Raw genomic sequence first — 56,011 nt, 5'->3', positions numbered from 1 at the left:
CGGTAAACGGCTCGCCGTAGTTGCATTGCGCGATGGTGGAAGCGTTCACCGGCATGGCGTAGCTGTGGACGAAGTAGAAATACGCGCCGTCTTCAATGCCATTGAACAGACGATTACCCGCTTTCGGATAGACGCGGTTCCAGCCCATGTGCGGCAACGGCAGGCCGAAATCGGTCATCTTCGGCACCGCCTGGTCGATAATGCCCAGGGTTTCCACCCCCTGGTTTTCCTCGCTGCGCGAACCCAGCAGTTGCATTCCGAGGCAGATCCCCAGCACCGGCTGGGTGCAGGCTTTGATCAGGTCGATCAATTCGCGTTCGCGCAGCTGGTCCATCGCGGCCTGCGCGGTCCCGACACCCGGTAGAAAAAGCTTATCGGCGCGCAGCACCACGTCGGCATCGCGGCTGACCTGCGGCTCGTAGCCGAGGCGCTGGATCGCCCATTTCACTGACGACAGGTTGGCGCATCCGGTATCCAGAATCACCACGTCCATTACAGCACTCCTTTCGACGACGGAAGCGTATCGCCTTCCACGCGGATCGCCTGGCGCAGGGTGCGGCCAAAGGCTTTAAACAGGCTTTCCACGCGATGATGATCGTTTTTACCTTTGGTTTTCAGGTGCAGCGTCACGCCCATGGTATAGGAGAGCGAACGGAAAAAGTGCTCAACCATTTCGGTACTCAGATCGCCCACGCGCTGGAAGGTGAAATCCGCTTTGTATTCGAGGTGCGGACGGCCAGAGATATCCAGCGCGCAGCGCGCCAGGCACTCATCCATCGGCAGCACAAAACCGAAGCGCGCGATGCCGCGCTTGTCGCCTAATGCCAGCTTCAGCGCTTCGCCCAGCGCCAGGCCGGTATCTTCAACGGTGTGGTGATCGTCAATGTACAGATCGCCTTTTACCGTGATGTTCATGCGAAAACCGCCGTGGGTAGCGATTTGATCCAGCATATGGTCGAAGAAGCCGACGCCAGTGTGGATTTTGCTGCCGCCTTCGCGGTCCAGCCACACTTCGACTTCAATCTGGGTCTCTTTGGTGTTGCGCTCCACGCGGGCATAGCGATCGCGGCGGGTCAGCTGCTCGGCGATTTTCGCCCATCCCAGCTCGTCACGGTTATAGCGCAGGCCGGTGATGCCCATGTTTTCCGCCAGCTCGATGTCGGTGGCCCGGTCGCCAATCACATAGCTGTTGGCGCGATCCAGGGATTCTTCCGCCAGGTATGCCGTCACCAGTTGGGTTTTCGGCTTGCGGCAGTCGCAGTTGTCCGCCGGCAGGTGCGGGCAAATCAGCACGTCATCAAAATTCACGCCCTGAGAAGTAAAAATTTGCATCATCAGGTTGTGTGGGCCGTCGAAATCATCCTGCGGGAAACTGGCGGTGCCGAGGCCGTCCTGGTTCGTGATCATCACCAGTTTGTAGCCCGCGTCCTGGAGCTTACGCAACTGCGGGATCACGTCCGGCTCCAGCGCCAGCTTAGTAAAACGGTCGACCTGGAAATCTTCCGGCGGTTCTGAAATCAGGGTGCCATCACGGTCAATAAAGAGGATCTTCTGACTCATACTTACTCCGTGGCCGCGAGGCCGGGTTGTTCCTGCAGAGCGTCGATCACGCGCTGGCACTCTTCACGGGTGCCGACGGTCACGCGCAGGCAGTTGCTTAATGTCGGTTGTTTATTCTGATCGCGTAAGATAATGCCCTGATCCCACAGGGATTTAAATACCGCGCTCGACGTGGTGATACGCGCCAGCACATAGTTAGTTTCGCTGTCGAACACCGCTTCGACGCAGGCGACCTTTTTCAGCTCGCTCACCAAAAACTGGCGATTGACGAGGATTTCCGCCACCCGTTCGCGCATCGCCACGATGCCCTGCGGGCTCAGCGCCTGGGCCGCGATATCCGCGACCGGCGTAGAGAGCGGGTAGGGAGCGATCACTTTCAGCAGCAGGCCGATAATCTCTTCATTCGCCAGGGTAAAGCCGCAGCGTAATCCGGCCAGCGCAAAGGCTTTAGACAGGGTACGCAGCACCACCAGATTCGGGTATTCGTCCAGCCAGGCGGCCAGCGTTGCCTGGGGGCAGAATTCAATATAGGCCTCATCGGCCACCACGATGGCTTTTCCGCGCGTCATTTCTAATAAAACGCGAATATCCTGCGGATTAATTAACTGCCCGGTGGGGTTGTTGGGGCTACAGACAAACACCACTTTTACGCCGTCGAGCTTTTCAGCAATGGCCGGGAGGTCAAGCTGCCAGCCGTCAAGCGCCTGCACGGTGCGGCATTCCACGCCGATAGTCTCGGCGCTGACGCTGTACATGCCGTAGGTCGGCGGGCAGTACAGCACCGCGTCTTTCCCCGGCTCGCAGAACGCACGGATCAGCAGTTCTATTCCTTCATCCGCGCCGCGGCTCACCAGCACCTGTTTCGGCTTCACGCCCGCGTACTGCGCGTAACGTTCGATGACTAATTTGGGCTGGCACTCCGGATAGCGATTTAACGTTTGCGCAGTGAGTTGAAACTCGACCGGCGTCGGGTATTCATTGGCGTTCAGCCACACATCGCCGTTACCCCCCAGGCGACGCGCGGATTGATAGGGCGTCAGATTGCGAACGTTTTCACGGGCTAACTCGACAATGCTCATTTCCTCTCCTTTAGTGCGGCGACGCGCAGGGTAACGGCGTTTTTGTGGGCGGTAAGCTGTTCTGCGGCGGCCAGGGTTTCGATGGTCTGCGCCAGCGCGCTGAAACCGGCAGGGGTTAACTCCTGGACCGTCATGCGTTTCTGGAAATCCGCCAGCCCCAGGCTGGAGCAGGTGGCGGTATAACCGTAAGTCGGCAACACGTGGTTAGTGCCGGAGGCGTAATCACCGGCAGACTCCGGGGACCAGTCGCCCAGGAACACCGATCCGGCGCTGGTGATGTCGTCAACCAGCTCGCGCGCGTTGCGGGTCTGAATAATCAGGTGCTCCGGGCCGTACTGATTAGAGATCGCCACGCACTGCGCTAAATCGCGGGTCACAATCAGGCGGCTTTCCGCCAGCGCCTGGCGCGCTGTTTCCGCGCGCGGCAGGTCGGCGAGTTGGCGCTCAACCGCGTCGGCTACCGCCTGCGCCATGGCGCTGTCCGGCGTCAGCAGGATCACCTGCGAATCGGGACCATGTTCCGCCTGGGACAGCAAATCCGAGGCCACGAAGTCCGGGGTCGCGCCGCTGTCGGCGATCACCAGCACTTCAGACGGCCCGGCAGGCATATCAATCGCCGCGCCATCCAGCCGCTGGCTGACCTGACGTTTGGCTTCGGTGACAAACGCGTTGCCCGGCCCGAAGATTTTGTCCACTTTGGGTACGGTCTCAGTGCCAAACGCCAGCGCCGCGATGGCCTGAGCGCCGCCAACCTGATACACCTGCTGTACCCCGCACAGGCGCGCGGCATACAGGATTTCATCGGCAATCGGCGGCGGCGAGCACAGCACCACGTTGTTACAGCCCGCGATGCGCGCCGGGGTCGCCAGCATCAGCACGGTAGAAAACAGCGGCGCGGAGCCGCCGGGAATATACAGACCCACCGAGTCGACAGGGCGCGTCACCTGCTGGCAGCGCACGCCAGGCTGGGTTTCGATATCCACGGCAGGCAACACCTGGGCCCGGTGAAAGGTTTCGATATTGGCAACGGCCACCGCCATTGCCTGTTTAATCTCGTCGCCCAGACGCGCCACGGCGGCGTCGATCTCCGCTTCGCTGACCGCCAGCGCATTCACGGTGGCTTTATCAAAACGCGCGCTGTACTCGCGTAGCGCGCTGTCGCCGTTAGCGCTGACATTCGCGAGGATCTCGCTGACGGTGCGGGCGATGCTGTCCGAGGCGGACATCGCCGGGCGGGTCAACAGCGCCTGTTGGGTCGCGGCGTCGCAGTCGTTCCAGTTGATCGGGCTAGAAAAGGCCATGGCGTCACTCCATCATTTTCTCAATCGGTAACACCAGAATCGAACTGGCACCCAGCGACTTCAGTTTTTCCATGGTTTCCCAGAACAGGGTTTCGCTGCTCACCATGTGCATCGCCACGCGCTGCTGATCGCCTGCCAGCGGCAGAATGGTCGGGCGTTCCGCGCCCGGCAGCAGGGCAATCACTTCGTCGAGACGCTCGGTCGGCGCGTGCAGCATGATGTATTTGGATTCGCGGGCCTGAATCACGCCCTGGATACGGGTCAGCAGTTTGTCGATCAGCTGTTGTTTAGCGTCCGGCATTTCGCCGTCGCGCTGGATCAGGCAGGCTTTAGAGCGGTAAATCACTTCGGTTTCACGCAGGCCGTTGGCTTCCAGCGTTGCGCCAGTAGAAACCAGATCGCAGATAGCGTCCGCCAGGCCGACGCGCGGGGCCACTTCTACCGAGCCGTTCAACAGGCAGGATTTGAACTGAACGCCCTTTTGATCGAGGTAACGCTTGAGCAGGTGCGGGTAGGAGGTGGCGATACGCTTGCCGTTCAGGCCTTGCGGGCCGTCCCACGGCTCGTCAACCGGCGCGGCGATGGAAAGACGGCAGCCGCCGAAGTCCAGACGGCGCAGAGTGAAGTAGCGCGGATCTTCGCCCTGGGCGCGGCGGTCCAGCAGCTCTTCTTCCAGCACGTTTTCGCCGATGATGCCGAGATCCACCACGCCATCCATCACCAGGCCGGGAATATCGTCATCGCGTACGCGCAGGATATCGATCGGCATGTTTTCGGCAAGAGCGATCAGGCGCTGGGTGTGGAGATTAATTTTTATGCCGCAGCGCGCGAGCAATTCGCGTGAATCATCACTTAAACGCCCGGATTTCTGAATAGCTATGCGTAAACGGTTGGTGTCGGTCATCTTCTCTTTTCCTCGTAAACCCTGAATTGTGTTGTGCGTTATCTGTTTTATTACACCGGATTACCCTGAACGGCGGGGTAAAAAAAAGCCCCCGGAAGACGATCTTCCGGGGGCTTTCTCTTGCGTTCTGCACCACTGGAAGATCTCACTGTCTCCCAGCACACATCGCCTGAAAGACTAGTCAGGGTGATGGTGATGATGGTGGTGTTTAAACTGAACGCGCGTCATAAAATTCTCTGATGAATGATTATTCAAACTGTGACATTTACCCTAAACCAGATACGCCCGAACTGGCAAGCCCTTTTTTTCATCAATCGCCGTTTCGTATTCAACAGGTGAATTGTCAGCAGCGTATGGCTGGCGTAGCCTACACTGCACAGTAGGGGATGCGCAGCGTAACAAAGGATTACAGGAGGAGAGATGAAAAAAGTGGCGATTGTCGGGTTAGGTTGGCTGGGTATGCCGCTGGCTCTGGCGCTCAACGCGCGCGGTTGGCAGGTCACGGGAAGCAAAACCACCTTTGACGGCGTGGAGGCGGCGCGGATGTGTGGCGTGGAAGCGTTCCAGCTTCAATTGCAACCGGAACTGGTGTGCGATACCGACGATCTGGACGCCTTGCTGGATGTCGATGCGTTAGTGCTGACGCTCCCGGCCCGGCGCACCGGCGGCAACGGTGAATTCTACCTCCAGGCGGTGCAGGAGATCGTCGACAGCGCGCTGGCCCATAACATCCCACGCATCATTTTTACCAGCTCCACCTCGGTGTATGGCGACAGCGAAGGCACCTTCAAAGAAACCTCGCCGCGCAACCCGCAAACTGAAAGCGGCAGGGTGCTGAAAGAGCTGGAAGACTGGCTGCATAACTTGCCCGGCACCTCGGTGGATATCCTGCGGCTTGCGGGCCTGGTCGGGCCGGGCCGTCATCCGGGGCGTTTTTTCGCCGGTAAAAGCGGTCCAAACGGCAATCATGGGGTGAACCTGGTGCATCTGGAAGACGTTGTCGCTGCGATTACCCTGCTGCTTCAGGCTCCAAAAGGCGGTCACGTCTATAATATATGTGCGCCGCGTCATCCGACCCGCGCAGAATTTTACCCGGTAATGGCCCGCCAGCTCGGCCTTGCGCCGCCGCATTTCAGCGACAGCGCCCAGCCGGGGAGTGGCAAACTGATTGACGGAAACCGAATCTGTAATGAACTCGGCTTTGAATACCAGTACCCTGACCCGTTAGTGATGCCGATGGAATAACATCCCGCACGGGTTATCAGGCGCAACGCAGGGGGCGCATATGAAACCACTGTTGGATGTTCTCGTTATTCTTGATGCCCTCGATAAAGAGGGCAGCTTCGCCGCCGCTGCGACCAAACTCTACAAGACACCCTCCGCCCTGAGTTATACCGTCCACAAGCTGGAAAACGACCTGAAAATCACGCTGCTCGACCGCAGCGGCCACCGGGCGAAGTTTACCCGCACCGGCCAGATGTTGCTTGAGCGCGGGCGGGAAGTGCTGCATACGGTGCGCGAGCTGGAAAAACAGGCGGTTAAACTGCATCAGGGGTGGGAAAAGGAGCTGCGTATCGGGGTTGATGATGCGTTTCCTTTTTCGCTTCTGGCTCCGCTGATTGAAAAGTTCTTTGCCAACTGCAACGTGACGCGACTGAAGTTTGTTAATGGCATCCAGGGCGGCTCCTGGGACGCATTAACCCAGGGGCAGGCCGACCTGATTATTGGCGCTTTACATCCGCCGCCTTCGCTGAGCGGTTTTGGTTACGAGCTGCTCGGAAAATTAGAAAGCGTGTTTGTTGTTGCGGCTCACCATGCTTTGTCACAATCCCCCGAACCTTTAAACCGTCGGGATATTAAACGGCATCGAACCGCGGTGATCGGAGATGGCCGTCCGGCGTTGTCATCTGCCACCATGGTGCTGGATGAGCAGGATGTGATTACGGTATTTGATTTTAAAACCAAGCTGGAACTGCACATCAGCGGCCTTGCCTGTGGCTATTTGCCGCGCTTTATGGCGCAGCGTTTTATCGATTCCGGCGCGTTAATCGAAAAACGCGTCATACCGGAACTGGGCGCGGTTTCGGTATGGTTGGGCTGGAACGAACAGACCGAAGGATTGGCCGGCAACTGGTGGCGGGAAAACATTCTCGGCAGCCCGGAAATCATGGCGCTGTATGCTCCCCAGTCTGAACCCGTTTGAGCATATCGTGCGCAGTTAAAAAGAAATGCGTGATGAGGCTCTCAACGTCTTGTCTTTGCAATCCAAAATGGGCAAAATACGCCGCCTGCAAAAATTAAAGCTAACCGACGTTAAGAGCGTCGGTTATTTTTTTGCAACAAACACGTCATTCAAATCAAAGAGGCCGGGCTTCGTACCGGATAGATACTTACTAAAAATCGACAGTTGTTGTCGCTGAGGAAACCAAAAAATGGGGCAATTTTTTGCTTTTGCGACGGCATTCGCCGTAATGGGGGATGACCATGTCGCATAACGCTACTCCAAACACCTCTCGCGTGGAATTACGTAAAACGCTTACGTTGATTCCGGTTGTCATGATGGGCCTTGCCTATATGCAGCCGATGACGCTGTTTGATACGTTCGGTATCGTATCGGGCCTCACAGACGGGCACGTCGCAACGGCTTACGCCTTTGCGCTGGTCGCTATCCTGTTTACCGCGCTGAGCTACGGTAAGCTGGTTAAGCGCTTCCCGTCCGCTGGCTCGGCCTACACCTACGCCCAGAAATCCATCAGCCCGACCGTTGGCTTTATGGTGGGCTGGTCATCGCTGCTGGACTACCTGTTCATGCCGATGATCAACATTCTGCTGGCGAAGATTTACTTCGAAGCGCTGGTGCCTTCCGTTCCGTCATGGATTTTTGTGGTGGCGCTGGTGGCCTTTATGACTATCTCTAACCTGCGCAGCATTAAGAGCGTGGCGAACTTCAATACCCTGATCGTTATTTTGCAGATGGGTATTGTGGCGGTGATTATTGGCCTGATCGTCTACGGCGTAGCGCACGGCGAAGGCGCGGGTACGCTGACCAGCACCCGTCCGTTCTGGAGCGAAGGCGCGCACGTGGTGCCGATGATTACCGGCGCGACCATCCTGTGCTTCTCATTCCTGGGCTTTGACGGCATCAGCTCGCTGTCGGAAGAAACCAAAGACGCGGAGCGCGTGATCCCGAAAGCCATTTTCCTGACGGCGCTGATCGGCGGTCTGATCTTTATCTGCGCGTCCTACTTCCTGCAGCTCTATTTCCCGGACATCTCGCGCTTTAAAGATCCTGACGCGTCCCAGCCGGAAATCATGCTGTACGTCGCGGGTAAAACCTTCCAGTTCGGCGTGCTGGTGTTCTCCACCATCACCGTACTGGCATCGGGTATGGCGGCGCATGCGGGCGTTTCTCGCCTGATGTATGTGATGGGCCGCGACGGCGTGTTCCCGACCCGTTTCTTCGGTTATGTGCATCCGAAATGGCGCACTCCGGCGTGGAACGTGCTGCTGGTGGGGGCGATTGCTCTGCTGGCGATTAACTTCGACCTGGTTACCGCGACGGCGCTGATTAACTTTGGTGCGCTGGTGGCGTTTACCTTCGTTAACCTGTCGGTGATTTCCCAGTTCTGGATCCGCGAGAAGCGCAACAAAACGCTGAAAGACCACTTTAACTATCTGGTGCTGCCGGTCTGCGGCGCGCTGACCGTAGGCGCGCTGTGGATTAATCTCGAAGAGAGCTCTATGGTGCTGGGCCTGATTTGGGCGGGCATCGGCCTGGTGTATCTGGCTTGCGTGACCAAAAGCTTCCGCAACCCGGTTCCGCAGTACGAAGATATCGCGCAGTAATGCGAAAACAAAAATGGCTCCCCCGGGAGCCATTTTTTTTAGCTTACAGCACGTCCTGAACGTACTGATACAACGCCTTCAGCAGGGCGATTTTCTCTTTATCCCCTTCATACTGCCCGTACAGCATCTCCAGTTCCTGAGCGTAGCGCTGCAAATACTCCGGCGTAAAGCGCGCCTGGCGATGGCGCAGCCAGCGCTGCTGCTCTTCGTGATCCAGGGTGCCGGGGAAATTACGCGCCCGGTAGTTAAACAGCAGTTTCTCGATGCGCTTATCCACAAAGCTGATATCCAGTGCCGGCAGGTTCTGCGGGTCAGTTTGCAGGATAATACGCATCCCGGCGCGATCGGCATCGCTGAAGAAGCCGTTATACAGCTGGGCATCCACATCGTCTGACGGCACGAACGGCTCAGCGTCAGCGTACAGGGCTACCACTTTTTCACGCACGTCGGGGCGGTCGCGCAGGATTTTCAGGTTCTCCAGGCAACGCTGGCGGTCAATGCCCAGCCTGTCGGCGTCTTCCGGGCGCAGCGTATTGGCCTGCGCCAGCACCGGGCATTTATTCAGATGAACCAGCTTAACGGGCACTGCCGCGTCATCGCCTGACTCGGTTTTAGCGGTATACAGCCGTTCACGCAGCGCATCGGCATCCAGCTCCAGCAGCGGCGTCATATCTCCCGCTAAATCCACCATAATCACCGCGTTGCGGTTTTCCGGATGCCACGCCAGCGGCGCGATCCAGCTGGTGTTGCCGCGAAACGCCCCGAACATACCGGAAACATGCACCAGGGGCTTCATCTGCGGGATATCAATCAGCGTGGCCAGCTTTTGCTTATTGCGGTGACTGAACAGGTATTCAAACAGGCGCGGCTGTTGGGTCTTCACTAGCTTCGCCATCGCGATAGTGGCGTAGACATCCGCCATCGCGTCGTGGGCGTTAGCATGCTCAATACCGTTGGCGACGGTAAGATGCTCAAGGCGAAAGCTCGGCAACCCGTCATCGTTTTCCGGCCAGTTGATGCCTTCCGGGCGCAGGGCGTAGCAGGCGCGCATCACGTCCAGCAAATCCCAGCGCGAATTATGGTTCTGCCAGCTCCAGGCATAGGGGTCGTAGAAATTGCGGTAAAACACGTTGCGCGTCACTTCATCATCGAAACGCACATTGTTGTAACCCACCACGCAGGTGTTCGGCACGGTGAATAAATCATGGATGCGTTTGGCGAAATCGGCTTCGTGAGTGCCGCGCGCCGTTGCGATCTGGGGCGTGATGCCGGTGATCAGTACCGCTTCGGGCTGCGGCAGATAGTCATCGGCCGGTTTACAATAGAACACCTCAGGCTCGCCGATGATATTGAAATCCATATCGGTACGTATCGCGGCGAACTGCGCGGGGCGGTCCAGCGCCGGGCGGGTGCCGAAGGTTTCGTAATCGTGAAAAAGAAAAGTCGGCTGTGCTGCGGAATCAGTCACCGGTCACCATCCTGAAGGGGTCAAAAACTGGCGTTAATGGTAAACGATTGGCCGCCTGTTCAGAAGAAAATCACGGTGGTTTTTTACGCCAGCGGGTACGTATTACTCCGATAAATGTGTTTGCTGTCATATTTTTTTGCAATTAATGAATGCGTTTACATACGAAGTTCCGTAAAACAGGCGCGGACAAAAAAACATAAACGAGGATATGCTGTTGAAAACCCGCCTGATTGCCGCTTCTTTGCTCGCTTTTCTTTCTGCCCACGCCCGCGCGGATCCCACGTTCGCCGTCACGCCCGTTCCCCCGCAGGTGCAAGCCGGATCCTGGGTATTAATGGATTACACTACCGGGCAAATTTTAGCGGCAGGCAATGAGCATCAGCAGCGCAACCCGGCAAGCCTCACCAAACTAATGACCGGTTATGTGGTGGATCGCGCCATCGACAGTCGCCGCATCACGCCAGATGACGTGGTGACCGTTGGCGCGGACGCATCGGCGTATGGCAATCCGGTATTCGCCGGTTCGTCGCTGATGTTTTTAAAGGCCGGCGATCGCGTCACGGTCCACGATCTGAGCCGCGGGCTGATTGTTGACTCCGGGAACGACGCCTGCGTAGCGCTGGCGGATTACATCGCGGGCGGCGAAGCGCCGTTTGTCAAAATGATGAACGACTATGCCCACAGGCTGAACCTGCGCGATACCCACTTCGAAACCGTTCACGGCCTTGATGCGCCGGGCCAGCACAGTTCCGCGTACGACCTTGCGGTGCTGTCGCGCGCGATTATCCACGGCGAGCCGTCGTTTTATCATATGTACAGCGAGCGCAGCCTGACCTGGAACGGTATTACCCAGCAGAATCGTAACGGCCTGCTGTGGGATAAAAACCTGAACGTAGACGGTCTGAAAACCGGGCATACCTCCGGCGCCGGGTTTAACCTGATCGCCTCCAGCGTTGATGGCCAACGTCGGTTAATCGCCGTGGTGATGGGCGCGGAGAGCCCGAAAGACCGTGAGGAGCAGGCCCGTAAACTGCTGCACTGGGGGCAAAACCAGTTTGATACCGTGCAGATCCTCCATAAAGGCAAAAAAGTCGGCACCGAGCGCATCTGGTACGGGGACATTGAAAACGTCGAAGTGGGAACCGACCGCGATTTCTGGCTCAGCCTGCCGAAGTCCGAAGTGGCAAATATCAAAGCCAAATACGTCCTGGACAAGCCCGAGCTGGAAGCGCCGCTGGCGGCACAGCAGCGGGTAGGGGAAATCGAACTTTATGATCGCGATACGCTGGTGGCCCACTGGCCGCTGGTGACGCTTCACGCGGTGAAAAAAGGCGGCATGTTCTCGCGCTTCAGTGATTACCTGCATCATAAACTTTAACGCCTTAACAACGACTTAACCCCTCGTTTTCTGAAAACGACTTTTCCGCGAGTGCGCTCACAAATTAAGCACACTATGCTTTAGAGCGCCCGTGCAAAACGTATAATACTGTTTGCATATACAGTTATTTCACAGCGAGGAACGATCATGGATTATCAGATTCAGCAAGCCGAAACCCGTCGCATTGCCGGGTTTCATTTCGTTGGCCCCTGGGATAAAACCGTTCCTCAGGGGTTTGAGCAACTGATGATGTGGGTGGACAGCAACCAAATCCAACCGCTGGAGTGGATTGCCGTTTATTACGACAACCCGGACAGGGTGCCCGCAGAGAAACTGCGCTGCGATACCGCCGTCACCGTGCCGGAAAACTTTGCCATCCCTGCCAACAGTGAAGGCGTTATTGCAACTGAAGTGGCGGGCGGGCAATATGCGGTAGCGCAGGCGCGCGTTGAAAATCATGATTTTGAAACACCCTGGCGGCTGTTTTTCAATAGCCTGCTCGAAGACGTGAAGTACCAAATCGCCCCTAAACCCTGCTTCGAAATCTACCTCAACGACGGCGCAAAGGAGGGCTACTGGGACATCAACATGTTCTTGCCGGTTGAGCCTAAACACGCGTAACTCGCCCTGAGCGGGCATGACGTCGCCGTTATTCGCCGCAATAACGGCGCGTTTAACCCGATGTGTTGATACCAGGCGGCAAAAATCCCGGTACAATGCGGGTTTTTTCATGCGGAGTGCCGGTGTGCGTCCTGATAAATCATTAAGCCCTTTCGAAATTCGGCTCTATCGTCATTACCGCCTGGTGCACGGCGTGCGTATCGCGCTGGCCTTCACGCTGACGTTTTTACTGGTTCGCCTGCTGAATGTGCCGGAGGGGACCTGGCCGCTGATTACGCTGGTGGTGGTGATGGGGCCGATCTCGTTTTGGGGCAACGTGGTGCCGCGCGCCTTTGAGCGCATCGGGGGGACGATTTTTGGCGCGTCGGTGGGGTTGATCGCCCTGAAGCTGGAGCTGATTTCCCTGCCGATTATGCTGCTGTGGTGCGCGCTGGCGATGTTTATCTGCGGCTATCTTACGCTTGGCAAACGGCCTTACCAGGCGCTGCTGATAGGCATTACGCTTTCCGTGGTGGTGGGCGCGCCGGCGGGGGATCTGCAGATCGCGCTGTGGCGCAGCGGCGACGTGATTTTAGGGTCGCTGCTGGCGATGCTGTTTACCAGCATCTATCCCCAGCGCGCGTTTATTCACTGGCGCATCCAGATGGCGACGTTCGCGCATAATTTTACCCGGCTTTCGCAGGCCGGATTTTCGCCCAACCTGGTCGAACGGCCCCGGCTTGATAAATCGCTGCACGCCATGTTGAGCGACGTGGTGAAAATGCGCGCCCTGATTGTCCCTGCCAGTAAAGAAACCCATATTCAGAAATCGGTGTTCGAGGCGATCCAGACCGTCAGCCGCAACCTGGTGTGTACCCTGGAACTCCAGCTCAATGCCCACTGGGCGACCCGGGAAAGCCATTTTGTGATGATTAACGCCCATACCCTGCGCGAAACCCAGCAGATGACCCACCATACCCTGGCGGCGCTGTCGAAGGCGCTGTACGAAGGTAACCCTTCCCCGGCAGCGGCCAATAACGCGAAGCTGGCGGAAATTGTCGGTGAACTGCGCCAGATGATGCGCCAGGACGAAGGCAGCGCGCTGCATGAAACCTCGATTCACGGCTACGTGTGGCTAAGCCTGGAACTGGCGCGTCAACTGGAGCTGTTATCGCACCTGATCTGCCGGGCATTGCGTAAATAAAAACCATACGAAACCGCATGGATATATTGCTGGTTTCGATTCAGCAGGAATTCAGCGTATGATTAGGGTAGGGTATTAACCGTTGTCATGCGCAGCCGTTGCCGGTTATGTTTGTCGCTGCGGCTTGAACGAATCAGAGTCTCAATTATCAGGGGTGTAAATATGGAAAATGGCAAACCTTCATTCCAGGACGTACTGGAGTTCGTGCGTTTGTTCCGTCGTAAAAACAAACTGCAACGCGAAATTCAGGACGTAGAGAAGAAGATCCGTGACAACCAGAAACGCGTGCTGTTGCTCGACAACCTGAGCGATTACATCAAGCCAGGCATGAGCATTGAAGCCATTCAGGGCATCATCGCCAGCATGAAAACCGACTATGAAGATCGCGTGGATGACTACATCATCAAAAACGCCGAGCTGTCTAAAGAGCGTCGTGAGATCTCCAAAAAGCTCAAAGTCATGGGCGAACTGAAAGTACCTGACATCAAAGAATGATTCAGTAAGACGGCGGCAAGGGCTATTCCTGCCGCCGTTTTTCATTCTGCGTAAGTCAACCGGAGCGTGTATCCCGCGACGCCGGATAACTGAAACTCAACGTCCTCTACACACTTATCACTGGCGCGACGGGAAATCCTGATGACGCTTCTCATCTGGTGGGCAGCCTGGCTGCTCGATTGTTGGCTTGGCGATCCGCAACACTGGCCGCACCCCATCCGCGTAATCGGCAATGTTATTCATCTGGTGCAGCGCGCCGTGCGCCGCGTCTGCCGTAGCGAGCTGTCCCTGACGCTGGGCGGCGCATTGCTGTGGCTGATTGTGGTGGGTGCAACCTGGGCGCTATCCTGGGCCATACTGGCGCTGGCGTATGGCATACACGCATGGCTGGGCGTGGCGCTGGAAATCTGGATGATCTACACCCTGCTGGCCGGGCGTTGCCTTGGCGATGCCGCGCGGGAGGTAGAAAAACCGTTGCGTGCGGGGGACCTGGCCCGCAGCCGTGAAAAACTGTCATGGATCGTCGGGCGCGATACCTCTCAGCTTCAGCCGCCGCAAATCACCCGCGCGGTGGTGGAAACCGTGGCTGAAAACAGCGTCGATGGCGTGATTGCGCCGCTGTTTTTCCTGCTGCTGGGCGGCGCGCCGCTGGCGATGGCCTACAAAGCGGTCAACACCCTCGACTCGATGGTCGGCTATAAGCACGAAAAGTACCGGGCGATAGGCAGGGTGTCGGCGCGCATGGATGACATCGCTAACTTTATTCCGGCGCGTATCAGCTGGCTGCTGCTGGCGCTGGCGGCAGCGTTGTGCGGCAATGATCATAAATCCGCGCTACGCACTGGCTGGCGTGACCGACGCAATCACAGCAGCCCCAACTGCGCCTGGCCGGAAGCCACGGTCGCAGGCGCGTTGGGGATCCGGCTGGGCGGACCCAACGATTATTTTGGCGAACGGGTAGAGAAACCCTGGATTGGCGATGCGACGCGCGAAGTGAGCGTTGACGACATCCCGGCGACGATTCGTCTGATGAACGTTGCGTCGCTGCTGGCGCTGATATTATTCAGCCTGCTTTATCTCTTGTTTTAAGTTTTCAGCATCACGGAGAAAAAATGATACGGACTTTTTTTGCCACACTCGCCTTTATGAGCCGCCTGCCGGTGCCTTACCGCTGGTCGCAGGGGCTGGAGCTGGACCAGTATTCGCGCGGCATCGTGGTTTTCCCGTGGGTGGGCCTGGTGCTCGGCGCGATTGCCGCCGCGGTGTTTATGCTGCTTGCGCCCTGGTGCGGCACGCCGCTGGCCGCGCTGTTTTACGTACTGGCGCTGGCGCTGCTGACCGGCGGCTTTCATCTGGATGGCCTTGCGGATACCTGCGACGGACTGTTCTCCGCCCGTATCCGCGAGAAAAAGCTGGAGATCATGCGCGACAGCCGCCTTGGCACGCACGGCGGGTTGGGGCTGATTTTTGTCCTGCTGGCGAAAGTGCTGGTGGTGAACGAACTGGCGCTGCGCGGCTATTCGATGCTGCCGGTGCTGATTCTGGCAAGCGTGGTAGGGCGCGGCGCGGTGGTGTTGCTGATGTATCGCCAGCGCTACGCCCGCGACAACGGGCTCGGCAATATCTTTATCGGCAAAGTCACGCTGGCGCAAACCGCGATAACGCTGGCGACCAGCGCGGCGCTGTGCCTGGTTCTGCTTCCCGGCGGCGGCCTGCTGGCGTGGTTTCTCGCCACCGTCGCCATCGCGATGATCGGCTTTGCCATCAAACGTACCCTGCGCGGCCAGACCGGCGACACCCTTGGCGCAGCCATTGAGCTGGGCGAAGTCATTTTTCTTATTGCCCTTTTATAACGAGCACGCACATGCAAACACTGGCCTCACTGATTAACGCAATCCCCCCTCTTGACGATAACGCCATGCGTCAGGCGCAAAACCATCTTGACGGCCTGCTGAAGCCGCCGGGAAGCCTGGGCCGGCTGGAAAGCCTGGCGGTGCAACTGGCCGGGATGCCGGGGTTTCACGGTAAGCCGCAGCAGGCACAAAAGGCCATTCTGGTGATGTGCGCGGATCATGGCGTGTATGACGAACAGGTGACCATTTCGCCGAAAGCGGTCACCGCCATCCAGGCGATGAACATGCTGCGCAACAATACCGGCGTGTGCGTACTGGCGAAGCAGGCAGGGGCGGATGTGCATGTGATTGATATCGGCATCGACAGCGATCCGCTACCGGGGATTTTCAGCCTGAAAGTGGCGCGCGGCAGCGGCAATATTGCCCGGGAGCCCGCGATGTCGCGCCAGGTGGCGAACGCATTGCTGGTCAGCGTGATCACCCATACCTGCGAGCTGGCGAATCGCGGCGTGAAGGTGTTTGGCGTGGGCGAACTCGGCATGGCGAACACCACCCCGGCGGCGGCGATGGTCAGCGTGCTGGCCGATGCCTCTCCCGCCGACGTGGTGGGGTTTGGCGCCAACTTCCCGGCGGACAGAATCGCCCATAAGGTGGCGGTGGTGCAGCAGGCGATTGCCCTGAACCAGCCGGATGCCAGCGACGGTGTCGACGTGCTGGCAAAAGTCGGCGGATTTGACCTGTTGGGGATGACCGGCGCGATCCTCGGCGCGGCGCGCTGCGGTTTGCCGGTGGTGCTGGACGGCTTTCTCTCCTACGCGGCGGCGCTGGCGGCCTGCAAAATCGCGCCTGGGGTAAAACCTTATCTGATCCCGTCGCATTTTTCGGCGGAAAAGGGCGCGGCCATTGCCTTACACGCGCTGGGGTTGGAGCCGTATCTGCATATGGGAATGCGCCTTGGCGAAGGCAGCGGCGCGGCGCTGGCGATGCAACTGGTGGATGCCGCCTGCGCGATTTACACCGAGATGGGCAGCCTGGCGGAGAGCAATATCCGGTTATGATTTACTCGCGCCACAGCAGATCCTGATAAATCGCCGTCAGCACGCCGTCCGGGGCAAACTGCTTTTTGATCCACTGCGTCACTTGCCCGGTGGCGGCGTGCTGCGTCGCCAGCAGCATCCGCGAATCCTGGCGCGGGTTATGGATGGTTTTGGTCACCAGCAGACCATGCTCTTTGGGCTCTTTCACCATATAGGCCGGTAAAAAGCCGATGCCTTCGCCCAGAATCTGGCACTGGCATTTGGTATTGAAGTCCGGCACCAGAATCGCTTCCTGCCCGTGCAGCAGCCAGCCGACTTTTTTATTAATGGTGTGGGCGGTGTCTTCCACCATGATGTTGGGGTACAGCCGCAGCTGGCTTTCGGTGATCGGCTCCGGCATCAGCGCCAGCGGGTGGGTCGGCGCAATGGCGAACTCCCAACGCACCGCGCCGATTTCCGTGTAATCGATGCCGCCGCCGTCCAGCAGGGTATCGGGCGCGCCAATAGCAATATTGGCCTGGTTATTAATGATCGAATCCCATACCCCGTTATACACCTCCGTCGTGACGGTGATCTGGCAGGTGGGGAACTGCTTTTTGAGGATTTGCAGCAGCTTCGCGGTGTGGCGCGGCGTATAAAGCAGCTGGTTTATGCAAATCCGCACCCGGGCTTCAATGCCCTGGGCGATGGTATCAATGCCGCGCTTGATAGCGTGAAAGTCATTCAGTAAATCGATGGCTTTGCGATAAAAGTAAAACCCTGATTCGGTCAGCTCAATGCTGCGGGTATTACGCTCAAACAGCACCACGTCGAGATAGGTTTCAATACGCTTGATGGTGTAACTCACTGCTGACGTCGTCACGCCCAGCTCCTCTGCGGCCTTGCTGAAACTGGCGTAGCGGGCGGCCATGGTGAAGGTGTGCAGGTTCTCTTCGGTAAAGATGGAATTCATGACGATTTTCCTTATCAGCGACGCGGCGTCAGTTTTGAATACAATTTAACACTGTTGTTACAATAAACCCGTCCCGCTTCACGTTTTCAGCATTTAATGAAAACGCTTCTCATCGAGAGAGCTGAAACTGCGTCTCAGCCTTTCATTTATGCGTTCGAAATGTGAGCGCGGCACGCTCAAACGGTGCGCTGCCGCACACAATAGCCCGATTATCAAAATTTCTTCAACAATCCATCCCCTTCCGATGAATGCATTTCAAACGGATGTTATTCACCGGACAGTGTTGCTATTCTCAGAATCAGTAAACATCCAATGATTAGCCAGAGCGAAATATTTTATTTCTGCTGGCCCTGACGGGGAGAACCCTATGTCTCAGAATGAACTGATTAGCGAATTTTTGCTTGCCGCCCGGCAGGGCGATGTCAATGCCCTGAAAGCCTGCCTGGAAAACGGCGTGGATATTAATTGCACTAACCGCCAGGGAAGAACGGCAATTACACTCGCCAGCCTGAATAAGCAGTATGAGGCAGTCTCTTTTTTAATTTCTGAAGGCGCAGATATCGATAAGCAAGACGAAACCTGTTTTAACCCGTTCCTGTTAAGCTGCCTGAATAATGACTTAACCCTGCTGCGCATTGTATTACCTGCCAAACCCGATTTAACTCGTCTGACCCGTTTCGGCGGCGTGGGAATTACGCCGGCCAGTGAAAAAGGCCACGTGGAAATTGTCCGGGAATTATTAACCAAAACCGAAATTAATTTTAATCACACCAACTTTGTCGGCTGGACGCCCTTACTGGAAGCCATCGTACTCAACGACGGCGGCGAAAAGCAGCAGGAAATCGTTAAGCTGCTGCTGGACCACGGCGCCAACCCGCATATGACCGACAAATACGGCAAAACGCCTCTCGAACTGGCGCGTGAAAAGGGCTATGACGCCATCGCCCAGCTGCTGGTCAACGCGGGCGCCTGACGGGAGGTTCGCGTGAACCCTTTCGCGTCGGCTGACGGGCAGACGTTCACGGCGCTTTCGGCGGACAGCCAGTTTTTACAAGCGCCAGCATTCAGCGGGCGCGTGGAGCAATGTTTCGATAAAGCCGTCAATCTGGTTTGCCCGCAGGGTTTGCAGCGCTTCACCCTGCTGTCGGCGGGCAGCGATAACGCCCCCAACAGCTGCCGGTTAGCGTTATCGACCTTTGCAGGGCTATTACAACCCGGCGATCCGGTGTACTGGCAGGGAAACTGGCTGAGGATCGGCCAGCGAATGCGGATTGATTTTCGAACGTGCCAGCAGTGGCAACCGGAAATACTCTGCTGGAAAAGTGAAGCATTAGGCGCGTTTTGCCAACAGCAACAGGGCGAAACGCTGGCAACCCTCATTGAACAGGCGATACCGCGCAACGCGTCATTATTTCATTATTGCGCTGATAATATTTTTTACCGGCAGCTGGCAAAACAATTAACCGACGCGCGCGGAAAATTAACCGACGGATTAAAACGGCGCGATAAACAATACAGTGAAGCGGCTTTTCAGCAACTATTAGGCTTAGGCATTGGATTAACGCCGGGCGGCGATGATTATTTGGTGGGGCTGAGTGCGGTTTTATTTATTACTGGTAGCCCGGGCCGGCAATTTCAGGATGATTTTTTACGCTGGCTGAATAAATATCATCAGCAAACCACGCCGCTCAGCGCGCTGACTCTGAATGAGGCGATTCACCAGCGTTATCGCGAAGTGATTTATTTATTGATTAAAAAATTAACCCTGGAAAATCGCGGCAATATTCTGCGCGAAATACAGGGCGTGATGAAAATAGGGTCAAGCTCAGGATGCGACATGCTGTACGGCATGGCCGACGCCCTGCTATTGACGCAATATTTTGGAGGAGAATATGTCAACCAGGATCGTGATTAAAAAGAACACCTATTTTGATTCCGTGTCGCTTATGTCGATTTCAACCAAAGCTAACCAGCTGGATGGCGTGGAGCAGGCGTTTGTGGCGATGGCCACCGAAATGAACAAAGGGGTGTTGCGTAACCTTGATCTGCTGACGCCGGAACTGGAAGCGGCGAAAAGCGGCGACTTGATGATTGTGATTAAGGGCGATGAGGCGGCGAACGACGCTTCGCTGGCCGCTATCGAAGCGCTGTTTATCCGTAAAGAGAGCAGCGGCAGCCACGAAGCGCGCTTCGCCACGCTCAATTCTGCCCGCCAGCACCTGCCGGACAGCAACCTGGCGGTGATTTCCGTCAATGGCGCATTCGCGGCGCGGGAAGCGCGCCAGGCGCTGGAAAACGATCTCAACGTGATGCTGTTTTCTGACAACGTCTCCCTCGACGACGAGCTGGCGTTAAAAACGCTGGCACATGAAAAAGGCTTGCTGATGATGGGGCCGGACTGCGGCACCGCCATCCTCAACGGCGCGGGGCTGTGCTTTGCCAACGCGGTGCGCCGCGGGCGTATCGGCATTATCGGCGCGTCGGGGACCGGCAGCCAGGAGCTGAGCGTGCGCATCCACGATTTCGGCGGCGGCGTGTCGCAGCTGATCGGCACCGGCGGGCGCGATCTCAGCGAGAACATCGGCGGCCTGATGATGCTCGACGCGCTGGCGATGCTGGAGAATGACCCGGAAACCGACGTCATCGCGCTGATTTCCAAGCCGCCCGCGCCGTCGGTGGCTCAAAAGGTGTTAGCCCGCGCTGAAGCCTGCGCCAAGCCGGTAGTGGTGTGTTTCCTCGGCGCGGAGCCGCAGGCCGATAAACCTGGGCTGATTTTCGCGCGCGGCACCAAAGAAGCCGCCCTGAAGGCGGTGCTGCAAACCGGCGTCGATGAGTCCTGCATTGATTTGCATCCGCTGAACTGGCCGCTGATCCACGAAGTGCGCGCCAGACTCAACCCGCAGCAAAAATACATCCGTGCGCTGTTTTGCGGCGGCACCCTGTGCGATGAGGCGATGTTTGCGGCGCTGGAAAAATACCCCGACGTTTACAGCAACATCCAGCCGGACCCGGAACGCCGCCTGCGCGACGTCAATCAGAGCATCGCCCACACCTTCCTGGACTTTGGCGATGATGACTTCACCAACGGCAAACCGCACCCGATGATCGATCCGACCAACCGCATCAGCCGTTTACTCCAGGAAGCGCGCGACCCGGAAGTGGGGGTGATCGCCATGGACTTCGTGCTCGGCTTCGGGGCGCATGAAGATCCGGTGGGCGTGATGATCGACGCCATCAAACAGGCTAAACAGATCGCCGCCGACGCGGGCCGCCATCTGGAGATCCTCGGCTACGTGCTGGGCACCGATCTCGATACGCCGTCGCTGGCCGCCCAATGCAACATGCTGACCGACGCCGGGGTTACCTGGGCGAGCAGCAGCACCAATACAGGACTACTGGCGCGTGAATTTGTCTGGAAAGGGGAGAATGCCTGATGAGCCGTCCAACACTGTTTAGCCAACCGCTGAATGTTATCAACATCGGGATTGCCCGTTTTAGCGAAGATTTAAAGCAGCAGCACGTGGCGGTCACCCAGCTTGACTGGACGCCGCCGGGGCTTGGCAACCTGGAGGTGGTGCGCGTACTGGATAAGCTCGCCGCGCCGCAGCTGGCGGAGAAAATCGCCGCCGCCAACGCCCGGGCGCTGGAGCGCATCATTCAGTCCCATCCGGTGCTGGTGGGTTATGACCAGGCCATCAACGTGGTGCCGGGCATGACCCGCAACACCATCCTGCACGCCGGGCCGCCGGTAAGCTGGGAAAACATGTGCGGCGCAATGAAAGGCGCAGTCACCGGGGCGCTGGTGTTTGAAGGGCTGGCGCGGGATCTGGATGACGCCGCGCGGCTTGCCGCCTCCGGGGAGATCATCTTCTCGCCGTGCCACGAGCATGACTGCGTCGGCTCGATGGCGGGGGTGACCTCGGCGTCGATGTTTATGCATATCGTCGAAAACAAAACTTACGGCAACCGCGCCTACACCAACCTCAGCGAGCAGATGGCGAAGATCCTGCGCATGGGGGCCAACGACCAGAGCGTGATCGACCGGTTGATCTGGATGCGCGACGTGCTCGGCCCGATGCTGCGCGACGCCATGAAACTGGCCGGGGAGATCGACCTGCGGCTGATGCTGGCCCAGGCGCTGCATATGGGCGACGAGTGCCACAACCGCAACAACGCGGGCACCACGCTGCTGATCCAGGCGCTGACGCCGTATTTAATCCAGACCGATTTTTCCGTGGCGCAGCAAAAAGAGGTGTTCGATTTTGTCGCCAGCAGCGATTACTTCTCGGGCCCGACCTGGATGGCGATGTGTAAAGCGGCGATGGACGCGGCGCACGGCATCGAATACAGCACCGTGGTCACGACCATGGCGCGTAACGGCTACGAGTTCGGCCTGCGGGTTTCCGGCCTGCCGGGGCAGTGGTTCACCGGCCCGGCGCAGCAGGTGATTGGCCCGATGTTCGCCGGGTTCAAACCGGAGGATTCCGGGCTGGATATCGGCGACAGCGCCATTACCGAAACCTACGGCATTGGCGGTTTCGCCATGGCGACCGCCCCGGCGATTGTCGCGCTGGTGGGCGGCACCGTGGACGAGGCGGTGGATTTTTCGCGCCAGATGCGGGAGATCACCCTCGGCGAGAACCCCAACGTCACCATTCCGTTGCTCAACTTTATGGGCATTCCCACCGCCATTGACATCACCCGGGTGGGCAACAGCGGCATTCTGCCGGTGATTAACACCGCTATCGCCCACAAAGACGCGGGCATCGGCATGATTGGCGCGGGCATCGTTCATCCGCCGTTCGACTGTTTTGAAAAAGCTCTGCTCGCCTTTAGCGACCGGTACAGCCAATAACCCTAAACGGGCGGCGTTACGGCGTCGCCCGACGGTTCGCGAAAGGAGGTTTCACCTGCACGAATTACCGGACCTTGCGCCTGGCCCAGACCCGGCGGGGGAGTGTAGCGCGATTTACTGACCTTGAAGGATAGTTCCATGAGTAAGATAAAACTTGAATGGAAACGGGGTGACTGGGCGGCCTATTTTGGCCTGATGACCAACAACCTGACCAACCTGCTGACCATGATGGGGTTGTTGATTTTTGTGGTCGGCATTCCGAAAGAAATTGTCTATGGCCGTATTGCCCCGGCGTTTGGTTTAGCGGTGCTGGTGGCGAGCCTGAGCTATACCTGGTTTGGCCTGCAACTGGCGCGCCAGACCGGGCGTAAAGATGTGACCGCCTTGCCGTCCGGCCCCAGCGCGCCGTCGATTTTCACCGTGACGTTTCTGGTGCTGATGCCGGTTTACCAGACCACCGGCGATGCGGATTTCGCCATCCAGATCGGCCTGGTGTGGTGCTTTGTGGAAGCGCTGATCCTGGCGGGCGGATCGTTCCTCGGCGAAACCATCCGGAAGATGATCCCGCGTACCGTGCTGCTGTCGTGCCTCTCCGGCCTGGGGCTTCTGCTGCTGGCGATGAACCCGATGCTGCAAGCCTTTGAAGCGCCGACGGTGTCGTTTATCGTCCTGCTGCTGATTTTCATTAACTGGTTCGGCAAAAAGCCGATCTTCGCGCGTATTCCTACCGGCTTATTGCTGCTGATTGCCGGTACTGCGCTGGCATGGATTTCCGGCCTGCAAAGCCCGGACGCCATCAAAGCCTTCATGTCGTCATTCGGCTTTAACCCGCCGGAAGTGCATATCGACAGCTTTATGCAGGGGCTGCCGCACGCGCTGCCGTACCTGGCATCCGCAGTGCCGCTGGGGCTGGCGAACTACATTTTCGACCTCGAAAACATCGAGAGCGCCCACGCGGCGGGGGATGAGTACAACACCCGCAAAGTGATGCTGGCGAACGGGCTTTCTTCAATGCTCGGCTGCCTGATGGGCAACCCGTTCCCGGTGACCGTGTATGTCGGTCACGCGGGCTGGAAAGCCATGGGCGCCAGCATCGGTTATACCCTGGCGTCCGGCGTGACCATGTTTATCGTCCCGCTGTTCGGTCTCGGGGCCTTTATGCTGGCGGTGATCCCGATGACCGCCATCGTGCCGATTCTGGTATTTATCGGCGTGGTTACCGCCAACCAGGTGGTGAGGGAAACGCCCAAACTTGAGGTGCCGGTCATCTTCATCTGTCTGTTCCCGTGGATCGCCAACTGGGCGCTGACCATGGTCAACAGCGTGATGAACGCGGCGGGCACCTCGGCGGCGAAACTCGGCACCGACCTGCTACACAGCAAAGGCGTTTACTACCAGGGGCTGATGCACCTCGGCAACGGCGCGCCGCTGGCCAGTATGATTTGGGGCTGCCTGGCGATTTTCGCCATCATGAACCGCCCGCTGCGCGGCGCAGTAGCCGCGGCCACCGGGGCGCTGCTGGCGCTGTTCGGCGTGATCCACGCGCCGGTCGTGGGCTTCGCGAAAGGCTCATCGCTGATTTTCGTCACTGCCTATCTGATGATGGCTGGCATGTTCGTACTGAAACACTGGCTGGACAGCCGCGAAAAATCCTCTGATCTGCAGGTCTCTTCCACGGATGAAACCACCAAAACCGCATAACCCCTGACGGCAGGCGGACTCCCGCCTGCCGCACTCTGGACAGGAACTCGACATGAAACAACGCGTGGTCGTCGCCATTGGCGGTAATGCCATTATTAAAGACAATGCCAGCCAGTCGGTTGAGCATCAGCAGGTTGCGGTAAACGAGATGGCGGAGTCCATCCTCGGGATGCTGGCGTCGGACTACGACATCGTGCTGACCCACGGCAACGGCCCACAGGTGGGGCTGGATCTGCGCCGCGCCGAAATCGCCCATGAGAAAGAGGGGCTGCCGCTGACGCCGCTGGCGAACTGCGTGGCGGATACCCAGGGCGGGATCGGTTATCTCATTCAGCAGGCGCTGAACAATAAACTGGCGCGGCACGGCGATAAAAAAGCGGTCACCGTGATCACCCAGGTGGAAGTCGATCAACACGACGCCGGATTTGCCGATCCCACCAAACCCATCGGCGCGTTTTTCGATGAGGCCCAGCGCGATGCGCTGTTGCAGGCGCATCCCGACTGGCGGTTTGTCGAGGATTCCGGGCGAGGCTATCGCCGGGTGGTGGCCTCGCCGCAGCCGGTGCGCATCGTGGAAGCCGAAGCCATCCGCGCGTTAATCGACCAGGGTTTTGTGGTGATTGGCGTGGGCGGCGGCGGCATCCCGGTCATCCGTGAACCGGGCGGCGAGTACCGCAGCGTGGACGCGGTGATCGATAAAGATCTCTCCACCACGCTGCTGGCGAAGGAAATCAACGCCGATATTCTGGCGATCACCACTGGCGTGGAGCAGGTGTGCGTCCATTTCGGCAAACCGCAGCAGCGGGCGCTGGGCACGGTGACCGTGACGGAGATGGAGCAGTACGTCGCCGAAGGCCATTTCCCGGCGGGCAGTATGCTGCCGAAAATCGAGGCCAGCCTGTCGTTTCTGCGCCATGGCGGCAAGCGGGTGATTATCACCACGCCCGAAAAGCTGCCCGCCGCGCTGAGCGGACAAACCGGCACCCACATTATTTGCCAGTGACTGAGACAAGGAGTAACCCATGAATCACAACGAAAACCCGGGCCGTCGCGCGTTTTTAAGCCACAGCGGCAAAGCGGTCGCCGCGTGCGCGCTGCTGGGCGCGGGCGGGCAACTGGCGTATGCTGCCGATCCCGCTCCCGGCACCGGTGAGGCATCGCGCACCATGAGCAGCATCAGCGAAAAACAGTACTATCTGGATAACGTGCGTCTTGAAAGCGGTTTTGACTGGCAGGGCGACACGGCGGTCAGCACCCAAACCGAACTGATGACGCTGGAAATCAGGGACGGCAAAATCGCCGCGCTGCTGGCTAACCATCAGCATCCCGACGCCACGCTGCCGCGCTACGACGCAGGCGGGCATCTGCTGCTGCCGGCGATGCGCGATATGCATATCCATCTGGATAAAACCTTCTACGGCGGCCCGTGGCGCGCGCTGTCGCGCCCGGAAGGCACCACCATCATGGATATGATCGAACTGGAGCGCAAACTGCTGCCGGAGCTGCAACCGTACACGCGCGAGCGCGCCGGAAAGCTGATCGATCTGCTGCAATCTAAAGGCACCTCTGTGGCGCGCAGCCACTGCAATATCGAGCCGGTATCCGGGCTGAAAAACCTCGAAAACCTGATGGCGGTGCTGGAGCAGCGTCAAGACGGTTTTGAGTGCGAAATCGTGGCCTTCCCCCAGCACGGGCTGTTGCTGTCGAAAAGCGAGCCGCTGATGCGCGAAGCGATGCAGGCGGGGGCGCACTACGTCGGCGGGCTGGACCCGACCAACGTCGACGGCGCGATGGAAAAATCCCTCGACACGATGTTCCAGATTGCCCTCGATTATAAAAAAGGCGTGGATATTCATCTGCATGAAACCAGCCCGGCGGGCGTGGCGGCGGTAAATTATATGATTGAAACCGTTGAGAAAACCCCGGAGCTGAAGGACAAGCTCACCATCAGCCACGCCTTTGCGCTGGCGACGCTTAGCCCGCAGCAGGTTGACGAGACCGCCACCCGGATGGCGGCGCAGGGCATTACTATTGCTTCAACCGTGCCGATTGGCACGCTGCATATGCCGCTCAGCCAGCTGAAACAAAAGGGCGTATTTGTGATGACCGGCACCGACAGCGTGATTGACCACTGGTCCCCGTTTGGCCTCGGCGACATGCTGGAGAAAGCCAATCTCTACGCCCAGCTTTATATTCGTCCCAACGAATTTACCCTGTCGCGCGCGCTGGCGATCGCCACCGGGGACGTCCTGCCGCTGGATGACAAAGGCCGACGCGCCTGGCCGAAGGCGCAGGATGACGCCAGCTTTGTGCTGGTGGAGGCGTCCTGCTCGGCGGAAGCGGTGGCGCGAATTTCACCCCGCGCGGCCACGTTCCACCGGGGGAGCCTGGTGTGGGGGAATATCACCAGAGCATAAAAGCAAACCGCCGTCGCAAGACGGCGGTATTGCGTTACATCACGCCGCTTGTTTGCAAAATCCCTTTAATCTGCATTTTCATCTCGTCCGTCAGCGGCGAGGCGGGCGGCAGGCTGTTGCAGGAGACGTCCAGCCCGGTCAGCTGCAACGCGTATTTGATGGCGTTGTAGAACGGTAAATCGATGCCGTACAGCGGCGGGATCAGCGACAGGCGCTGCTGGAGTGCTACCGCCGTGGCGTAATCCTGCTCGCGGTAGGCTTTAAGGATCCCGCAGGTCAGCTGCGGCGCAAAGTTAGCGCTGGCCGGAATACAGCCGTCGCCGCCCAGAATCAGCGTACCAAACAGATACTCATCGTAACCGGCAAAGACCGCGAAATCGGGCCGTACCGGTTTCACCGCCGCCAGGGTTTCGCGAATATGCGACAGCGTATCCACGGTATCCTTCAGGCCGACGATGTTCGGGCAGGTTTTCGCCAGCTCGACAATCACCGACACCGGCAGCGACTGCCCGGTCAGGGCCGGGAAGTTATACAGCATTACCGGCAATGCCAGCGCCTGGCTGATGCGCTGATAGTGGGCAATCAGATTGCTTTCGCTCAGCGGATTGTAAAACGGGTTAATCGCCACCACGCCGTCGGCTCCGCAGCGCTGGGCATGTAACCCCAGTTCAATCGCCTGTTGGGTGCCGGAATGCCCAATCCCGATCAAGACCGGTTTTCGTCCCGCTACCTGCTTCACGCAGAATTCGGCAATCTCCTGGCGCAGCGCATCAGACATATGGGCGAATTCGCCGGCGCTCCCAAGAAAGAACAGCCCGTCGATATCGCTGGCGACCAGGCGCTCTATCAGCCGCGCTTGTTCAGCGGGTGAAAAGCGGCCTTCGTCGTCGAACAGGGTGGCAACAGGGGGAATAACGCCATGAAACAGTGGGGTACTCATCATCAGGACTCCTGCGTTTAAGGGCAAAGGTAAGGGCAAGCAAAGCGGGTTTTTATCGATTCTCGCTAAAAGTGTATGTGGCGCATCATGCGGCGCAAGCGTCAGTTCCCATCTCTGGAATGCATGTCTCTATTTTTCAGAACCTCGTTTCAATTTAAACGCCAATACGGCTTTAGTTACGACAATGTTGCCGTGATGTATCAATTTGGTGATTTAAAGCACAATTATGAATGCGCTTTGTAGATCGCTGCGTTTTTACGCGTATACCTTCTTCATCCATATCATGGATTAGTTATCCACAATGTGAACAAGAGGATGCGATGAGTAATAACACACTGACCAACGATGCAGAAACCCTGCGCCGAATGCCGTATCAGTTTGACCAACCGAAAGAGATGATCCCGGATCTGGTGGTGCCTGGTGCGATCCCCAGCGACGAGCGCATCTGGGTGCCGCAGGCGGATAATGTCTGGTTTCGTCCGCTGTGCCTGAGCCGCTCCGGCGGGTACTGGATGAACCTGCTGCGGGTGCGTAAATCCGGCGTGCTTAGCCGTCACCGCCATCCGGGGCCGGTGCATGCCTTCGTGCTTAAAGGGCGCTGGCGTTATCTGGAGCACGACTGGGAAGCCACCGAAGGCGCATACGCGTTCGAGCCGCCGGGAGAAACCCATACCCTGGTGGTGGATGAAGGCGTGGAGGAGATGATCACCCTGTTCCAGGTGCACGGCTGCATGTATTACGTCGATCCGTGGGGCAATCACGCCGGGTTCGAAGACGTGTTCACCAAAATCGATATGTGCCGCAAGCACTACGCCGAATGCGGCCTGGGTGCGGATTACGTCGACCAATTCATCCGATAGCTGTCTGTCCTTTCACCTGCAGATAATAATTAAAGAGACATCGCTATGACTTCTGTACCTAAAACTCAACGCGTGGCGCGCATTCAGTTGGTTGCGATCCTGTTTCTGACGATTGCCGGCGTCATCAACTATATCGACCGCAGCGCGCTCTCCATCGCCAATACCACCATCCGCGAAGAGATGCACATTACGCCCACCGAGATGGGCTGGCTGCTGTCGGCGTTTTCCCTGGCTTATGCCTTTTCCCAGCTTCCGGTGGGCGCGCTGCTCGATCGCTTCGGCGCGCGCATGATGCTGGGTTTCGGCATGTTTTTCTGGTCGGTGGCGCAGGCCGCCTGCGGGATGGTCAACTCCCTGAGCACGTTCCTGGTTTCCCGTGCGGTGCTGGGCGTGGCGGAAGCGCCGCTGTTCCCGGCGGGCGCGAAAGTGATCAGCGAATGGTACAACCTGAAGGAGCGCGGTACGCCCACCGGGATATTCGTCGCCTCCAGCTGTATCGGCCCGTGCATCGCGCCGCCGCTGCTGACGGTGATTATGCTCACCGTCGGCTGGCGCTGGATGTTTATCATCACCGGTATCCTCGGCGTGATGCTGGCTATTGGCTGGTATCTGATTTATCGCAACCGCAATGAAGTGACGCTGACCCGGGAGGATAAACAGTACCTCGACGCTGGCGAGCGCTTCACCGAAACCGGGAAGAAAATCACCGGGCGCGAGTGGCGCGGGCTGTTCACGCACGCCACCACCTGGGGGATGCTGCTCGGGTTTATGGGCGTGATCTACATGGTCTGGCTGTATCTGACCTGGCTGCCGGGCTATCTGGAACATGCGCGCGGCTTGTCGCTGGCGCGTACCGGCTGGGTGGTGGCGATCCCGTATATTTTCGGCATGGTCGGCATGGTGGTCGCCGGGCGGGTGGTGGACATTTTAGCCAACCGCGGCATCAGCGTGATCAACAGCCGCAAGTGGCCGGTGTGCCTGGGCCTGCTGGGCGGTGCGGCGTTTACCGTACCGGCGATTTTCACCACCAGCACCACCCTGGCGGTGGGCTACATCTGCCTGGCGATGTTCTTTATTAACCTGGCGAGCGCCGCCTGCTGGACCATGGCGACGGTGATCGTGCCGAAGCGCCAGGTGGCCTCTCTCGGCAGCATCCAGAACTGCGGCGGCTACTTCGGCGGCTCCCTTGCCCCCATCATCACGGGCGCTATCGTTGAGCGCACCGGGGTATACGACAACGCGCTGCTGGTCAGCGCCGGGATCGCCGTGCTCGCCGCCGCCGTTTACTTCGTCTTAGTCAGAAAACCGCTGCCGGATGACAGCGCCGCCAGCGACATTCACCATGAGGCCAATAATTATGACGTTTCACGCTGAGCTTTTCGCCGGTAAAACCGCGCTGGTCACCGGCGGGACCTCCGGGATTGGGGCGGGCATCGCCACGCAGCTGTCGCAACTGGGGGCGACCGTGATCGCCGCCGGGGTCAATAGTGAATGCAATAACCTGCCGCAGGGCATCGCGATCCGCGAGCTGGATGTGCGCAACGCCACACAGATCCAGCATATTGTTGATGATCTGCCGCGGCTTGATATCCTCATCAACTGCGCCGGGGTGATTAAGCGCGGCGCCGAGCACCAGATTGATACTTTTGAGGACGTCATCGATATCAACCTGAACGGCACGCTGCGCTGCTGCGCCATCGCCCGACCTAAGCTTGCGCAGAGCGCGGGCTGCATCGTGAATACCGCCTCGATGCTGAGCTTTTTTGGCGGCGGGCTGGTGCCCGGCTACAGCGCCAGTAAAGGCGGCGTAATGCAGCTGACCAAATCCCTGGCGATTGCTTATGCCGACGAGCAGATCCGCGTTAACGCGGTCGCTCCTGGCTGGATCGCCACCCCATTAACCCAGGCGTTGCAGGATGATGCCGAACGCGCCGGGCCCATTCTCTCCCGCACCCCGCTAAAACGCTGGGGCACGCCGGAGGATGTGGCTCAGGCCGTCACCTTCCTGTGCAGCCCGGCGGCATCCTTTATTACCGGCACCATTCTGGCCGTGGATGGAGGATACCTGACCGTATAACCCGAAAAGAGACGATGGAAAACACGCACGCTGTACCCGGAACCGCCGCATTTCAGAAGTTTATGCGGGTGTTGCAGGCCGTATCGGAAACCCCTGGCCAGCTGAATATCAGCGGCCTGGCGCGGCAGTTAAGTATGCCGCGCCCCACCGTGCACCGCATCGTCGAGGCGCTGGTGGTGGAAGGGATGCTCCGGCACGATAACGACACCCTGAGCTTAGGGCCGCGCCTGGTGAGTCTGGCCTGGCGCAGCCTGGAGACCCACGATCTGCGGCAGATCGCCAGACCGCACATAGAGCAGTTGCGCGACCGGCTGGATGAGACCGTCCACCTTGCCATCCCCGATGGCCTGGAGATGGTCTACATCGATAAGCTGGAAGCCAATCGCACAGTGCGCATGGCCTCGCGGATCGGGACCCGCGTGAGCCTGTTTTCCAGTTCTGTTGGGAAAGCGTGGCTGGCGGCGCACAGCGCTGACCAGGCTGAGCAGATGCTGGCGAAAATCACGCCGACGTCGTTCACGCAGCATACGATCACTGACCGGGCGCGCATCACTGAAGAGATCAATCGCACCCGCGAGCGCGGCTATTCGCAGGATATCCAGGAAAACGAGCTGGATATCTGCTGCTACGGGAGCGCGATAGTTGACAGCGGCCAGCGGGCGGTGGGGTGTATCAGCGTGAGTATGCCGACGTACCGGTTTGACGCCCTGCAGGCTGAGGAAGCCATCGGCGCGATCCGCGCCTGCGTGGCGGCGATCCAGAAGCAACTGGTGTAGCCCGCTTTTCCGCGTTTTGCTGACGGCAAATTCCCGGAGAAGAACATGAACGTAAATACAGGTTTTCCGCAGTACGATTTTTCTGGTCGCGTGGTGGCGGTAACTGGCGCGGCGCGCGGTATCGGCGAGGCGATTAGCGCCCGGTTTCAGCAGGCGGGCGCGCAGGTCTGGAGGCTGGACAGGCATTACCCGGCGCGCGACGGATCCCAGTTGCCGCTGGATATTACCCAACCGGCGTCGTTGATTGCCGCGCGCGAGACGATCCTGCAAACCAGCGGCAGGCTGGATACCCTGATCCACTGCGCCGGGTTCGCCGGCCCGACCCTGCCGCTGATCGATTACGATCCGGCGGTCTGGCGGCAAATTATCGACGTCAACCTGACCGGCACGTTTGAAGTCTGTCGCACCTTCGTTCCGGCGCTGCTGGCGCAACCGCAAAGCTGGCTGGTGAATCTGGCGTCGCTGGCAGGGAAGGAGGGTACGCCCAACGCGTCGGCGTACAGCGCGGCGAAAGCGGGCGTCATCGCCCTGACTAAATCGCTCGCTAAAGAGCATGCCCAAAGCGGCTTGCGGGTAAACTGCATTACCCCCGCCGCGATTGAAACCCCGCTGCTGGCGCAGATGACGCCCGAGCATGTGGCCACTATGATCGCCAAATCGCCTCAGGGGCGGTTAGGCACCGTGGAGGAAGTGGCGGAGATGGCAATGTGGCTCAGCTCCGGCGCATGCACTTTTAACAGCGGGGCGGCGTTTGATTTATCCGGTGGACGGGCCACGTATTAGTCATCGGATGCCAGCGGTAACGTGATGCTGTTCCTCAACGCGTTTTACCGCTGGTTTCACCACTTTTTCGCCTTTGTCTCCGAAGAACTGATACAGCGTGTCGGATGCCGATTTGGTTAAAATCATAATTTCGATACGGCGGTTTTCAGCGCTGTTCGGATCCCCTTCGTTCAGCAGCATTCGGTCGGACATCGCGCTGACCTGCATCACTTTATCTACCGGCATTCCGGCCTGTTCCAGCACACGGCGCGCCGATAGCGCCCGGTCGCCAGAGAGATTCCAGTTATTGTAGTTGTCGCCATCTTTATACTGCATGGCGTCCGTATGGCCGCTGATTATCAGCTTGTTATCCAGTGAGTCGAATACCGGTGCCAGTTCTATCAGCAACTTTTTAAAAAACGGCATAATCTTCGCGCTGCCGCGCTCAAACATATTGCGGTTCTGATCATCTTTGATCAAAATCCGCAGCCCTTGCGGCACGATTTCCATCTCCATGTTGCTCTGCATATGGCTTTTTTCCGCGATGGAATTAATCACGGTCGCCAGTTCGCCCAGTTCGCGTACCGACTTATCTTTCATCGCCACACGCTTATTATTGGCCTGTTGGGCCTGCAATGCCTGCGATGTATCAACGGTAGCATCGGTGGTTTTTTTAACAGTGACCGCCTGCGTAGTTGGCGGCGCTTTTACGCTGGCGGGCTGCGTTTCGCCGCGTGCGCCGCTTTCAAGGATTGCCATCTTGCCGAGATTATTTAACGGCATCACGCCATTGCCACTAAATATCGACTGTTCATTAAGCGCCGCAACGATATTTTTGCGATCGTTCTCGCTGACGCTGTTGACGATTAACTTCATCGTGGTGACCAAAGGGGCTGAACGTATCTCTGAAGTCTCGGCGCGCTTTACCCTGGACGCTATGCCGGGTAAACAGATGGCGATTGACGCCGACCTCAATGCCGGGCTGATTAACCAGTCTCAGGCGCAGGCCCGCCGTAAAGACATCGCCAACGAGGCGGATTTTTACGGCGCGATGGACGGCGCGTCAAAATTCGTGCGCGGTGACGCCATCGCCGGGATGATGATTCTGGCCATCAATATGATTGGCGGGATTTGTATTGGGATTTTTAAATACGATCTCAGCGCTTCCGCCGCCTTCCAGCAGTATGTGCTGATGACCATTGGCGACGGCCTGGTGGCGCAAATCCCGTCGCTGCTGCTCTCCACCGCCGCGGCGGTGATCGTAACGCGCGTCAGCGATAATGGTGACATCGCAAAAGACGTGCGTGGCCAACTGTTGGCGAACCCGACTATTCTCTATACCGCTGCCGGCATCATGTTTATGCTGGCAATCGTACCGGGGATGCCGCACCTGCCGTTTTTGCTGTTTACGTTGTTGTTGGGGTACGCGGCCTGGCGTCAAAGCAAACAGCCGCAGGTTTCTCAGGAAACTGAGCAGAATCTCGAAAACCTGACCAAAGCAATTGTCGACACGCCGGAACAACCGGTGAGCTGGGAAACCATTCCGCTCATTGAACCGGTCAGCCTGAGCCTGGGTTACAAGCTGGTGTCGTTGGTGGATAAAACCAAAGGCGGGCCGCTGACTCAGCGGGTACGGGGGGTGCGGCAGGTGATTTCTGATACCAGCGGCGTGCTGCTGCCGGAAATTCGCATCCGGGAAAACTTTCGCCTCAAGCCCACGCAATACGCGATTTATATTAACGGTATTCAGGCGGAAGAGGGCGACGTGCCTGCCGACCGGCTGATGGCGCTGCCCACCAGCGAAACCTACGGTGAGGTCGACGGGATTTTGGGCATGGATCCGGCGTACCGGATGCCAGTGACCTGGATCCAGGCGGACCAGAAGGCCAGAGCCCTGAATCTGGGGTATCAGGTGATTGACTGTGCCAGCGTTATCGCTACTCACGTCAATAAAGTGGTGCGCCAGTACATTCCCGAGCTGTTTAATTACGATGATGTGACCCATTTACATAACCGCCTCTCGGCTATGGCGCCGAAGCTGGCGGAAGATCTTAACGCGACGCTGAATTACAGCCAGTTATTGAAGGTGTATCGGCAATTGCTGACCGAAGGCGTGTCGCTAAAAGATATTGTGACTATCGCCACGGTGCTGGTTGCCAGCAGCGCTACGACCAAAGATCCGGTGTTGCTCACCTCGGATGTACGGCTGGCACTGCGCCGCAGTATCGCCACGCCGCTGGTGCGTAATCAGACGCTATCCGTTTATACCCTGCAAAATGAACTGGAAAATCTGTTGCTCGGCGTGGTCAATCAAACCCAGCAGGCGAATAAAGTGTCGCTGGATAGCGTACCGGTAGATCCGAATATGCTCAGTCAGTTCCAGAGCACCATGCCGCAAGCCAAAGAGCAGATGAAAGCGGCAGGAAAAGAGCCAGTACTGCTGGTCGCGCCGCAACTGCGCCCGCTCTTGTCACGCTATGCGCGGCTGTTCGCCCCTGGACTACAGGTGCTGTCGTATAACGAAGTGCCGGATGAACTGGAATTGAAAGTGTTAGGTTCGCTGTCCTGATTGCGAAGCGTATATAAAAGGCCATCAATATTACTATTGATGGCCTTTTTGTTTGTTGTGACTCGTTAAAGGATATTGTTGGCGGTAAGGATGCGCCGGGCTCCCAGATAGTGATCCTGCCAGAAATCACCGTCAAAGTGGCTGATCCGGATATTCAGGCCGGTTCGCGGCGCTTCAATAAAATCGCCATCGCCAAGATACACGCCGACGTGATCGGCATGGTCGCCTTCAGAATGGATGCCGAAGAAGATCAAATCTCCGCGTTTCAGATCGCGTTTCGCCACCGGACGTGCGTTTTTATCGTGATACATCTCGTTGGCGGTACGCGGCAGCTTTGAAGAAAGCAGTTTGTTATAAGCGTAGAACACCAGTCCGCTACAGTCGAAGCCATTAACAGGTGATGTGCCGCCCCATACGTAGGGTTTACCGAGCTGGTCCTCCAGGCGGTCGACAATCATATCGGTGGTATCGCGCAGGCGATCGCTGTACAGGCTACCATCGCTGTCGCGCAGATGATCCCAATGTGGACTGGTTTGCCGGTATGGTCCGGGAAACCAGTCCGGATGCTCGCGTAGCAGCACGCGGTTTTTGGTGCGGAGCGCCGCTTTCGACGTTTTATTACCGTACACCACATTCCTGTCCGCTTTCTCTTTTTTGTCTTTCCACAACCTGAACAGTTTGGCGCGGTTATACATACGTTGCCGCGCTGCGTAACTCCGTTCGGGATGGGGTTTTGGACCCTGTGGTGATTTATGGACAGCACAGGCCTGCTGACAGGTAAAAGTCATACAAATCAGCAGGGCTAAAGAGAGTTTATTGCCCAGCATAGATAACCATAAGTTAGGGTGAAATTCAGAGGGAGTTCATTGTGTAGAAAATGGTATCACGTGCGCCAGAAGTCGCTTTTTAAATGTTCTTTATTAAAAAATTAATTTCAGTAAATCAGCGCCCAGAGAAGTATTTGCCAGACAGTTTAGTGAGGCGGGCATGGAAAAGCCGGTGCGCGATTTAAAACTCTCTTCGCTGAAGCGCTATGTCTAAGCGGCGGGCGGGAAACGGCAGCGGGATGTGGGGCTGCCGGACGGGTTTATGCTGTAAGCGCGTCGGCGTAATAAAGCAAAAAAGCAGATGTCTTGCGACATCTGCTTTTTCAAATTTGGCTCCTCTGACTGGACTCGAACCAGTGACATACGGATTAACAGTCCGCCGTTCTACCGACTGAACTACAGAGGAATCGTGTGGAGGCTTATCTTAGCGAGGGAAATCTTTTTGTCAAACCCCATTTCGGCCTTAAGCCTTCGACTGACCACTTTGCCGGCGCTTCGCTGAAAATGCCAACAAAAAATGTGGAAATACTTTGCAGTAACGCCGTTCCTCACTCATCATTGAAAAGTCGTTTTACTTTCCTGATGGATTCACCTTGAGCTTATCCACTTCGCTGCGGCGCATTCTGTCGCGCACGCACTGGCACGGCCGTAGAAAAAGTTATCGCACCCTTTACTGGCGGGAAATTATGCCGCTGGCGGTGCCGATCTTCATAGAAAACACCTGTGTACTGTTGATGGGGGTGCTCAGCACCTTCCTGGTGAGCTGGCTGGGCAAAGAAGCGATGGCGGGCGTCGGTCTTGCGGATAGCTTCAATATGGTGATCCTGGCGTTTTTTGCGGCCATTGATTTAGGAACCACCGTGGTGGTGGCTTTTAGTCTCGGCAAGCGCGACCCGAAACGCGCCCGCGCGGCGGCGCGCCAGTCGCTGATTCTGATGACCCTTGTCGCCGTAGCGCTGGCGGCGGTGATCCACTATTTCGGCGAACAAATCATTGATGTTGTAGCGGGCGAGGCTACCGTTCAGGTGAAACAGCTGGCGCTTAATTATCTCCAGCTGACGGTATGGAGCTACCCGGCGGCGGCCATTACGCTGATCGGCAGCGGGGCGCTGCGCGGGGCAGGGAACACCAAAATTCCACTGCTGATTAACGGCGGGATGAATATTCTCAATATTATGATCAGCAGCGTGCTGATTTACGGCCTGTTTTCCTGGGACGGGATGGGATTTTCCGGCGCGGGGCTGGGGCTTACGCTGTCGCGCTATATCGGCGCGCTGGGCATTATTTATGTGCTGATGATCGGCTTTAATCCGGCGCTGAAGATCACCTTACGCAGCTATTTTACCCGCCTCGATATTTCGATTCTGCGCGAAGTGCTGGGGATTGGCGTGCCGGCCAGCGTGGAGTCGGTGCTGTTTAACTGCGGTAAATTGCTTACCCAGATGTTTGTCGCCGGTATGGGCACCAACGTGATTGCCGGTAACTTTATTGCTTTTTCCGTGGCGGCGCTGATTAACCTGCCGGGTAACGCGCTGGGTTCTGCATCAACCATCATCGTCGGCAAACGCCTCGGCAAAGGGCAGATTAGCCAGGCGGAGCTGCAACTGCGCCATATCTTCTGGATTTCGACCCTCGGCTTAACCGCCATCGCCTGGCTGAGTGCGCCCTTCGCCGGGCTTATCGCCTCGTTCTATACCCACGAGCAGGACGTTATCCAGGTGGTTAAACACCTGCTGTGGTTGAACGCGCTGTTTATGCCGATTTGGGCGGCGGCGTGGGTGCTTCCCGCCGGGCTGAAAGGCGCGCGCGACGCCCGTTTCGCCATGTGGGTGACCATGCTGGGCATGTGGGGCTGCAGGGTGGTTGCCGGTTATGTGCTGGGGATTATGCTCGGCATGGGCGTCATCGGGGTCTGGCTCGGTATGTTCCTCGACTGGGCGGTGCGCGGCCTCTTCTTCTACTGGCGTATGATTAGCGGACGCTGGTTGCAGAAGTACCCGCGCAGCAAAAAAACGGCCGTTACGCGCCAGGCTGCGGCGCAGAGTGGCGACGGTTAACCCACATCGCCATGACAAACAGCAGGCTGAATACCAGCACGATGGTGGGCGCGGGGGCGCTGTCGAGATAAAACGACAGCCAGATCCCGCTCAGCGACGCGATAATCGCCACGCCAACCGCCGCCAGCAGCATCGCGCCAAAGGTGCGGGTTATCAAAAAGGCAATCGCGCCGGGCGCTATCAGTATCGCGATGGCGAGAATAATCCCCACTGCTTTGAGCGAGGCGACAATCGCCAGCGCCAGCAGGACTAACAGCCCGTAATGCAAAAGCCTGATGCGCAGACCTACCGCCTGGGCCTGCACCGGATCGAAGGCGTGCAGCACCAGATCGCGCCATTTCATGGCGATGACGGTTACGGTGAACAGCGTGACCAGCGCGGTATCGCGGATGTCGCTGCTGCCGATCCCCAGCATATCGCCAAACAGAATATGGTCGAGGTGTACCTCCGGCTGGAGCCAGACATACAGCACCAGCCCGAAGCCAAACATGCCGGAAAACACGATGCCCATCGCCGTGTCGTGGCGGATGCGGCTGTTGTCTTTCAGGTAGCCGGTTGCCAGCGCGCACAGCATCCCCGCCGCAAACGCGCCGGGCGCGAACGGCAGACCGAGCATCCACGCGATCACCACGCCGGGAAACACCGCGTGACTCATGGCATCGCCCATCAGCGCCCAGCCTTTCAGCACCAAAAAGCAAGAGAGCAGAGCGCAGGGGATGGCGATCAGCACGGAAATAATCAGCGCGTTGACCATAAAGTCAAAGCCCAGCGGGGCCATTACCCACTCAACCATGGTGCACCGCCTGGCGGGTCATCCGCCGTTTGCGGGCCGCGATAACGCCGTGCTGCGGGGCGAAGAAAAACGCCAGCGTAAACAGTAGCGTTTGCAGGGTGACGATGATGCCGCCCGTCGCCCCGTCAAGGTAATAACTCAGCCACGCGCCGAAGAAGCTGGTCAGGCTGCCGAGCGCCACGGCGATGATAATCAGCCGGGGAAAACGATCGGTAAACAGCCAGGCCGTCGCGCCGGGGGTGACCACCATAGAAATCACCAGAAATGCGCCGACGGTTTGCAGCGCCGCCACGGTGCAGGCCGACAATAACGTAAAAAACAGGCATTTTAACCCTACCGGATTCAGGCCAACGGCCCGGGCGTGGGTTTCATCAAAAAACGTCACCAGCAGATCTTTCCATTTCACCAGTAAAATCAGCAGGGTAATGCCGCTGATGAGCGACAGCTGGAGGATGTCCGAGGGCGCGATGGTCAGTACATTACCCATCACAATCGACTGGATGTTCACGGCGGTGGGATTCAGGGACACCATAAACAGCCCGAGGGCGAAAAACGACGAAAAGATCAGGCCGATAATCACGTCCTCACGCAGCCGGGTGCGCTGATTCAGAAACAGCATCGCGGCGGCAGCCAGCCCGCCGGAGAAAAACGCGCCCAGCGAGAACGGCAGGCCGAGCATCCACGCCCCCGCCACGCCGGGGACAATCGCGTGTGAAAGCGCATCGCCAATCAACGACCAGCCTTTAAGCATCAAATAGCAGGAGAGAAACGCGCAAACGCCGCCCACCAGGGCCGAGACCCACATGGCGTTTACCATCCAGCCGTAACTGAAGGGTTCCAGCAGCCAGGTCATACCGCCTCCTGACAGGGGCTGAACAGATGATGTGACACGCCGCCGAACGCCCGTTCGATATTGGCATGGGTAAAGGTGTCGGCGGTTTTGCCGCAGGCCACCACGCTGCCGTTAATCAGCAGGGTGTGATCGCAAAACGAGGGTACGCTGGCAAGATTATGGGTGGATACCAGCAGCGTGCGGCCTTCGTCACGCAGCTGGCCGAGCAGGGTGACGATCTGCTGCTCGGTTTTCACATCCACGCCGGTAAAAGGCTCGTCGAGTAAAATCAACTGGCCGTTTTGTGCCAGCGCTCGCGCCAGAAAGACGCGCTTTTTCTGGCCGCCGGAGAGCTCGCCGATTTGCCGCTGGCGTAAATGGCCCATATCCACCCGCGCCAGCGCCTGATCGACGGCATGGCGATCGGCGGCGGACGGACGGCGCAACATGCCCATATAGCCGTAGCACCCCATCATCACCACATCCTCCACCAGCACCGGGAAATTCCAGTCCACCTCTTCGGATTGCGGCACATAGCTGACCAGATTATTGCCGAGCGCGGATTTCACCGACATCCCCAACAGAGTGATCTCGCCATGTGCCAGCGGCACCAGCCCCATAATGGCTTTAAACAGCGTAGATTTTCCCGCGCCGTTGACGCCGAGCAGCGCGGTAATGCTGCCCTGCGGCAGCTGGAACGATGCGTCGCGCAGGGCGGTGTGGCCGTTGCGCCAGGTGACGGTCGCCTGGCTAACCACCACGCCGGGCCCGTGTCGTGAGATATCTGATGGTTGAACTCGCCTGAAAGGAGAAATCATTGTGCTGCCCCCTCGCGGATGCCGGTGACAATGGTGTCGGTGGTGACCCGTAGCAAATCGATATAGGTGGGAACCGGACCGTCGGCCTTACTCAGTGAATCGACATACAGTACGCCGCCGTAATGCGCCCCGGTCTCGCGGGCCACCTGGCGGGCGGGCTTATCGGATACGGTGCTTTCGCTGAAAATGGTCGGGATGCGCTCACGCTTAATGGTGTCCACCACGTTGCGTACCTGTTGCGGCGTGCCTTGCTGATCGGCATTGATCGGCCACAGATACAGCTCTTTCAGCCCCATATCCCGGGCCAGATAGGAAAACGCCCCTTCGCTGGTCACCAGCCAGCGCTGCTGCGGAGGCAGTTGATCGAGTTTTTGATGCAGCGGCGCAAGGGCGGCGGCAATTTTTTGTTTATAGCTTTCCGCATTGGCGCGATAGGTGTCGGCATTGGCCGGATCGTGCTCAATAAATGCATCGCGGATATTGTCGACATAAATCATCGCATTATCGGGCGACATCCACGCATGGGGGTTAGGTTTGCCCTGATACGGCCCGTTGCCGATGGCCATCGGCGTAATGCCTTTTGTCACCACCACTTCCGGTACGCCTTTCAGGTGCTGATAAAACTTCTGAAACCATAGCTCCAGGTTCATACCGTTGGCGAGGATCAGCTTCGCCCCCTGGGCGCGTTTGATATCGCCAGGCGTGGGCTGGTATTCATGAATTTCCGCGCCGGGCCTGGTGATCGATTCTACTTCGGCGGCGTCTCCGGCCACGTTTTTCGCCATGTCGGCAATGATAGTGAAGGTGGTGACCGCCTTAAACTTTTCCTGCGCGCTGGCCTGGAACGACATTAGCGCGGCAGTCAGTGCCATGATTGCCGCCACACTCTGCCATTTACCGGTTACCGTCATGCCTCTCTCCTGATTGATATTTCATCGTTTATAGCATCTGCTATAAAACATAGCTTAAGCTATACGGAAGGGCAAATGATAATTGTTATCACCTAAATCTGTGCGGCAAGGCAGTCAGGATGACTTTTAGGACTTAAGAGAATGGGCGTTTCACACGAAGGTGGCTATAAGATCATACTTCTGTAACATTCGGTCATGTTTTGACAATCTATGCTTAAAGTTCTGACTCAATAAGGAACGCTATGCTTCGTTTAATTCTGGTTTCATCTTTACTTCTGGTTTCCGCGCTGCAAGCGTCCCGGGCGACAACCTATCCCTTGCCGCCCGAAGGCAGTCGCCTGGTGGGCAGTAACATCACTATCACAATCCCGGAAGGCAACACCGAGCCGCTGGAGCATTTCGCGGCAATGTACGGCCTGGGGCTGAGTAATATGCTGGAGGCCAACCCGGGCGTCGATCCGTATCTACCCACACCGGGCAGCCAGTTGATTATTCCCCAGCAGGTGATCCTGCCGGATACGCCGCGTAAAGGGATTGTGGTGAACAGCGCCGAGATGCGCCTCTATTACTATCCGCCAGACAGCGGAACCGTGGTGGTGCTGCCGATTGGCATCGGTCAGGCGGGCCGCGAGACGCCGCGCAACTGGGTTACTAAAGTGGAGCGTAAACAGGAAGCGCCATCCTGGACGCCGACCGCCAATACCCGTCGCGAATACGCGAAAGAGGGCATTACGCTACCGGCGTTTGTTCCTGCCGGGCCGGATAACCCGATGGGGCTGTACGCGATTTATATTGGCCGCCTGTATGCCATCCACGGCACCAATGCCAATTTCGGTATCGGCCTGCGGGTAAGCCAGGGCTGTATCCGTTTGCGCGATGATGACATCAAATTGTTGTTTGATAACGTTCCGGTGGGCACGCGCGTGCAGCTGATCGATCAACCGGTAAAAACCACCCTTGAGCCGGACGGCACGCGTTGGCTGGAGGTGCACGAGCCGCTGTCGCGCAACCGCACCGAGTTTGAATCGGATAAACGCGTGCCAATCACCTTAACCGGGGCGCTGCGTAAAGAGGTGGAAAGCCCGGATGCGGATGCGCAGGTGGTGACCGAAGCCCTTGAGCGCCGCTCGGGAATGCCGGTGCAGATTAACCATGCGGTCGGGACGACCTTTTAATTCTTCCTTCCCCACTGAACCAGGCTTAAACGCCTGGTTTTTTTTCGTTCGTTTTGTTGATTCGGCGTTTATCTTTCCACTGGTAAGATTATTTCATCGACAGGCACTCCTGAACCGCTGAGATGAAAAATGACCGCCACTCAAATCCTGATGCTGATCGCCCTGACCTGCTGGTCAGTTTACAAACAAACTATCCGCACGGAAGTGCACGGAAAAGGCCGTTTCAAAATGGCGAAAATTTACGGGATTATCGGCCTGGTGGTGGGCGGCTTTTACCTGCCGACCGACGCCATCGCCTGGGCAACCGTGGTGGTAAGCGTCGGCGCCAGCGCGCTGGTGGGTGTGATGCGCGGCAATCTGACACGCCTGACCGTTGAGGACGGTAAAGTCTTCAGCCAGGGAAGCGCGCTGACAATTGGTTTGTTCCTTGGGCTGGTGGCGTTTAAATTCCTGCTCGGCACCTGGCTGTACTTTAACCATCCGCAACCGCATAACGGCTTTGGGGAAATCCTCGTGCTGATTGCCATCATGGTAGCGGTTCAGGCGCAGATTGTGTGGCTGCGGGCTCAGAAAGCCGTTGCGCAAGGAGGGCCGTCTGTTCAGTCATTGTCCTGACATGCCTGGCGGCGCAGAACCATTATGGAAGCTGCGCTGCATTTTATTTATCTGATTCATCATAATCATTTCAACAGTAAAATCAGTTGATTACTATGATCCTTCACGCTGTGCTACGTTGAGGAAGTCTCAATGGAAATGATGAATAATTGTGCGTTTCCCGCTTTCGATGTTATATTAAAATATAACTTTCGGAGGTTTAATATGTATACCACCCGTCTCAAAAAGGTTGGAGGATCTGTGATGCTTGCGGTGCCTCCCGCTGTGCTTAAAACGCTGGGTCTATCGACAGATAGTGAAGTCGGCATGACTATTGAAAAAGGTTGCCTGATTATTGAACCCCAGAAGCGACCACGTTATTCACTGGAAGAATTGTTGGCGCAGTGCGATCCCAACGCTGAATTGAGCAAAGAGGATCGTGAATGGATTGATGCACCGGCGGTGGGGAAGGAGATCCTGTAAATGGACAGAGGGGAAATCTGGCTCGTTTCGCTTGATCCCGCTGCTGGTCATGAACAAAGCGGGAAACGCCCGGTGCTTATCGTTTCACCAGCTTCATTCAATAAGCTGACCCGGCTACCCGTTGTTGTCCCTGTGACCAGCGGCGGAAACTTTGCCCGCGCAGCCGGTTTTGCCGTTTCACTGGACGGGGCGGGAACGAAAACAACAGGTATTATCCGCTGTGACCAGCCCAGAACAGTTGATATGGCTGCCCGCAACGGCAAACGGCTGGAACAGATACCTGACAGTATCGTGAATGAAGTGCTGGCCCGGCTGGAAGCTATTCTGAACTGAGGCTTTTTATTTCCTGATGTTTAGCGCAGACAGCAAAAACCCGCTTAAGTCGCCTTAAGCGGGTTTTTAAATTTGGCTCCTCTGACTGGACTCGAACCAGTGACATACGGATTAACAGTCCGCCGTTCTACCGACTGAACTACAGAGGAATCGTGTGAACGGGGCGCATAGTATCGACCCACCGTAGGCTTGTCAAAGCCTGTTTTTGATTTTGCGTGCGTTTGCTGATTAATTCCACAACTTGCCGAAAATCCGGGTGAAATTCTCCACCCGGGCCGGGTTAAAAGCTAGCGGAACGGCGGTTCGTTAAAGGTGCGCAGCTTACGGGAATGGAGGCGGTCGCCCTCGGCGCGCAGCAAATCTATCGCCCGGATGCCAATCTGCAAATGCTCGGAAATCGCCCCTTCGTAGAAGCGGTTTGCCTGGCCGGGCAGTTTGATTTCGCCATGCAGCGGTTTATCCGATACGCACAGCAGCGTACCGTAGGGCACCCGGAAGCGATAGCCCTGGGCGGCGATGGTGGCGCTTTCCATGTCGATCGCCACGGCGCGGCTTAAGTTAAAGCGCAGGGCCGAGGCGCTGTAGCGCAGTTCCCAGTTGCGGTCGTCGGTGGTGACGACCGTGCCGGTACGCAGCCGCTGTTTGACTTCTTCCCCCGGCATACCGCTCACCTGTTTGGTGGCGTCGTACAGCGCGCGCTGCACTTCCGCAATGCTCGGGATCGGGATATCCGGCGGCAGCACCGCGTCCAGTACGTGGTCATCACGCAGATACGCGTGCGCCAGCACATAATCGCCGATCGCCTGGCTTTCGCGCAGCCCGCCGCAGTGGCCAATCATCATCCACACATCCGGGCGCAGCACTGCCAGATGGTCGCAAATGGTTTTAGCGTTCGACGGCCCGACGCCGATATTCACCAGCGTGATCCCCTGGCCGTCCTGGGTAACCAGATGCCAGGCCGGCATCTGGTGTTTCTTCCAGGCCAGATCGGAAATCGCCTCTTCAGGCGCCTCGGTATCGGCGGTGATCCAGATGCCGCCCGCGCAGGAGAGCGCGATATAGGGACTGTCCGGGTCAAGGATCTGGCTGCATCCCCAGCGCACAAACTCATCCACGTAGCGGGTGTAGTTGGTAAACAGCACAAACGGTTGAAAGTGCTCCACCGGCGTACCGGTGTAGTGGCGCAGCCGCGCCAGCGAAAAATCGACCCGGCGCGCGTCAAAATGCGACAGCGGGTAAAACTCGGTGGGGTGGAAAATCCCATCGGCGGTTTCGTCGCCGATTTGCGCCAGTTCGGTGGTGGGGAAATGGCGTGCCAGACCGGCGCTCATGGAACGGTCCAGCGTCAGCGCTGAGCCGTCGATCACATACGGATAGGGGATCTCATGGGGCGACGGCGCCACTTCGATGATCGCGCCGTAGTCATGGTAAAGCAGCTCCAGCTGCTCCGCCAGATAGGCGCGAAACAGCGCCGGGCGGGTAATGGTGGTGGTGTAACAGCCGGGATGGGTAAACCGGGCGTAAGCGCGGGTCTTTTTCGGATTAACCGCCGTGCCGTCCCAGCTTACCTGCAGTTGCGGATAAACAAACAGCCCGCTGGCGCGGCGGGTGGCATCCGGTAATTTTCCTTCTGAAATATACAGGCTAATGGCGTCGCGCAGGGCGTTCACGGCCTGGTCGTAAAGGGCTTCCAGTTGATCCAGCGCCTGTTCTGGCGTCAGGCTGACTACGGCTTGGTTCATCTTCTCTCCTTATCCCGGCGAACTGTCGGGTGCAACATTACCGATAGTATGTCACAGGAGTAATACAGCCGTGTGTTGAATAGCAACCCCTGTAAAACTCATCCGTCTGAATGATTGCCGCCCTGAACCGACTGTTAATGTTCAACTCTCCGCATCGCACAGGTGATCTTCGCCGCAAATTTATACTTGCAGGGTGCGCAGCCTGACGGGCCACGGCTATGTTTAAGATTCTGGACGGTCCGGAAACCGCGCATCCCAGCCAGCCACGTGATGGCAAACTCATCCCTTTGATTGTTAATAAACAGGCTCGCCTGAAAGCCAGTGTATTGACGAAGCCCGTGATTTTTCCCGCGCCAGCCCTGGCGCCGTGTCTGAATAGTGCGAGGAATATCCGAATGTCTTTGAAAATAAAACCATTACCGCTGCATATCGCCATTCTCGGTTGTTTAACCACGGCATTTTATGCCCAGGCGGATATCAAAATCGGCGTGGCGGGGCCTTTCACCGGCCCGAACGCCACGTATGGCGCGCAATACTGGAAGGGCGCAACCCAGGCGGCGGAGGATATCAACGCCGCTGGCGGCATTAAAGGCGAGAAAATTGTGCTGGTTCAGGGAGATGACGCCTGCGAACCCAAGCAGGCGGTGGCGGTCGCCAACCGTATGGTGGATGAATCAAAAGTCTCAGCGGTGGTTGGTCACTTCTGTTCTTCCTCCACCATGCCTGCGTCTGAAGTGTATGACGAGGCAGGCGTGCTAACCATCACGCCGGGCTCCACCAATCCGCAGGTGACTGAGCGCGGCATGAAGGGCATGTTCCGCATGTGCGGGCGCGACGATCAGCAGGGCGTCGTGGCGGCCAACTATATGCTCGACACGCTGAAAGCGAAGAAAATCGCCATCATTCACGATAAGGACACCTACGGCCAGGGTCTTGCCGACGCCACCAAAGCGGCGCTGGAAAAGCGCGGCACCAAAGAGGTGCTGTACGAAGGCCTGTCGCGCGGGGAAAAAGATTTTAATGCCCTGGTGACCAAAATCGGTTCGCTGAAACCCGACGTGGTTTATTTTGGCGGCTGCCATCCGGAAGCTGGCCCGTTGGTGCGCCAGATGCGCGAACAGGGTGTGCAGGCGAAATTCTTCTCCGGTGACTGCGTGGTGACCGAAGAGATGGTGACCGCAGCGGGCGGCCCGCAGTTTACCAACGGCGTGCTGATGACCTTCGGCAACGATCCGCGCACCATCCCGGCGGGTAAAACGGTGATCGAAAAATTCCGCGCCAGCGGTTTTGAGCCGGAAGGCTACACCCTTTACGCCTACGCCTCGATCCAGGCGATTGCCGCCGCCTATAACGGCGCGGGAAAAGACAACGAAAAAGCCAGTGAGTGGTTGAAGTCCAATACCGTGGATACGGTGATGGGCCCCAAATCCTGGGACGGCAAGGGCGACCTGAAAGTCTCGGATTACGTGGTTTATCAGTGGGATGACAAAGGCAAATACAAACAGCTGTAATTTGCCGCCCCGTCCGTTTTGCCGCCAGGTAAAACGCCGCGACACTGAAGGCGGCCCGGCTCTCGGGCCGCTTTCTCACTGGCGAGAGTGTTGATATGGATGCTTTTTTTCTCCAACAGCTGATCAACGGGCTGACGTTAGGCGCTGTCTACGGTTTGATCGCCATCGGCTACACCATGGTTTACGGCATTATCGGGATGATCAATTTCGCTCACGGCGAAGTCTATATGATCTCGGCTTATCTCTGCGCCATCGGGCTGGCGCTGCTGGCCAGCTTCGGCATTCACTCCTTCCCGCTGCTGATCTTCGGTACGCTGATTTTCACCGTCGCCGTGACCGCCGTGTACGGCTGGGCGATTGAGCGCATCGCCTACCGGCCGCTGCGCAACTCCACCCGGCTGGCACCGCTGATCTCCGCCATCGGCATGTCGCTGATCCTGCAAAACTACGTTCAGTTAAGCCAGGGGCCGAATCAGCAGGGCATTCCCACGCTGTTGACCGGCGTGCTGCGCTTCCACGTTGACGACGGCGTAGTGCAAATCACCTTAACCAAAGTGTTTATCCTGGTGGCCGCCGTGGTGGGGATGGGGGTGCTGACGTGGATTATCCAGTTCACCCGGCTGGGGCGGATCTGCCGCGCCACCCAGCAGGACCGGCGCATGGCGTCGATTCTCGGCATCAACACCAACCGGGTGATCTCGCTGGTATTTGTCATCGGCGCATCGATGGCCGGGCTGGCGGGGGTGCTGGTCACCATGAACTACGGGACCTTCGATTTTTATGCCGGTTTCATTATCGGTATTAAAGCCTTTACCGCGGCGGTGTTGGGCGGCATAGGCTCGCTGCCCGGCGCGATGCTTGGCGGCCTGCTGCTGGGGGTTGCCGAAGCGCAGTTCGCCGGGCTGGTGAACTCCGATTACAAAGACGTGTTTTCGTTTTCACTGCTGGTGGTGATCCTGATTTTTCGCCCGCAAGGCTTGCTGGGCCGTCCCGTGGTCGCGAAGGTGTAAGGGGTAAACGATGACAGATGCGGCACTGAAGCCAGGAATCGATATCAAAAAATGCCTGCTGGATACCGTACTGGCAGGGCTATGCGCACTGGTGGTATTTGGGCCGATCGTCGGGGTGGTGCTGCGCGGCTACAGCTATACGCTGTCGCCGGATCGCGTGGCGCTGCTGGTGGCGGTGGTAATGGCGGGGCGCTTCGTTCTGAGCCTGGCGCTGCAAACGTCGCGCGGGCGGCGGTTTGCCCGCCAGTTCGAAAGCGGGGACGACGGCGTCTACGTGCGCCCCTCGGATTATAAATCGCCGTTGCGCTGGGCGATCCCGTTGTTGATGGTGCTGGCGCTGCTGTTTCCGTTTGTCGCCACCAAGTACCTGCTTACCGTGGCGATCCTCGGGCTGATTTACGTGCTGCTCGGATTAGGGCTGAATATCGTGGTGGGCCTGGCCGGGCTACTCGACCTGGGCTACGTGGCGTTTTACGCCATCGGCGCTTACGGGCTGGCACTGGGCTATCAGTGTCTGGGGCTGGGCTTTTGGGTGATGCTCCCGCTGGGCGCGCTGCTTGCCGCGCTGGCCGGGGCGCTGCTCGGCTTTCCGGTATTGCGGATGCACGGGGATTACCTGGCGATTGTCACCCTCGGATTTGGGGAGATCATCCGGTTGGTGCTCAACAACTGGCTGAGCTTTACCGGCGGGCCGAACGGGATTTCCGTCCCCGCGCCGACGTTGTTCGGGCTGGAGTTTTCCCGGCGCGCCAAAGACGGCGGCGTTCCGTTCCATGAGTTTTTCAGTCTTTCTTATAACCCTAACCTGAAGTTTATTTTTATTTACGCGGTCCTGGTTCTGGTGGTGCTGCTGGTGCTGTTTATCAAGCATCGCCTGACGCGGATGCCGATAGGCCGGGCCTGGGAGGCGCTGCGTGAAGATGAAATCGCCTGCCGCTCGCTGGGGCTCAACCACGTGCTGGTGAAGCTTTCAGCTTTTATGATCGGTGCGTCAACCGCCGGGATCGCCGGCGTGTTCTTCGCCACGTATCAGGGATTTGTCAATCCAACGTCATTTACCTTCTTCGAATCGGCATTGATCCTCGCCATTGTGGTGCTGGGCGGCATGGGCTCGACGCTCGGCGTAGTGCTGGCCGCATTTGTGCTGACCGTGGCGCCGGAACTGCTGAGAAGTTTTGCCGAATACCGCGTGCTGTTGTTCGGCGTGTTAATGGTGGTGATGATGATCTGGCGGCCCCGCGGGCTGGTGCGCACCAGCCGCGCCGGGTTCGCCACCCGCAAAGGAGTGGCGCCATGAGCGACAGTATCCTGCGAGTGGAACATCTGATGATGCATTTTGGCGGCATTAACGCGCTTAACGACGTCAATCTGGACGTGGAGCGCGGTTCGATCACCGCGTTGATCGGCCCCAACGGGGCGGGTAAAACCACGGTCTTTAACTGTCTGACCGGGTTTTATCACGCTACCGGCGGCGCGATCCTGCTGAACACGCGCACGCCTACCGACATCATCGAGGTGCTGGGGCAAAAGCTGCGTGCGGGTGATTTCCTGCATCCCCGACGGCTCGGTTCGCGGCTCTACTACAAAATGTTTGGCGGCACCCACCTGGTTAACCGGGCCGGACTGGCGCGCACCTTCCAGAATATCCGCTTATTCCGTGAAATGTCGGTGGTAGAAAATCTGCTGGTGGCCCAGCACAGGCTGGCGAACCGTAATCTGATTGCCGGGATTATTAACACTGCCGCGTACCGCCGGGCAGAAAACCAGGCGCTGGACCGGGCGTTTTACTGGCTGGAAGTGGTGGAAATGGTGGATTGCGCCAACCGGCTGGCGGGCACGCTCTCTTATGGGCAGCAGCGTCGGCTGGAAATCGCCCGTGCCATGTGTACCGGGCCGGAGATGATCTGCCTGGACGAACCCGCCGCCGGGCTTAACCCGGTGGAAACCCACGCCCTGAGCCGCATTCTGCGGCTGCTGCGCCAGCAACACGGCGTCACGGTGCTGCTGATTGAACACGATATGGGCATGGTGATGGAGATTTCCGACCACGTTATCGTACTGGATCATGGCAACGTCATAGCGCGCGGCGCGCCGCAGGAAATCCAGCACAACCCCAGCGTTATCGCCGCCTACCTGGGCGCAGAGGAAGAGGAGGTGACGGGATGAAGCCGCTGCTGGAGTTTCGTGATGTTGATGTGTTTTATGGGCCAATCCAGGCGCTGAAAGGCATCTCGCTGACGGTAAACGAGGGCGAAACCGTCTCGCTGATTGGCGCGAACGGCGCGGGCAAATCCACCCTGCTGATGTCGATTTTCGGCCAGCCGCGCATCGCCAGCGGGCAAATTCTCTACCGGGGCGAAGATATCAGCCGTCGCTCCACCCATTTTATTGCCAGCAACGGCATCGCCCAGGCCCCGGAAGGGCGGCGTATTTTCCCGGATATGACGGTGGAGGAAAACCTGCTGATGGGCGCGATTGCCATCGGCAATCGCTATCAGAAAGAAGATAAAGCGCGCATGTACCAACTGTTTCCGCGGCTTGAGGAGCGGCGCAGTCAGCGGGCGATGACGTTATCCGGCGGCGAACAGCAGATGCTGTCTATCGCCCGGGCGTTGATGAGCCGCCCCAAATTACTCCTGCTGGACGAGCCGAGTCTGGGCCTCGCGCCGCTGGTGGTGAAACAGATTTTTCAGATCCTGCGCGAACTGACTCTGCAGGGCGTGACGCTGTTTCTGGTGGAGCAAAACGCCAACCACGCGCTGAAACTCTCCGATCGGGGGTATGTGATGACTAACGGGGAAATTCGCCTGAGCGGCAGCGGTGCGGAATTGTTGGTAAACCCGGAAGTGAGGAAGGCATATCTGGGTGGGGTGTGAGGGGGGTGAAACCGCAGCGGGCTGAGCGGTTGAAACAAAAAGCCCGCTTAAGTTTCCTTAAGCGGGCTTCTCTGAATCTGGCTCCTCTGACTGGACTCGAACCAGTGACATACGGATTAACAGTCCGCCGTTCTACCGACTGAACTACAGAGGAATCGTGTGAACGGGGCGCATGTTAACGGGGGCCGATCGCCTTGTCAAAGCCTGTTTTGCCTAAAACTTTTTGATTGCTGAATTTTCCGTCAGCCTGGCAATGCAAACGCCGCATATGGGCAGAATCGTAAGGGTTATCAGTGAACTGGCGGCAACGCGTACACTGACGCCCGCAAATGGTGCATGACTACCTCTTATGGGGCAGAAGCAAAACACTATTCCATTTTTAAAATACGTTCAAAGATTCGTTTCTCTTATTATCCAGCAGGTTAAAGGCGCCTTTCCGGCAAAGAAAAAACTGGCAAGCATCTTGCAATTTCATTGTTAACAGCTTGTTCATGTTTTCATTCCAGGGGGCCATATGAACCTTAGACGCCTGAAGTATTTCGTAAAAATCGTTGATATCGGTAGCCTGACCCAGGCGGCTGAAGTGCTGCATATCGCCCAACCAGCGCTGAGCCAGCAGGTGGCAACGCTGGAAGGTGAGATGGATCAGCAACTGCTTATTCGCACCAAGCGCGGCGTCACGCCAACCGAGGCCGGGAAAATTCTCTATGCCCATGCGCGGACCATTCTGCGCCAGTGCGAGCAAGCTCAACTGGCGGTGCATAATGTGGGGCATACGTTAAGCGGGCACGTGTCAATTGGCCTTGCGCCGGGTACCGCCGCTGCGGCGATCACCATGCCGCTGCTGCAGGCGGTACGCAACGAGCTGCCGGAGGTGCTGGTTTACCTTCAGGAAAACAGCGGCGCGCAGTTGAACGATAAACTGCTTGGCGGCCAGCTGGATATGGCGGTGCTGTACGATCGCGCGCCGGTTGCCGGCATCGCCAGCCAGCCGTTGCTCAAAGAAGAGTTGTTTTTAGTCGGCACCCGGGATTGCCCCGGGCAGCAGGTGGATTTAGCCAGCGTGGCGGAGATGAATTTATTCCTGCCGCGTGATTTTTGCGCGGTGCGCAAACGCGTTGACGAAGCCTTTTCGCTACGTCGACTCTCGGCCAAAATTATTGGCGAAATCGATTCGGTTTCAACGCTGACCGCTGCCATCGCAAGCGGTATGGGGGTCACGGTATTGCCGGAATCTGCCGCACGTTCACTGGCGCAATCGGCAAACGGCTGGACGGCGCGCATTTCCAGCCCGACGCTGAATTTGCCGCTGTCACTGAATGTCTCGGCGCATATGTCGCTTTCGCCGCAGGCCCAGGCGGTAAAAGACATTCTTATGTCGCTGATTTCCCGCCCTGTGATGGAGAGCCGTGAGCTGCTGCTGGTCAGCTAGTTTATATTCCTGAAAAGCATAAGTTGCTGGTTTTTATTATTTGTTATGCAGAAGCACAGACTTTAACAATAGCGTTATATCAGAATGCTTCTGGAGACATGATGAATTTTCAGCAACTCAAAATTATCCGCGAGGCGGCGAAGCGGGATTACAACCTGACTGAAGTCGCCAGTATGCTCTATACCTCGCAATCCGGCGTCAGCCGCCATATACGCGAGCTGGAAGATGAGCTGGGCATCGAAATTTTTATTCGCCGCGGTAAGCGCTTATTGGGCATGACCGAGCCGGGTAAAGCTCTGCTGGTGATTGCCGAACGCATTCTGAATGAAGCCAGTAATATCCGCCGTCTGGCGGATCTGTTTTCTAACGATACCAGCGGCATTCTGACCATTGCCACCACGCATACCCAGGCGCGCTACAGCCTGCCTGCAGTAATTAAATCTTTTCGCGCGCTGTTCCCGGAAGTCCGGCTGGAATTGATTCAGGGCACGCCGCAGGAAATCGAAACCCTACTGGAAAATGGTACGGCGGATATTGGTATCGCCAGCGAGCGTCTGAGTAACGATCCGCTGCTGGTGGCCTATCCGTGGTTCCGCTGGTCGCATAGCCTGCTGATCCCCGCAGGCCATGCGCTCTCCCATGCTGTGCCGGTGACGCTGGACGAGTTAGGCCGTTGGCCGCTCATCACTTATCGACAGGGGATTACGGGGCGCTCGCGTATTGATGAGGCGTTTGCCCGTAAAGGTATCGTGCCCGATATTGTGCTGAGCGCACAGGATTCCGACGTGATCAAAACCTACGTTGAGCTGGGGCTTGGGATTGGCATTGTCGCGGAACAGGCAAGTGGTGAGCATGACAGCGGGCAGTTGGTGAGACGGGATGTACGCCATCTGTTCGATGCAAATACCGTCTGGTTAGGGTTGAAACGTGGGCAGTTGCAGCGCAATTATGTTTGGCGCTTTATTGAATTATGTAATTCAGCGCTGTCGGTGGAAGAAATCAAGCGTCAGGCGCTGGAAAGCGATGAGTTGGTCATTGATTATCAGATATAACGTCTGTTGCTTACTTACCTCGGCCAAAAAGCAAAAATCCCGCTTAAGGATGCTTAAGCGGGATTTTCTGAATCTGGCTCCTCTGACTGGACTCGAACCAGTGACATACGGATTAACAGTCCGCCGTTCTACCGACTGAACTACAGAGGAATCGTGTGAACGGGTCGCATAGTAATAGCGGTCCCTATATGTGTCAATGCAAAAATTAACGCTTTGATTCAATTGGCTGTTTTCGCATCATTTTGCCCGTTTAATGGACTTGTTCCGTCCAGCGATCCGTTTCACCTGAATAGAGGCGTTGTAACGGATCCTGGCCGTAAAACTGACAGAATCGCTGCCACAGCGATGGAAAGCGCGGGGCGAAGAGTTGCGGCGCGCTAAAAAAGTATTCAGACAGGACGGCAAAACATTCCGCCGGGTCGGTTGCGGCGTAGGCGTCAATGCTTGTGGCGTTTTCACCCACCAGATCGATCTCATCCTGGATATTGCTCATGGCAGCATGGAGATCGTGTTCCCAGCCTGCCACATCTCGCAGGGCGATAAAGGGCACGCCGCTTGCACGGTCGCCATTACGCATATCCAGCTTGTGAGCGACCTCATGAACAATCAGATTGAAGCCGGACGCGTCAAAGGAGTCATGAATATCCAGCCAGTTAAGAATAATCGGTCCTTGCTGCCAGCTTTGCCCCGATTGAACCGAACGCTGATTATGGACCAGGCCAATATCGTCTTCCCATTCATCATCCACCACAAAGGGTGCGGGGTAGATCAGCACTTCGTGGAAGCCATCCAGCCATTCAACGCCTAATTCCATGACGGGCAGGCAAAAGAGCAGGGCGATCCGGGCTGTTTTAAGTTCATCCAGTTCAAAGCCCTGCAGGGCAACCAGCCGTTTTTGTTGCAGAAAACGTTCAGCCAGACGGATCAGCTTTTGCTGCTCCGATGACGTAAAGCCCGCTAAAACGGGAATAGTGAACGCCTCATCCCAGGGAAGAGGCGTTGATGAGGTGGATTCACTCGCTTTCCACGGCCACTTAATCATCTATCTGCTCGCAAAGTCGTCATTTGAACAAAATTGAAAGGGCAAGGACTATTAAAATGCCAAATAACCTGGCATCATGGCAACCGTTCAAAACGGAGAGATGCCGGAGCGGCTGAACGGACCGGTCTCGAAAACCGGAGTAGGGGCAACTCTACCGGGGGTTCAAATCCCCCTCTCTCCGCCACTATTCAAGCAGTTACCTCATTTCCTGGCAACGACCACGGTCACACTTGCTGTAAAGCAGGTTCATTTTGTCTGAATCATTCTGTTAACACCAAAAAATTACATGTAATGATACAAAAGACAAAAGCCCGAACCAGTTTCCTGATTCAGGCTTTAAGCGCTAACGTCATCGCAAGGGATGATTAGCTTTCATGTACGCTTAGGTTAGAACTGGTAAACGATACCCATCGCGAACTGATCGTCTGTAGCAGCACCGGTAATGGCCGCGTCATCTTCATCCAGCAGGTTGAATTTATAAGCGGTATACACGTTCATGTTCTTGTTGAAGTAGTACCAGGTACCCAGTTCAATGTAGTTCACATGATCCGCATCAACGCCGCGATGGTTGTCGCGCGCGCCAAGGTCTTTGCCGGTTGAATAGACATAACCCAAAGATGGACGCAGGCCAAAATCGAACTGGTACTGGACAACGGCTTCGATGTTTTGCGTTTTGTTAGCAAAATATTTGCCGTTATTGTTATTGCCAAACACGGTCATATTACGGGTTTCACCGTACATCACTGCGGCATAAACGTTATTGGCATCGTATTTCGCGCCCAGAGACCAGACTTCAGCAGTGTCACCATAGTGGTCTGCTGCCTGCTCGTCGGTACGGTCAGATTTGCCGTAAACGCCGACAAAGCCAAAACCGTCGAAGTTGTAACTGGCTGACAGGCTGTAACCGTCGCCGTTTGCTTTCGTCACGGAACGATCGTTATTTTTGCCCTGATACTGAATAGCAAAATTCAGGCCTTCGACCAGACCGAAGAAATCATTGTTACGATAGGTTGCAACGCCATTGGTACGGCCGTTCATGAAGTTATCTGCGGAAGCCCATGAATCGCCGCCCCATTCAACCAGCATATCGGTGTAAGCCGCCGCATCATAAGCTACGCCATAGTTACGACCATAATCGAATGAGCCTGCCTGAGCATATTTAAGGCCAGCAAAAGCCAGACGGGTTGATTCATCCTGCGCGCCTTCCGGGTGGCTGGCGTCCAGGTTGTATTCGAATTGACCGAAGCCGGTGAACTGATCGGCAATTTGCGTCTCACCTTTTACGCCAAAACGTGCATAAGAGGTGTCAGCATTCTCACTGTTGCTGTCGTCGGTATTTGACCAGATACGCTCGCCGACCATTTTGCCGTAGAAATCAACTTTATTGCCGTTTTTATTATAAATTTCCGCAGCGTGCGCTGCGCCTGCTGCTAATAAAGCAGGAATAACGAGTGCCAGTACTTTCCTATTCATTAGTGCTTTCCTTATTACGTTCATTGAGAGACGCGTTTATATCCGTGCAAATAATAATGGGATGCGTGGATTTTATTTCAGAATTATATGTAAGTAAATCTATAGGGATATTTCAAAATGATAACGAAAATATCAATCATAAATTAACCCTATAAATTTTTATAATTTATTATATTTACATATAAATGTAATTGATTGAATATTATGTATTTTTTGCCTTATCTTTGATATTTGATAACTATTTATATCAATGATTGATGTGGGTATTTATTTCTAAATCGGCTGGGTTAAAATCTTAAATTATTTCGATGATGGAGGGTTTTTAATCAGTGGAAATTATTTTTTTCTTGTATTATGGACAAAGTATTTACTTGATAAATGGAATCCAGAATTTCAGGACACTTTGGGTCATATAC

At 57.1% G+C, this 56,011-nt stretch carries 53 protein-coding genes, 5 tRNA genes, 2 pseudogenes and 1 other annotated feature (1 of these 61 cut by a window edge); of the genes and pseudogenes, 38 read left to right on the top strand and 22 right to left on the bottom strand.

All coding sequences use genetic code 11. From position 1 onward, the window contains the following. The 6 genes from hisH to hisL form a co-directional block, all read right to left on the bottom strand. On the bottom strand, positions 1–493 hold the 5' portion of the coding sequence (gene hisH / locus GV764_RS00300; protein ID WP_151605352.1) for an imidazole glycerol phosphate synthase subunit HisH. Its footprint begins 98 nt before the window's first position; the window shows 493 of its 591 coding nt (coding positions 1–493); it begins with the start codon at positions 491–493; the stop codon falls past the left edge of the window. Next, on the bottom strand, positions 493–1,560 hold the full coding sequence (gene hisB / locus GV764_RS00295) for a bifunctional histidinol-phosphatase/imidazoleglycerol-phosphate dehydratase HisB (protein WP_161658517.1): 1,068 nt from the start codon (positions 1,558–1,560) through the stop codon (positions 493–495). The genes hisH and hisB overlap by 1 nt, the downstream gene beginning before the upstream one ends. A gap of 2 nt (positions 1,561–1,562) precedes the next feature. Continuing rightward, complete coding sequence (hisC, locus tag GV764_RS00290) at positions 1,563–2,639, bottom strand: histidinol-phosphate transaminase (RefSeq protein ID WP_161658515.1); 1,077 nt, start codon at positions 2,637–2,639, stop codon at positions 1,563–1,565. Further along, on the bottom strand, positions 2,636–3,940 hold the full coding sequence (gene hisD, locus GV764_RS00285; protein ID WP_161658513.1) for a histidinol dehydrogenase: 1,305 nt from the start codon (positions 3,938–3,940) through the stop codon (positions 2,636–2,638). Before hisD ends, hisC begins: the two co-directional genes overlap by 4 nt. A gap of 4 nt (positions 3,941–3,944) precedes the next feature. After that, the gene (gene hisG / locus GV764_RS00280) at positions 3,945–4,844 is read right to left on the bottom strand and encodes an ATP phosphoribosyltransferase (protein ID WP_125292380.1); all 900 of its coding nucleotides are present in this window, start codon (positions 4,842–4,844) and stop codon (positions 3,945–3,947) included. Positions 4,845–4,923: 79 nt separating this feature from the next. Next, positions 4,924–5,046 (bottom strand) — a sequence feature (His leader region). Further along, positions 5,022–5,072: a his operon leader peptide gene (gene hisL / locus GV764_RS00275; protein ID WP_001364200.1), complete on the bottom strand. Its 51-nt coding sequence runs from the start codon at positions 5,070–5,072 to the stop codon at positions 5,022–5,024. It overlaps the preceding feature by 25 nt. Positions 5,073–5,264: 192 nt before the next feature. On the opposite strand from hisL, the gene GV764_RS00270 reads away from it, so the two are divergent. The 4 genes from GV764_RS00270 to GV764_RS00255 all read left to right on the top strand — a co-directional run bounded on the left by GV764_RS00270 (position 5,265) and on the right by GV764_RS00255 (position 8,690). Continuing rightward, positions 5,265–6,089, top strand: coding sequence for an SDR family oxidoreductase (locus tag GV764_RS00270; RefSeq protein ID WP_161658511.1), 825 nt, complete (start codon positions 5,265–5,267; stop codon positions 6,087–6,089). Between the two features lie 40 nt (positions 6,090–6,129). Further along, complete coding sequence (locus tag GV764_RS00265; RefSeq protein WP_161658509.1) at positions 6,130–7,047, top strand: LysR substrate-binding domain-containing protein; 918 nt, start codon at positions 6,130–6,132, stop codon at positions 7,045–7,047. 229 nt (positions 7,048–7,276) lie between these two features. After that, on the top strand, positions 7,277–7,339 hold the full coding sequence (gene yoeI, locus GV764_RS22310; RefSeq protein WP_125292509.1) for a membrane protein YoeI: 63 nt from the start codon (positions 7,277–7,279) through the stop codon (positions 7,337–7,339). Further along, positions 7,329–8,690, top strand: coding sequence for an APC family permease (locus tag GV764_RS00255; RefSeq protein ID WP_201743009.1), 1,362 nt, complete (start codon positions 7,329–7,331; stop codon positions 8,688–8,690). Before yoeI ends, GV764_RS00255 begins: the two co-directional genes overlap by 11 nt. A 43-nt stretch (positions 8,691–8,733) precedes the next feature. On the opposite strand, the gene sbcB is transcribed toward GV764_RS00255, so the two are convergent. Beyond that, a complete protein-coding gene (gene sbcB / locus GV764_RS00250; protein WP_161658505.1) occupies positions 8,734–10,158 on the bottom strand; it encodes an exodeoxyribonuclease I in 1,425 nt (474 codons plus the stop codon). A 208-nt stretch (positions 10,159–10,366) separates the two neighbouring features. Between sbcB and dacD the strand changes: the two genes are divergently transcribed. The 7 genes from dacD to cobT all read left to right on the top strand — a co-directional run bounded on the left by dacD (position 10,367) and on the right by cobT (position 16,746). Next, positions 10,367–11,536, top strand: coding sequence for a serine-type D-Ala-D-Ala carboxypeptidase DacD (gene dacD, locus GV764_RS00245; protein WP_161658504.1), 1,170 nt, complete (start codon positions 10,367–10,369; stop codon positions 11,534–11,536). 147 nt (positions 11,537–11,683) lie between these two features. Beyond that, a complete protein-coding gene (sbmC, locus tag GV764_RS00240; protein ID WP_161658502.1) occupies positions 11,684–12,157 on the top strand; it encodes a DNA gyrase inhibitor SbmC in 474 nt (157 codons plus the stop codon). 124 nt (positions 12,158–12,281) lie between these two features. Next, the gene (locus tag GV764_RS00235) at positions 12,282–13,340 is read left to right on the top strand and encodes an FUSC family protein (RefSeq protein WP_161658500.1); all 1,059 of its coding nucleotides are present in this window, start codon (positions 12,282–12,284) and stop codon (positions 13,338–13,340) included. A gap of 162 nt (positions 13,341–13,502) precedes the next feature. Next, positions 13,503–13,835 carry a DUF496 family protein gene (locus GV764_RS00230; RefSeq protein ID WP_125292372.1) on the top strand — a complete coding sequence of 111 codons (333 nt, stop codon included), beginning with the start codon at positions 13,503–13,505 and terminating at the stop codon, positions 13,833–13,835. A gap of 141 nt (positions 13,836–13,976) precedes the next feature. Beyond that, positions 13,977–14,924, top strand: a complete 948-nt coding sequence (cbiB, locus tag GV764_RS00225; protein ID WP_161658498.1) for an adenosylcobinamide-phosphate synthase CbiB — start codon at positions 13,977–13,979, stop codon at positions 14,922–14,924. A 23-nt stretch (positions 14,925–14,947) separates the two neighbouring features. Next, a complete protein-coding gene (gene cobS / locus GV764_RS00220; RefSeq protein ID WP_161658496.1) occupies positions 14,948–15,688 on the top strand; it encodes an adenosylcobinamide-GDP ribazoletransferase in 741 nt (246 codons plus the stop codon). 11 nt (positions 15,689–15,699) lie between these two features. Beyond that, a complete protein-coding gene (gene cobT, locus GV764_RS00215; protein ID WP_161658494.1) occupies positions 15,700–16,746 on the top strand; it encodes a nicotinate-nucleotide--dimethylbenzimidazole phosphoribosyltransferase in 1,047 nt (348 codons plus the stop codon). 1 nt (position 16,747) lies between these two features. Here the strand turns inward: cobT and GV764_RS00210 are convergent, their stop codons facing one another. After that, positions 16,748–17,677, bottom strand: a complete 930-nt coding sequence (locus GV764_RS00210) for a LysR substrate-binding domain-containing protein (protein ID WP_161658492.1) — start codon at positions 17,675–17,677, stop codon at positions 16,748–16,750. Between the two features lie 367 nt (positions 17,678–18,044). Here GV764_RS00210 and GV764_RS00205 point away from each other — a divergent pair, with 367 nt between their 5' ends. The 7 genes from GV764_RS00205 to GV764_RS00175 all read left to right on the top strand — a co-directional run bounded on the left by GV764_RS00205 (position 18,045) and on the right by GV764_RS00175 (position 26,650). Next, entirely contained in the window at positions 18,045–18,650 is a 606-nt protein-coding gene (locus tag GV764_RS00205) for an ankyrin repeat domain-containing protein (protein WP_161658491.1), read from the top strand. Positions 18,651–18,662: 12 nt separating this feature from the next. Further along, positions 18,663–19,592: an oxamate carbamoyltransferase subunit AllH family protein gene (locus GV764_RS00200; protein ID WP_161658489.1), complete on the top strand. Its 930-nt coding sequence runs from the start codon at positions 18,663–18,665 to the stop codon at positions 19,590–19,592. Beyond that, positions 19,570–21,111, top strand: coding sequence for an acyl-CoA synthetase FdrA (gene fdrA / locus GV764_RS00195; protein WP_161658487.1), 1,542 nt, complete (start codon positions 19,570–19,572; stop codon positions 21,109–21,111). Before GV764_RS00200 ends, fdrA begins: the two co-directional genes overlap by 23 nt. Continuing rightward, complete coding sequence (locus GV764_RS00190) at positions 21,111–22,532, top strand: YlbE family protein (protein ID WP_161658485.1); 1,422 nt, start codon at positions 21,111–21,113, stop codon at positions 22,530–22,532. The genes fdrA and GV764_RS00190 overlap by 1 nt, the downstream gene beginning before the upstream one ends. A gap of 138 nt (positions 22,533–22,670) precedes the next feature. After that, the gene (locus GV764_RS00185) at positions 22,671–24,233 is read left to right on the top strand and encodes a xanthine permease (protein WP_161658483.1); all 1,563 of its coding nucleotides are present in this window, start codon (positions 22,671–22,673) and stop codon (positions 24,231–24,233) included. Between the two features lie 52 nt (positions 24,234–24,285). Continuing rightward, complete coding sequence (locus GV764_RS00180; protein WP_161658481.1) at positions 24,286–25,236, top strand: carbamate kinase family protein; 951 nt, start codon at positions 24,286–24,288, stop codon at positions 25,234–25,236. A 19-nt stretch (positions 25,237–25,255) separates the two neighbouring features. Next, positions 25,256–26,650: an amidohydrolase family protein gene (locus GV764_RS00175; protein WP_161658479.1), complete on the top strand. Its 1,395-nt coding sequence runs from the start codon at positions 25,256–25,258 to the stop codon at positions 26,648–26,650. Between the two features lie 34 nt (positions 26,651–26,684). On the opposite strand, the gene GV764_RS00170 is transcribed toward GV764_RS00175, so the two are convergent. Next, complete coding sequence (locus tag GV764_RS00170; RefSeq protein ID WP_161658478.1) at positions 26,685–27,593, bottom strand: dihydrodipicolinate synthase family protein; 909 nt, start codon at positions 27,591–27,593, stop codon at positions 26,685–26,687. A 317-nt stretch (positions 27,594–27,910) separates the two neighbouring features. Between GV764_RS00170 and GV764_RS00165 the strand changes: the two genes are divergently transcribed. Genes GV764_RS00165 through GV764_RS00145 form a run of 5 tightly spaced genes read left to right on the top strand, consistent with a single transcriptional unit; the run spans position 27,911 to position 32,086 of the window. Next, positions 27,911–28,450 carry a 2,4'-dihydroxyacetophenone dioxygenase family protein gene (locus GV764_RS00165; RefSeq protein ID WP_125292359.1) on the top strand — a complete coding sequence of 180 codons (540 nt, stop codon included), beginning with the start codon at positions 27,911–27,913 and terminating at the stop codon, positions 28,448–28,450. Positions 28,451–28,495: 45 nt separating this feature from the next. Next, on the top strand, positions 28,496–29,824 hold the full coding sequence (locus tag GV764_RS00160; protein ID WP_161658476.1) for an MFS transporter: 1,329 nt from the start codon (positions 28,496–28,498) through the stop codon (positions 29,822–29,824). Continuing rightward, the gene (locus tag GV764_RS00155; RefSeq protein WP_125292357.1) at positions 29,808–30,527 is read left to right on the top strand and encodes an SDR family NAD(P)-dependent oxidoreductase; all 720 of its coding nucleotides are present in this window, start codon (positions 29,808–29,810) and stop codon (positions 30,525–30,527) included. The genes GV764_RS00160 and GV764_RS00155 overlap by 17 nt, the downstream gene beginning before the upstream one ends. A gap of 14 nt (positions 30,528–30,541) precedes the next feature. Continuing rightward, positions 30,542–31,303, top strand: a complete 762-nt coding sequence (locus tag GV764_RS00150; protein WP_161658474.1) for an IclR family transcriptional regulator — start codon at positions 30,542–30,544, stop codon at positions 31,301–31,303. A 45-nt stretch (positions 31,304–31,348) separates the two neighbouring features. Further along, entirely contained in the window at positions 31,349–32,086 is a 738-nt protein-coding gene (locus tag GV764_RS00145) for an SDR family NAD(P)-dependent oxidoreductase (RefSeq protein WP_161658472.1), read from the top strand. Here GV764_RS00145 and GV764_RS00140 read toward each other — a convergent pair whose 3' ends face one another. Beyond that, positions 32,087–32,941 (bottom strand): OmpA family protein, encoded by an 855-nt coding sequence (locus GV764_RS00140; protein WP_161658470.1) that lies wholly within the window; start codon positions 32,939–32,941, stop codon positions 32,087–32,089. Here GV764_RS00140 and GV764_RS00135 point away from each other — a divergent pair. After that, positions 32,916–34,634, top strand: a pseudogene (locus GV764_RS00135) (flagellar biosynthesis protein FlhA); the annotation flags it as partial. The gene GV764_RS00140 and the pseudogene GV764_RS00135 overlap by 26 nt on opposite strands. A gap of 65 nt (positions 34,635–34,699) precedes the next feature. Here the strand turns inward: GV764_RS00135 and GV764_RS00130 are convergent. Next, positions 34,700–35,422, bottom strand: a complete 723-nt coding sequence (locus tag GV764_RS00130; RefSeq protein WP_476561201.1) for a C40 family peptidase — start codon at positions 35,420–35,422, stop codon at positions 34,700–34,702. A 178-nt stretch (positions 35,423–35,600) separates the two neighbouring features. Between GV764_RS00130 and GV764_RS00125 the strand changes: the two are divergent. Next, positions 35,601–35,672, top strand: a pseudogene (locus GV764_RS00125) (transcriptional regulator); the annotation flags it as partial. A 119-nt stretch (positions 35,673–35,791) separates the two neighbouring features. On the opposite strand, the gene GV764_RS00120 reads toward GV764_RS00125, so the two are convergent. Next, positions 35,792–35,867: transfer RNA gene (locus GV764_RS00120), tRNA-Asn, on the bottom strand. Positions 35,868–36,054: 187 nt separating this feature from the next. On the opposite strand from GV764_RS00120, the gene GV764_RS00115 reads away from it, so the two are divergent. Beyond that, positions 36,055–37,518: an EmmdR/YeeO family multidrug/toxin efflux MATE transporter gene (locus tag GV764_RS00115; protein WP_161658467.1), complete on the top strand. Its 1,464-nt coding sequence runs from the start codon at positions 36,055–36,057 to the stop codon at positions 37,516–37,518. Here the strand turns inward: GV764_RS00115 and GV764_RS00110 are convergent. From GV764_RS00110 to GV764_RS00095, 4 genes are read right to left on the bottom strand one after another with little or no spacing between them, the layout of a single operon-like run. Next, positions 37,481–38,311 (bottom strand): metal ABC transporter permease, encoded by an 831-nt coding sequence (locus tag GV764_RS00110; protein ID WP_161658466.1) that lies wholly within the window; start codon positions 38,309–38,311, stop codon positions 37,481–37,483. The two genes, GV764_RS00115 and GV764_RS00110, sit on opposite strands and share 38 nt — an antisense overlap. Next, positions 38,304–39,164, bottom strand: coding sequence for a metal ABC transporter permease (locus GV764_RS00105; RefSeq protein ID WP_161658465.1), 861 nt, complete (start codon positions 39,162–39,164; stop codon positions 38,304–38,306). Before GV764_RS00105 ends, GV764_RS00110 begins: the two co-directional genes overlap by 8 nt. Continuing rightward, positions 39,161–39,961: a manganese/iron ABC transporter ATP-binding protein gene (locus tag GV764_RS00100; protein ID WP_201743005.1), complete on the bottom strand. Its 801-nt coding sequence runs from the start codon at positions 39,959–39,961 to the stop codon at positions 39,161–39,163. The genes GV764_RS00105 and GV764_RS00100 overlap by 4 nt, the downstream gene beginning before the upstream one ends. After that, positions 39,958–40,833: a metal ABC transporter substrate-binding protein gene (locus GV764_RS00095; protein ID WP_236651804.1), complete on the bottom strand. Its 876-nt coding sequence runs from the start codon at positions 40,831–40,833 to the stop codon at positions 39,958–39,960. Before GV764_RS00095 ends, GV764_RS00100 begins: the two co-directional genes overlap by 4 nt. Positions 40,834–41,114: 281 nt before the next feature. On the opposite strand from GV764_RS00095, the gene ldtA reads away from it, so the two are divergent. From ldtA to GV764_RS00075, 4 genes are all read left to right on the top strand, one after another. Continuing rightward, entirely contained in the window at positions 41,115–42,047 is a 933-nt protein-coding gene (ldtA, locus tag GV764_RS00090) for a L,D-transpeptidase (RefSeq protein ID WP_161658461.1), read from the top strand. Positions 42,048–42,176: 129 nt separating this feature from the next. After that, a complete protein-coding gene (locus GV764_RS00085; protein ID WP_161658457.1) occupies positions 42,177–42,662 on the top strand; it encodes a CcdC protein domain-containing protein in 486 nt (161 codons plus the stop codon). A 204-nt stretch (positions 42,663–42,866) separates the two neighbouring features. Continuing rightward, positions 42,867–43,124 (top strand): AbrB/MazE/SpoVT family DNA-binding domain-containing protein, encoded by a 258-nt coding sequence (locus GV764_RS00080; RefSeq protein ID WP_161658537.1) that lies wholly within the window; start codon positions 42,867–42,869, stop codon positions 43,122–43,124. Further along, a complete protein-coding gene (locus GV764_RS00075) occupies positions 43,125–43,457 on the top strand; it encodes a type II toxin-antitoxin system PemK/MazF family toxin (protein WP_161658456.1) in 333 nt (110 codons plus the stop codon). A gap of 73 nt (positions 43,458–43,530) precedes the next feature. On the opposite strand, the gene GV764_RS00070 is transcribed toward GV764_RS00075, so the two are convergent. Next, positions 43,531–43,606 (bottom strand) — tRNA-Asn (locus GV764_RS00070). A gap of 138 nt (positions 43,607–43,744) precedes the next feature. After that, complete coding sequence (locus tag GV764_RS00065) at positions 43,745–45,199, bottom strand: AMP nucleosidase (RefSeq protein ID WP_161658455.1); 1,455 nt, start codon at positions 45,197–45,199, stop codon at positions 43,745–43,747. A 395-nt stretch (positions 45,200–45,594) separates the two neighbouring features. Between GV764_RS00065 and GV764_RS00060 the strand changes: the two genes are divergently transcribed. The 5 genes from GV764_RS00060 to GV764_RS00040 all read left to right on the top strand — a co-directional run bounded on the left by GV764_RS00060 (position 45,595) and on the right by GV764_RS00040 (position 50,596). Further along, the gene (locus tag GV764_RS00060; protein ID WP_161658454.1) at positions 45,595–46,710 is read left to right on the top strand and encodes a branched-chain amino acid ABC transporter substrate-binding protein; all 1,116 of its coding nucleotides are present in this window, start codon (positions 45,595–45,597) and stop codon (positions 46,708–46,710) included. A 95-nt stretch (positions 46,711–46,805) separates the two neighbouring features. Then, a complete protein-coding gene (locus GV764_RS00055) occupies positions 46,806–47,720 on the top strand; it encodes an ABC transporter permease subunit (RefSeq protein WP_125292305.1) in 915 nt (304 codons plus the stop codon). A 10-nt stretch (positions 47,721–47,730) separates the two neighbouring features. Then, entirely contained in the window at positions 47,731–49,017 is a 1,287-nt protein-coding gene (gene livM, locus GV764_RS00050; RefSeq protein ID WP_161658453.1) for a high-affinity branched-chain amino acid ABC transporter permease LivM, read from the top strand. Further along, positions 49,014–49,886, top strand: coding sequence for an ATP-binding cassette domain-containing protein (locus GV764_RS00045; RefSeq protein WP_161658452.1), 873 nt, complete (start codon positions 49,014–49,016; stop codon positions 49,884–49,886). The genes livM and GV764_RS00045 overlap by 4 nt, the downstream gene beginning before the upstream one ends. Beyond that, positions 49,883–50,596: an ABC transporter ATP-binding protein gene (locus tag GV764_RS00040; RefSeq protein WP_161658450.1), complete on the top strand. Its 714-nt coding sequence runs from the start codon at positions 49,883–49,885 to the stop codon at positions 50,594–50,596. Before GV764_RS00045 ends, GV764_RS00040 begins: the two co-directional genes overlap by 4 nt. A 78-nt stretch (positions 50,597–50,674) precedes the next feature. Here the strand turns inward: GV764_RS00040 and GV764_RS00035 are convergent. Beyond that, positions 50,675–50,750, bottom strand: a tRNA-Asn gene (locus GV764_RS00035). A 360-nt stretch (positions 50,751–51,110) separates the two neighbouring features. On the opposite strand from GV764_RS00035, the gene nac reads away from it, so the two are divergent. Together nac and cbl are read left to right on the top strand one after the other, a co-directional pair. After that, positions 51,111–52,028, top strand: coding sequence for a nitrogen assimilation transcriptional regulator NAC (gene nac, locus GV764_RS00030; RefSeq protein ID WP_161658448.1), 918 nt, complete (start codon positions 51,111–51,113; stop codon positions 52,026–52,028). A gap of 101 nt (positions 52,029–52,129) precedes the next feature. Next, entirely contained in the window at positions 52,130–53,080 is a 951-nt protein-coding gene (gene cbl, locus GV764_RS00025) for an HTH-type transcriptional regulator Cbl (RefSeq protein WP_161658446.1), read from the top strand. Between the two features lie 74 nt (positions 53,081–53,154). On the opposite strand, the gene GV764_RS00020 is transcribed toward cbl, so the two are convergent. After that, positions 53,155–53,230, bottom strand: a tRNA-Asn gene (locus tag GV764_RS00020). 100 nt (positions 53,231–53,330) lie between these two features. Beyond that, entirely contained in the window at positions 53,331–54,122 is a 792-nt protein-coding gene (gene mtfA / locus GV764_RS00015; protein WP_161658439.1) for a DgsA anti-repressor MtfA, read from the bottom strand. A 94-nt stretch (positions 54,123–54,216) separates the two neighbouring features. Here mtfA and GV764_RS00010 point away from each other — a divergent pair. Continuing rightward, a tRNA-Ser gene (locus tag GV764_RS00010) sits at positions 54,217–54,306 on the top strand. A gap of 203 nt (positions 54,307–54,509) precedes the next feature. On the opposite strand, the gene GV764_RS00005 is transcribed toward GV764_RS00010, so the two are convergent. After that, positions 54,510–55,595, bottom strand: a complete 1,086-nt coding sequence (locus GV764_RS00005; protein ID WP_161658437.1) for a porin — start codon at positions 55,593–55,595, stop codon at positions 54,510–54,512. Between the last annotated feature and the right edge of the window lie 416 nt (positions 55,596–56,011).

The sequence above is a fragment of the Atlantibacter hermannii genome (genome assembly GCF_009907385.1).
Classification (GTDB): domain Bacteria; phylum Pseudomonadota; class Gammaproteobacteria; order Enterobacterales; family Enterobacteriaceae; genus Atlantibacter; species Atlantibacter hermannii_A.
This window is presented reverse-complemented; position numbering and strand designations above follow the sequence as displayed.

What these genes read in the sequence shown, in the direction of transcription:
- mtfA (WP_161658439.1), bottom strand. Translation starts at nt 54,122, where the DNA reads ATGATTAAGTGGCCGTGGAAAGCGAGTGAATCCACCTCATCAACGCCT.
- nac (WP_161658448.1), top strand. Translation starts at nt 51,111, where the DNA reads ATGAACCTTAGACGCCTGAAGTATTTCGTAAAAATCGTTGATATCGGT.
- GV764_RS00160 (WP_161658476.1), top strand. Translation starts at nt 28,496, where the DNA reads ATGACTTCTGTACCTAAAACTCAACGCGTGGCGCGCATTCAGTTGGTT.
- GV764_RS00045 (WP_161658452.1), top strand. Translation starts at nt 49,014, where the DNA reads ATGAGCGACAGTATCCTGCGAGTGGAACATCTGATGATGCATTTTGGC.
- GV764_RS00065 (WP_161658455.1), bottom strand. Translation starts at nt 45,199, where the DNA reads ATGAACCAAGCCGTAGTCAGCCTGACGCCAGAACAGGCGCTGGATCAA.
- GV764_RS00150 (WP_161658474.1), top strand. Translation starts at nt 30,542, where the DNA reads ATGGAAAACACGCACGCTGTACCCGGAACCGCCGCATTTCAGAAGTTT.
- GV764_RS00110 (WP_161658466.1), bottom strand. Translation starts at nt 38,311, where the DNA reads ATGGTTGAGTGGGTAATGGCCCCGCTGGGCTTTGACTTTATGGTCAAC.
- GV764_RS00205 (WP_161658491.1), top strand. Translation starts at nt 18,045, where the DNA reads ATGTCTCAGAATGAACTGATTAGCGAATTTTTGCTTGCCGCCCGGCAG.
- GV764_RS00175 (WP_161658479.1), top strand. Translation starts at nt 25,256, where the DNA reads ATGAATCACAACGAAAACCCGGGCCGTCGCGCGTTTTTAAGCCACAGC.
- GV764_RS00145 (WP_161658472.1), top strand. Translation starts at nt 31,349, where the DNA reads ATGAACGTAAATACAGGTTTTCCGCAGTACGATTTTTCTGGTCGCGTG.
- GV764_RS00255 (WP_201743009.1), top strand. Translation starts at nt 7,329, where the DNA reads ATGTCGCATAACGCTACTCCAAACACCTCTCGCGTGGAATTACGTAAA.
- GV764_RS00155 (WP_125292357.1), top strand. Translation starts at nt 29,808, where the DNA reads ATGACGTTTCACGCTGAGCTTTTCGCCGGTAAAACCGCGCTGGTCACC.
- GV764_RS00100 (WP_201743005.1), bottom strand. Translation starts at nt 39,961, where the DNA reads ATGATTTCTCCTTTCAGGCGAGTTCAACCATCAGATATCTCACGACAC.
- hisB (WP_161658517.1), bottom strand. Translation starts at nt 1,560, where the DNA reads ATGAGTCAGAAGATCCTCTTTATTGACCGTGATGGCACCCTGATTTCA.
- GV764_RS00190 (WP_161658485.1), top strand. Translation starts at nt 21,111, where the DNA reads ATGAGCCGTCCAACACTGTTTAGCCAACCGCTGAATGTTATCAACATC.
- GV764_RS00185 (WP_161658483.1), top strand. Translation starts at nt 22,671, where the DNA reads ATGAGTAAGATAAAACTTGAATGGAAACGGGGTGACTGGGCGGCCTAT.
- ldtA (WP_161658461.1), top strand. Translation starts at nt 41,115, where the DNA reads ATGCTTCGTTTAATTCTGGTTTCATCTTTACTTCTGGTTTCCGCGCTG.
- GV764_RS00075 (WP_161658456.1), top strand. Translation starts at nt 43,125, where the DNA reads ATGGACAGAGGGGAAATCTGGCTCGTTTCGCTTGATCCCGCTGCTGGT.
- GV764_RS00040 (WP_161658450.1), top strand. Translation starts at nt 49,883, where the DNA reads ATGAAGCCGCTGCTGGAGTTTCGTGATGTTGATGTGTTTTATGGGCCA.
- GV764_RS00170 (WP_161658478.1), bottom strand. Translation starts at nt 27,593, where the DNA reads ATGATGAGTACCCCACTGTTTCATGGCGTTATTCCCCCTGTTGCCACC.
- GV764_RS00165 (WP_125292359.1), top strand. Translation starts at nt 27,911, where the DNA reads ATGAGTAATAACACACTGACCAACGATGCAGAAACCCTGCGCCGAATG.
- hisG (WP_125292380.1), bottom strand. Translation starts at nt 4,844, where the DNA reads ATGACCGACACCAACCGTTTACGCATAGCTATTCAGAAATCCGGGCGT.
- sbmC (WP_161658502.1), top strand. Translation starts at nt 11,684, where the DNA reads ATGGATTATCAGATTCAGCAAGCCGAAACCCGTCGCATTGCCGGGTTT.
- hisC (WP_161658515.1), bottom strand. Translation starts at nt 2,639, where the DNA reads ATGAGCATTGTCGAGTTAGCCCGTGAAAACGTTCGCAATCTGACGCCC.
- GV764_RS00080 (WP_161658537.1), top strand. Translation starts at nt 42,867, where the DNA reads ATGTATACCACCCGTCTCAAAAAGGTTGGAGGATCTGTGATGCTTGCG.
- GV764_RS00230 (WP_125292372.1), top strand. Translation starts at nt 13,503, where the DNA reads ATGGAAAATGGCAAACCTTCATTCCAGGACGTACTGGAGTTCGTGCGT.
- hisD (WP_161658513.1), bottom strand. Translation starts at nt 3,940, where the DNA reads ATGGCCTTTTCTAGCCCGATCAACTGGAACGACTGCGACGCCGCGACC.
- GV764_RS00210 (WP_161658492.1), bottom strand. Translation starts at nt 17,677, where the DNA reads ATGAATTCCATCTTTACCGAAGAGAACCTGCACACCTTCACCATGGCC.
- livM (WP_161658453.1), top strand. Translation starts at nt 47,731, where the DNA reads ATGACAGATGCGGCACTGAAGCCAGGAATCGATATCAAAAAATGCCTG.
- GV764_RS00270 (WP_161658511.1), top strand. Translation starts at nt 5,265, where the DNA reads ATGAAAAAAGTGGCGATTGTCGGGTTAGGTTGGCTGGGTATGCCGCTG.
- GV764_RS00095 (WP_236651804.1), bottom strand. Translation starts at nt 40,833, where the DNA reads ATGGCACTGACTGCCGCGCTAATGTCGTTCCAGGCCAGCGCGCAGGAA.
- GV764_RS00005 (WP_161658437.1), bottom strand. Translation starts at nt 55,595, where the DNA reads ATGAATAGGAAAGTACTGGCACTCGTTATTCCTGCTTTATTAGCAGCA.
- GV764_RS00265 (WP_161658509.1), top strand. Translation starts at nt 6,130, where the DNA reads ATGAAACCACTGTTGGATGTTCTCGTTATTCTTGATGCCCTCGATAAA.
- GV764_RS00105 (WP_161658465.1), bottom strand. Translation starts at nt 39,164, where the DNA reads ATGACCTGGCTGCTGGAACCCTTCAGTTACGGCTGGATGGTAAACGCC.
- GV764_RS00140 (WP_161658470.1), bottom strand. Translation starts at nt 32,941, where the DNA reads ATGAAGTTAATCGTCAACAGCGTCAGCGAGAACGATCGCAAAAATATC.
- GV764_RS00055 (WP_125292305.1), top strand. Translation starts at nt 46,806, where the DNA reads ATGGATGCTTTTTTTCTCCAACAGCTGATCAACGGGCTGACGTTAGGC.
- GV764_RS00130 (WP_476561201.1), bottom strand. Translation starts at nt 35,422, where the DNA reads ATGACTTTTACCTGTCAGCAGGCCTGTGCTGTCCATAAATCACCACAG.
- cobS (WP_161658496.1), top strand. Translation starts at nt 14,948, where the DNA reads ATGATACGGACTTTTTTTGCCACACTCGCCTTTATGAGCCGCCTGCCG.
- GV764_RS00060 (WP_161658454.1), top strand. Translation starts at nt 45,595, where the DNA reads ATGTCTTTGAAAATAAAACCATTACCGCTGCATATCGCCATTCTCGGT.
- cobT (WP_161658494.1), top strand. Translation starts at nt 15,700, where the DNA reads ATGCAAACACTGGCCTCACTGATTAACGCAATCCCCCCTCTTGACGAT.
- dacD (WP_161658504.1), top strand. Translation starts at nt 10,367, where the DNA reads ATGCTGTTGAAAACCCGCCTGATTGCCGCTTCTTTGCTCGCTTTTCTT.
- cbiB (WP_161658498.1), top strand. Translation starts at nt 13,977, where the DNA reads ATGACGCTTCTCATCTGGTGGGCAGCCTGGCTGCTCGATTGTTGGCTT.
- cbl (WP_161658446.1), top strand. Translation starts at nt 52,130, where the DNA reads ATGAATTTTCAGCAACTCAAAATTATCCGCGAGGCGGCGAAGCGGGAT.
- GV764_RS00085 (WP_161658457.1), top strand. Translation starts at nt 42,177, where the DNA reads ATGACCGCCACTCAAATCCTGATGCTGATCGCCCTGACCTGCTGGTCA.
- fdrA (WP_161658487.1), top strand. Translation starts at nt 19,570, where the DNA reads ATGTCAACCAGGATCGTGATTAAAAAGAACACCTATTTTGATTCCGTG.
- GV764_RS00180 (WP_161658481.1), top strand. Translation starts at nt 24,286, where the DNA reads ATGAAACAACGCGTGGTCGTCGCCATTGGCGGTAATGCCATTATTAAA.